Raw genomic sequence first — 40,475 nt, 5'->3', positions numbered from 1 at the left:
ACACCCTTGCCTCTGGCTAACACTTCCCCTTGCCGGGTGTGTAGAGGACTTTCACCTCCAAGTCACCAGCGTGGCCACCACAGCCAAACTGGTTGCGCTTGCGCGCAACGCGCCATGCCTGGCGCACTCAAAAAAAAGCCCGGACAATGTCCGGGCTTCTTGTTGAATCACTGCGGCGCTTTATTCAGCGGCCGGTGCTTCTGGCTTGCGGCGCTTGAGCGGCGCCATGCCGTCCTTGCTGACCAGCGACAGTGCGTCGGTCTTCGGCCGGTTGGCGATCTTGCGTTTGGTCGGTGCCTTGGCGCCGGTTTTCTTCTTCTCGCCCTTGGCGTCGGTCTTTTTCTTCTTCACACCAACGGCTTTGCCCGAAGCCTTGACCTTTTTCGGTCCGCCATAGGTGCCTTTGACTTCCTTGATGGTGCGGCGCTCGAAGGTCTGCTTCAAGTAGCGCTCGATGCTCGACATCAGGTTCCAGTCGCCGTGGCAGATCAGCGAGATGGCCAGACCATCATTGCCGGCGCGACCGGTACGACCGATACGGTGAACGTATTCGTCGCCGCTGCGCGGCATGTCGAAGTTGATCACCATGTCCAGACCGTCGACGTCCAGGCCACGCGCAGCAACGTCAGTAGCCACGAGAATTTTCACGCCGCCCTGCTTCAGACGGTCGATGGCCAGTTTGCGGTCTTTCTGGTCTTTCTCACCGTGCAATACGAAAGCTTTGTATTCCAGTGCCACCAGGCGGCCGTAGATACGGTCGGCCATGGCGCGGGTGTTGGTGAAGATGATCGCCTTTTGATAGGTCTCATTGGCCAGCAGCCAATTGACGATCTGTTCTTTGTGCTGGTTGTGGTCAGCGGTGATGATCTGCTGACGAGTCGTCGCGTTCAGTTGGCTGACGCTGTTGAGCTGCAAGTGCTCAGGGTTGACCAGCACCTTGCCGATCATCTCGCGCAAGCCTGAACCGCCGGTGGTGGCGGAGAACAGCATGGTCTGCTGACGGCTCGCGCATTCATCGACCAGGCGTTGCACGTCTTCGGCAAAGCCCATGTCGAGCATACGGTCGGCTTCGTCGAGTACCAGCACTTCGACTTCTTTCAGATCGAGGTTGCCGGCGTTCAGTTGTTCCAGCAAACGGCCCGGCGTACCGATCAGGATGTCCGGAACCTTGCGCAGCATAGCGGCCTGGACCTTGAAGTCTTCACCGCCGGTGATCAGGCCGGATTTGATGAAGGTGAACTGCGAAAAGCGTTCGACTTCCTTGAGGGTCTGCTGCGCCAGCTCACGGGTCGGCAACAGAATGACCGCTTTGATGCTGACGCGGATCTTCGCCGGGCCGATCAAACGGTTAAGGATTGGCAGAACGAATGCAGCGGTTTTGCCGCTACCGGTTTGAGCCGTCACCCGTAGGTCACGCCCTTCGAGCGCGAGCGGGATGGCCGCGGCTTGCACAGGCGTAGGCTCGACAAATTTAAGCTCGGCCACGGCTTTGAGCAGGCGTTCGTGCAGGGCGAATTGGGAAAACACGGGTGTTACCTCGAAGAAATACAAAAAAACAGCTGCATAGGGTAACGGTTTCGAGCGCTAAGGCCGAGTTTCTTTGTGCAAACGGCAGCAAACAGATGCTTTTTTGTTAGCGAATTTGTCCCTGAACGTAACTTTAGTTGTCTTAAATGCTCTAATCGACCCATCTGATCCTACAGAAGAATCGTTTTAGCGCATGGATATCAAACAGCTCTGGCTCAACGCCCAAGACCTCTGGGGTGCTCTCGATCAGCATCCACTCTTGCATTCCAGCCTGGCGCTGGCGTTGCTATTAGCGATCGCGTTAGGTCTCGGACGAGTGGCACGCTATCTCATTCTGCATGCCGTTAAATTGCTCGGTCGGCAACCGGCGCTGCATTGGCTTAACGATTTGCGCCACAACAAAGTCTTTCACCGCCTGGCGCAGATGACGCCGTCGCTGGTGATCCAGTTCGGCCTGAACCTGGTGCCGGAGCTAAGCAAAACCAGCCTGCTTTTTCTCGGTAACGTGGCGCTGGCTTTCACTATTCTGTTCCAGGTATTGGTCTTGAGCGCCCTGCTCAACGCCTTGCTGGATATCTACGCGCGCACCGATCACGCCAAGACCCGTTCGATCAAGGGCTACGTGCAGCTGGCGAAGATGGTGCTGTTTGTTTGCGGCGCAATCATCATTATTGCGACGCTGATCGACCGTTCGCCGCTGTTGCTATTGTCCGGCCTGGGTGCAATGTCGGCGGTGATTCTGTTGGTTTACAAGGACACCTTGTTGTCGTTCGTCGCCGGGGTCCAATTGACTAGCAACGACATGCTGCGGGTCGGTGACTGGATCGAAATGCCGCAAGTCGGCGCCGACGGCGATGTGGTCGACATCACCCTGCACACGGTCAAAGTGCAGAACTTCGATAAAACCATCGTCTCGATTCCGACCTGGCGTTTGATGTCCGAGTCGTTCAAGAACTGGCGCGGCATGCAGCAGTCTGGAGGTCGGCGGATCAAGCGCAGCCTGTTTATCGACGCCAGTGGCGTGCGCTTTCTGCACGATGAGGAAGAACAGAAACTGACTCAGATCCATTTGCTGACCGACTATATCGGCCGCAAACAGGCTGAGCTCAAAAGCTGGAACGAAGCCCAGGGCAACGTCGCGGCGATGTCGGCCAATCGCCGGCGCATGACCAACCTTGGAACCTTCCGCGCTTATGCGTTGGCGTATTTGAAGAGCCATCCGGAGATTCAACCCGGCATGACCTGCATGGTCCGGCAGATGCAAACCACCGCCCAAGGTGTGCCGCTGGAGATTTACTGCTTTACCCGCACCACCGCCTGGGCCGATTACGAGAGGATTCAGGGCGATATCTTCGATTACCTGCTGGCGGTGTTGCCGGAGTTTGGCTTGAGTTTGTATCAGCAGCCGAGCGGCAGTGATTTGCGCGCAGGGTTATTGCCGGCGGTGTTGGGGGCGGGTTTTATACCTGCGAACGAAAAACGTTCGATGTAACAACACATATCCTGTGGGAGCGGGCTTGCTCGCGATGCGGAGTGTCAGTCAACATCAATGTTGCATGTGACACCGCTATCGCGAGCAAGCCCGCTCCCACAGGATCAGTGTGCACCTGCCGACTGACGCACACCCAACCGGCTAATCCACACCGCGCCCAATATCACCAACCCGCCAAAGAGCAACCGCCCCAGTTCTTCATGTTGATTCCAGATCAGCAGGTTGATCAACAGCCCCACCGGTACATGGAGGTTGTTCATCACCGCCAGCGTCCCGCCATTGACCAGGCACGCGCCCTTGTTCCACCAATACAAGCCCAATGCCGTCGAAACCAGGCCAAGGAACACCAGCACGCCCCATTGCAGCGGCGCTTCGGGCAGGAAGTTCTCCTTGCCGAACAATAAGAACGCCGGCAATGCCACCGCCAGTGCTCCCAGATAGAAATAACCAAAGCGCCGGTAATGCGGCAGATCGCTCGGGTAACGCGCCACCAGATGCTTATAAAGCACCTGCCCCGCGGCGTAGGTAAAGTTGGCCAACTGAAGCAACAAGAAACCCATGAAGAAATCCGGGTTGATCCGGTCGTAGCGAATCACCGCGGCCCCGGCCACCGCCACCAGCGCTGCAATCAAGGCCCATGGATTGAAGCGGCGATTCAGCGCGTCTTCAATCAGCGTTACGTGCAGCGGTGTGAGGATGGTGAACAGCAACACCTCCGGCACAGTCAATACGCGAAAGCTCAGGTACAAACAGACGTAGGTCACGCCAAACTGCAAGGCGCCGATCACCAGCATCCCGCGCATGAAGGCCGGTTCGACCTGCCGCCAGCGGGTCAAGGGAATGAACACCAGCCCGGCCAGCAGCACGCGCACCAGCACCGCGAAGTAACTGTCGACATGGCCGGCCAGGTATTCGCCAATCAAGCTGAAGGAAAACGCCTGAATCAGCGTGACAAAAAGTAGATAGCCCATACGCGCCTCGTTTCGAATGGCGGCGACGATAGCGGTTTTGCGGCTGACAGTGAAATGACAGGCAAAAAAAACCCGATCTCGCAATGGCGTCGATCGGGCGGGAGCACTCAGGAGCAAAAAGTGCAAAGGGAGGTTCGATGCGCGAACCGGCTTGAAGGGGGGGAGCGCAATGGCGCTACTAAACCATCAGGCGATTATCTGGCGATTAACGCCTCAGGCGACCTGTGCCAGCTTAGCGTTAGCCTGGTTCAGACCTTTTTCGTGAAAGTCTGCGCCCAGGTTCATGCCCTCGGCGTGAATGAATTCGACGTCGTGGATCCCGATGAACGCCATGACCTGACGCAAGTAGGGTTCCTGATGATCGGCGGTGCTGCCGGCGTAGATGCCGCCGCGAGCAGTCAGCACATAGGCACGCTTGCCAGTGAGCAGGCCTTGCGGGCCGGTTTCGGTGTACTTGAAGGTCACACCGGCACGTAACACATGGTCCAGCCAGGCTTTCAGGGTGCTCGGGATGGCGAAGTTGTACATCGGCGCAGCCATCACCAACACGTCGGCGGCCAGCAGCTCATCGGTCAACTGGTTGGAGCGCTCAAGGGAGGCATGCTCGATCTCGTTGCGCTGCTCGGCAGGTTTCATCCAGCCACCCAGCAGGTTGGCATCCAGGTGCGGGACCGGGTTGATCGCCAAGTCACGAACGGTGATCTGGTCAGCCGGGTGAGCGGTTTTCCACTGGCTGATGAAGGTTTGGGTCAGTTGGCGTGAAACCGAATCTTGCTGGCGAGCGCTGCTTTCGATGATCAGTACGCGGGACATGGGATGTAGCCTCCATCGGTGAATGCTGTAAGTCGATGGAGTGGAGATTAAACAGAGTCATATCGATGAAAAAGCGCAAATAACTGCTATAACCTATCTATAAATTCGTTTATAAACGGAACATGCCCAGCAAGCCTGCTCCGCTCGGTGTTACTTGGGTTTGCAGGTGACGGCAATGTACAGCTTGATGATCTTGCGGTTGAACTTGGCCGAAAGGTCGGCGCGTTTACCCGCATCCAGACTCACCCGACGGGTCTTGGGGGATTCCGGGCCGTTGCGAAATACCACCGAGCAATCGGCCGCGGTGTCACCGTGGTTGTTGAGGGTAATGGCGCCCAGGTCGTAGTCGGTGGCGTAAGTGGTGTAGTCAATCTTCATCCCGCCGAGTTCTTTCTGCACGTCGATCGGGTAGGCAAACGCAGTCAGCGGCAGCATCGCCAGCAACACACAACAGATTTTTCTCATTCGGCAGTCTCCAATAAAGACCGTCAGCTTAGGACAAGAGGAGCTCATCTTGAAAGCGCCCCGCGTTACCCTGGATCAATGGCGAACATTGCAGGCGGTGGTCGACCACGGCGGCTTCGCCCAGGCAGCCGAAGCGCTGCACCGTTCACAGTCGTCTGTCAGTTATACCGTGGCGCGCATGCAGGACCAGCTCGGTGTGCCGCTATTGCGCATCGACGGCCGTAAAGCCGTGTTGACCGAAGCCGGCAGCGTATTGCTGCGTCGCTCCCGGCAACTGGTCAAACAGGCCAGCCAGCTTGAGGACCTGGCGCACCATATGGAGCAAGGCTGGGAAGCAGAAGTGCGGCTGGTGGTCGATGCCGCTTACCCGAATGCCCGTTTGGTGCGCGCGCTGACCGCGTTCATGCCGCAAAGCCGTGGTTGCCGCGTGCGCTTGCGCGAAGAAGTGCTGTCCGGGGTCGAAGAGGTGCTACTTGAAGGCGTCGCCGACCTGGCCATCAGCGGCTTCAACATTCCCGGTTACCTGGGCACAGAAATGAGCGCGGTGGAATTCGTCGCCGTGGCTCACCCGGAACACCCACTGCATCGTCTGAACCGTGAGTTGAATTTCCAGGACCTGGAAAGCCAGTTGCAAGTGGTGATCCGCGATTCCGGCCGCCAGCAGCCGCGAGACGTTGGCTGGCTTGGAGCCGAACAGCGCTGGACCGTCGGCAGCCTGGCCACCGCCGCGAGCTTCGTCAGCAGTGGTCTGGGTTTCGCCTGGTTGCCACGGCACCTGATCGAACGCGAACTCAAGGAAGGCCTGCTCAAGCTGCTACCGTTGGATCAGGGCGGCAGTCGTCACCCAACGTTTTTTTTGTATTCGAACAAGGAAAAAACACTGGGCCCGGCCACGCAGATTCTCATCGAACTGCTGCGCACCTTTGACACCGCGCCGCTGGATGCGCCCTTCGCTGCCCCACAGCAAGCCTGAAACCCGGTAAGCCCGAACAGGAGTTCTGCCATGGCCTATTTCGAACATGAAGGTTGCACCCTGCACTACGAAGAATATGGCCACGGCGAACCCGTGCTGTTGCTACACGGACTGGGCTCCAGCGCTCTGGATTGGGAAGATCAGACCCCTGAGCTGGCGGCCCGCTACCGGGTGATCATCCCGGACGCGCGTGGCCATGGTCGCTCCGACAAACCCCGCGAGCACTACAGCATTGCCGGCTTCAGCGCTGATGTGATCGCACTGATCGAGCACCTGAACCTGGGCCCGGCACATGTCGTCGGGCTGTCCATGGGCGGCATGATCGGTTTTCAACTGGCGGTGGATCAGCCGCAATTGCTCAAAAGCCTGTGCATCGTCAACAGCGCACCCCAGGTAAAAATGCAGACGCTGGATGAGTATTGGCAGTGGTTCAAGCGCTGGGGTCTGATGCGAGTCGTGAGCATGAGCGCCATCGGCACGGCACTGGGCGCGAAGCTTTTCCCAAAACCGGAACAAGCCGGGCTGCGTAGAAAAATAGCCCAGCGCTGGGCAAAAAACGACAAACGTGCTTATCTCGCCAGCTTCGATGCCATCGTCGGTTGGGGTGTGCAGGAACGACTTTCCCGTGTCACCTGTCCAACGCTGATCGTCAGCGCCGACCATGACTACACGCCGGTCGCGCTGAAAGAGGCCTATGTAAAACTGCTGCCCAACGCGCGGCTGGTGGTGATCGCCGATTCCCGCCACGCCACGCCACTGGATCAACCGGAACGCTTCAACCAAACCCTGCTCGAGTTTCTAACCGCAGTCGACACCACTACCCAGGATCACTGACCCATGCTGAAAAAAATCGCCCTCGTCGCTGGCTCCGTTTTGTTCGCCGCTAACCTGATGGCCGCTACACCCGCCAAGGCGCCACACGTTTTGCTGGATACCACCAATGGCCAGATCGAAATCGAACTGGACCCGGTCAAGGCACCGGTATCTACCGCCAACTTTCTCGCTTACGTCGACAGCGGCTTTTACACCAACACCATTTTTCACCGTGTAATTCCTGGCTTCATGGTTCAGGGCGGTGGTTTCACTCCACAAATGCAGCAAAAAGACACCAAGGCGCCGATCAAGAACGAAGCCAGCAACGGCCTGCATAACGTCCGCGGCAGCCTGTCGATGGCGCGCACCTCGAACCCGGATTCCGCCACCAGCCAGTTCTTCATCAACGTGGCAGACAACGCCTTCCTCGACCCGGGTCGTGACGCCGGTTATGCGGTATTTGCCAAAGTCGTAAAAGGCATGGACGTGGTCGACATCATCGTCAACTCACAAACCACCACCAAAAGTGGGATGCAGAATGTGCCAATCGACCCCGTGCTGATAAAGTCAGCCAAGCGCATCGACTGATACGCAAGGAGTCCTGAGTGGCGGCTCTTTAACGGAGCCCCGCTCACCTACTGAAAAGGAGAGCCCGTACGCGGGCGTGAGACCTCATGCTTTATCGTCGCTTTGAACAACTGATCGATATTTTTCGCGACGCTCCGACGGCTGCTCCGCCGAACACGGTTCTACCCTTCTATATCTACTACCTGCGTCAGGTCTGGCCGAGTTTTGCCGCCCTGCTCGTCGTCGGTCTGTTCGGCGCGTTGATCGAAGTTGCGCTGTTCAGTTATCTGAGCCGGATCATTGATCTGACTCAAGGCACGCCGAATGTCGACTTCTTCAAGATTCACGGCACTGAGCTGATCTGGATGGTGGTGGTCGCCTTGATCCTGCGTCCGGTCTTCGTCGGTCTGCATGATTTGCTGGTGCACCAGACCATCAGCCCGGGCATGACCAGCATGATCCGCTGGCAGAACCACAGCTACGTGCTCAAACAAAGCCTCAACTTCTTTCAGAACGATTTCGCCGGGCGCATCGCCCAACGCATCATGCAGACCGGCAACTCCCTGCGCGACTCTGCCGTGCAAGCCGTGGACGCACTGTGGCATGTGCTGATCTACGCCATCAGTTCGCTGGTACTGTTCGCCGAGGCCGACTGGCGCCTGATGATCCCGTTACTGACCTGGATCGCCTGCTATATCGGTGCGCTGTGCTACTTCGTGCCGCGGGTCAAAGAACGCTCCGTGGTCTCCTCTGACGCCCGCTCGAAACTGATGGGACGGATCGTCGACGGCTACACCAATATCACCACGCTCAAACTGTTCGCCCACACCAACTTCGAACAACAGTACGCCCGCGAAGCCATCGAAGAGCAAACGGAAAAATCCCAGCTCGCCGGCCGCGTTGTCACCAGCATGGACGTGGTCATTACCAGCATGAACGGTCTGTTGATCGTCGGCACTACGGGCCTGGCCTTGTGGCTGTGGACCCAATCGCTGATCTCGGTCGGCGCCATCGCTCTGGCCACCGGCCTGGTGATCCGCATCGTCAACATGTCCGGCTGGATCATGTGGGTGGTCAACGGCATCTTCGAAAACATCGGCATGGTCCAGGACGGCCTGCAAACCATCGCCCAACCGGTCAGCGTGACCGACTGCGAACAAGCCCCGCGCCTCGACGTGGCACGCGGTGAAGTGCGTTTCGATCACGTCGATTTTCACTATGGCAAGAAAAGCGGAATCATCAGCGACCTCAATCTGACGATCAAAGCCGGCGAGAAAATCGGCTTGATCGGCCCCTCCGGCGCGGGCAAATCGACCTTGGTCAACCTGCTGTTACGCCTTTACAACCTGCAAGGCGGCCGGATCCTGATTGATGGCCAGGACATCGCCAGCGTCGCCCAGGAAAGCCTGCGTGAGCGGATCGGCATGATCACCCAGGACACTTCGCTGCTGCACCGCTCGATCCGCGACAACCTGCTGTACGGCAAGCCCGACGCCACCGATGAAGAACTCTGGGAAGCGGCGCGCAAGGCCCGTGCCGACGAATTCATCCCCCATCTATCCGATGCCCAGGGCCGTACCGGCTTCGACGCCCACGTCGGTGAGCGCGGGGTGAAACTCTCCGGCGGCCAACGGCAACGGATCGCCATTGCCCGGGTGCTGCTCAAGGACGCGCCGATCCTGATCATGGACGAAGCCACCTCGGCCCTGGACTCTGAAGTCGAAGCGGCCATTCAGGAAAGCCTGGAAACCCTGATGCGAGGAAAAACCGTGATTGCCATCGCTCACCGGCTCTCGACCATTGCCCGAATGGACCGCTTGGTGGTACTGGAAAAAGGCCGGATCGCCGAAACCGGCAGCCACGCCGAACTGCTCGCCCACGGCGGTTTGTATGCACGGTTGTGGCAACACCAGACGGGTGGGTTTGTCGGTATTGATTGAGCGCCGAAGATCTTTTGATGTAGGCCCCCACAAAAAACGCCAGAGCCCTTTAACCACGGGCTCTGGCGTTTTTTTATGACTGGCGTTCCACCGAAACCCTGCTGTACTCAGCCAAGGTTCTGGAGAGGGCCTGTAGTCAACCTGCAGGATGCATAACGGCTATATCGACTCGATCGTCGACCTATTACAAGGATGCGTCTCATGTCTCTGTTCAAACGTTCAGTTACTGAGTTGTTAGGTACATTCTGGCTAGTGTTGGGTGGTTGCGGCAGTGCGGTACTGGCGGCGGCTTTTCCAAATGTCGGGATCGGGTTGCTCGGCGTAGCGCTGGCCTTTGGTCTCACCGTACTGACCATGGCCTTCGCCATCGGCCATATCTCCGGTTGTCACCTGAACCCTGCGGTATCGGTCGGGCTGTGGGTCGGGGGTCGGTTCCCGGCCAAGGAACTGCCCGCCTACATTGTCGCCCAAGTCATCGGCGGCGTAATTGCAGCCACCTTGCTGTACTTCATTGCCAGCGGAAAACCCGGGTTCGAACTGGCAAGCGGACTGGCCTCCAACGGGTATGGCGAACACTCGCCGGGCGGCTACTCAATGGCAGCGGGGTTTGTTTGTGAACTGGTGATGACCGCAATGTTCGTGCTGATCATCCTCGGCTCTACCGACAAACGTGCTCCGGCTGGCCTTGCACCCATTGCCATTGGCTTGGCGTTGACATTGATTCACCTGATCTCGATCCCGGTTACCAACACGTCGGTCAATCCGGCTCGCAGTACTGGTCCAGCGTTGATTGTCGGCGGTTGGGCGATTCAGCAATTGTGGATGTTCTGGTTGGCGCCGATCCTCGGTGCGGTAATCGGCGGCGTGACCTATCGCTGGCTGGGCAAGGAAGACACCTGATCCAGGGATACGCGAGGATCAGTCTTGCCGATATGGCAGGGCAGTTCTCGCCTCTTCGGCATAGGCCAGGACGCCAATCCGCTCTTGTTGCAGGAAATCCTTCACTGCCGCTTTCAATCCGGGATGACGCAAGTAGTGCCAGGAATGGGTAATGACCGGTTCAAAGCCACGAATCAACTTGTGCTCACCCTGAGCTCCGGCATCGAACCGCTGAAAGCCGTTGGCGATTGCGTACTCCATGCCTTGATAGAAGCAGGTCTCGAAATGCAGGCGGTCGAACTCCGCCAGGCAGCCCCAATAGCGACCGTAAAAACTGTCGCCACCCACCAGGCTGAAGGCCATAGCTACTGGACGTGAACCTTGTTTGGCCAGCACTACGCGAATGGCTTCGGGCATGCGTTCGGCCAGCAGACTGAAAAACTCCCGAGTCAGGTACGGCGCCTGCCGACGTATTGCGTAGGTATTGGCATAACAGGCATAAACGAAGTCCCACTGCGCTTGATCAAGTTGCCGTCCTTCGAGCCATTCAAACTCGATGCCCTGCCCTGCAACCTGCTCGCGCTCCTTGCGCATTTGCTTGCGTTTGCGCGAACTCAAGGCGTCGAGGAAGTCCTGGAAATCCCGGTAACCACGGTTCTGCCAGTGATATTGGCAGCCGACACGTTGCAGCCAACCCGGCTGCTCGGCCAGCGCAGCATCGGTGAACGGGTCGGTGAAATTGATATGGGCACTGGAAAGCCCTTCGATCTCCAGATACCCCGGCAGACTTTTCAGCAGCTCGAAACCGTCCTGCACGTTGGCCGCCAATAGACGCGGCCCACTCACGGGGCTGAACGGCACGGCAGTCAAAAGCTTCGGGTAATACTCGATCCCGGCGCGCTCGCAAGCATCGGCCCAGGCATGGTCGAAGACGTATTCGCCGTAGGAGTGCCATTTGCGATAACTGGGCAATGCGGCAATCAAACGACCGTCTTCAACGTGCAACAGGTGTTCGGGCTGCCAGCCGGAATGCGGACCCAGGCTGGCGCTGTCTTCCAGCGCACTGAGGAAGGCATGCCGCAAGAATGGCTGAGCATCGGACACCAGCGCATCCCATTCTTGAGAGGTGATTGCGGACAGACTTTCCAAACGTTGTAGCGGCATCGCATTCCCCGGCAATCATGAATCACAGACGCACCGAGTATCGCCCATCGCAACACAATCCACACGACCTATCCGCCCGCGAGGCTCTGAACCGGGGGTGTCACGCCGTGCCCCGACCGTCATCGAGTCGCCATCACTTTGCCATTTCCCTGTCATAAACCATCGCGATACTGGCGCCAGTTTTTAGAACGTCGGGATCTACCCGGCCCCTAGTTTTCCGTCCATCACGGCCGGTTGCTTCTTGGATGGCTCAGTCATCCCCTTTCAACTTCGGAGATTGATATGCGTCTTGCTTACACCAAAACTGCGGCAGCCCTGTGTGGCGGGCTGTTACTGGCCATGAGCGTTCCGGCCAGCGCTGCAGTCGACGCCAAACTGCTCGAAATGCTCAAGGCAAATGGCTCCATTTCCCCGGCGCAGTACACCGACCTGCAAGCCGAGCTGGCCAAGGATCAGAAGGACCAGCAGATGGCCCGTCAGGCTCAACAAGAGACTAACGAGCAGATCGCGGCGACTGCGAAGAAAACCAATGAACTGAGCACCTTCGACCAGAAACTGGCCTGGGCTGCCAAGACCCAAATCAAGGGTGACGTGCGCTTCCGCCAGGAAACGGTCAAGAACGATGGCGTTCCAAACAGCAAAGACCAGGATCGTCAGCGCATTCGTGTCCGCCTGGGTGCCTACAGCGAAATCAACCCGCAAGTCGACACCGGTATCCGTATCGCCACCGGCAGCAACGACGACGCTCGCTCCACCAACCAGGACCTGAACAACTACTTCGACAAGAAGCAGATCTGGCTGGACCAGGGTTACGTCGACTACCACCCGGACGCGATCAAGAACCTGCACGTGATCGGCGGCAAGATGTCTCAGCCATGGGTGAGCATGGGTGACATCATCTGGGATAGCGACATCAACCCGGAAGGTCTGGCCCTGACTTACAAATTGCCGGTGGGCGGCAGTACCGAGCTGTTCGGTAGCGCCGGTCACTACACCCTCAAGGACAACGTCGACGGCGAGGGTGTGCAGTTCAAACACGACCTGCGTCTGTACGCTGGCCAGTTGGGTGCGCGCTTCGCCATCACCGACAGCATGAAAATGACGTTGGGCGGCAGTATCTACTCGTACGACAAAGACAAGAGCAGTGCCTGCCCTACCACCGGCACCGTCACCGCGCCATGCGCACTGGCCGTCAACGGCAACAGCCCGAACGAAACGTTCAAACTGTACGAAGGTTTTGGTCAGCTCGACTTCACCAACCTGCCAGTACCGCTTTCGTTGTACGGTCAGTACGTCAACAACAAAGACGCGAGCAACGATCAGGACACTGGCTGGCTGGCTGGCGTGAAGTCCAAGTTCTACGGTTTCAACGTGGACTACAACTACCGCGATGTGCAGCGTAACGCAGTGGTTGGCGCCTTCACCGACTCTGACTTCGCCAACGGCTTTACCGGTTCGCGCGGCAGCAAGTTGAAAGTGAGTTACGACATCGACAAGAACTTCGCCCTCGGTGCGACGTACTTCTTGGCGACCTCTGACCAAACAAACGCCAGCATCAACAAGAAAGATTCGGACATCAACACCCTGCAACTGGATGCTGAAGCGAAGTTCTGATTTACCCCGCTATACGATTCGGGCAAGGAAGCCCGAGTTGCTTTTACAGTCTGGCGTGGATGGATTGATCCCCATCATCCTTCGATACATCCATGCGAGCCTGTTTCTTGGCTCCCTGCAATGAATCCCCTGACCTACGGAATGTCCTTGCGACGCTCGGCCGCGAGACGTTCGGCCAGCGTATCGGCGTCCGGTACGGCTTCTTCGGGCATGGCACGCAACGTCGCCTGCATCAAGCGCATCTGACGAATGAACCGCCGACAATTGGCGCAAAACATCAGGTGATGGCGCACCATCAGCTTCTCCCGAAAACTCAACTGACCATCGAGGTAATCGCTGGATCGCGCGACTTGTTCCTTGCAGGTCAACATTCGCCGGTTTCCTCAAAATGCTCCACCGTAGCGAAGACTTTCAGTCGTGCCCGATGCAACAGCACGCGAACATTGGAGAGCGAGATCTCCAGAAGATTACAAATCTCTTCCAACTCCAGTCCTTGGCGCTCGCGCAACAGCAACACACTGCTTTGCAGTTCAGAGAGACTCAGCAAGGTATGCTCCAGGCACTCGCGCAGCTCATTTTCGGTGAGCAGGGCATCGGGTGTGTCCTGGTGCCAGGCAAACGGGGCCACCAGCCAGTGACCGTCGCCCGGGGAAAACCGCTCATCGCCAATCGTGCCGTGGGGCGACGGCAAATCGTCCAGCAGGACTTCCCGGCGGTTTTGTTTGTAACGGCTTTTAGCAGAGTTGGCGGTGATGGTCAGCAGCCAGGTCTTGAGGCTGGAGCGGCCCTGAAACCCGGACAGGTTGCGCACGACCGACAGCCAGGCATCCTGCACCACTTCGTCGGCATTGCGGTTGCCGACAATGGCATAGGCCACCGCACGCATGGCGCTCTGGTAAGTGCTGACCAACTCCTTGTAAGCCCGCTGCTCCCCCGCCAGCAAGCGTTCGAGCAGTTGCGTGTCGTCAGTAACCGCCATTCATACCTCGTAATCATGGGTGCCGTAAAAAAAGATCGCAGCCTATAGCAGCTCCTACGCCGACCGCATTCAACCGCGATTGGGCGTTGAACATCAATCCCCCGTAGGATCTGCGGGGACGCCTAGTTCGCAGCTGCGATCTTTTCAATCGCCCCTCGAACCGGAGTGAACTCAACGCTTACGCAGAATCACGCTACCAATCGAGTAACCGGCACCAAACGAGCTAAGCACCGCCAGCGAACCGCTCGGCAAATCGTCCTGGTTCTTGTGGAATGCAATCACCGAACCCGCCGAACTGGTATTGGCGTAGGTGTCGAGGATCACCGGAGCTTCTTCGATCGTGGCTTCGCGGCCCAACAGTTTCTTGACGATCAAGTGGTTCATGCTGAGGTTGGCCTGGTGCAGCCAGAAGCGCTTCACGTCGCTGACGCTGAGCGTGTTCTCTTCCAGGTGGGTGGCGATCAGTTCCGCCACCATCGGGCAGACGTCACGGAACACCTTGCGACCTTCCTGCACGAACAGTTTGTCCGGTGCTCCGACACCCTCTTTGGCTGCGCGGTTGAGGAAGCCGAAATTGTTGCGGATGTTGTTGGAGAATTTGGTCAGCAGCTTGGTGCTAACGATGTCGAACTGGTACGGCGAAGTTGCCAGATCGGCACGCTCGACGATCACCGCCGTCGCAGCGTCGCCGAAAATGAAGTGGCTGTCGCGGTCGCGAAAGTTCAAGTGGCCGGTGCAGACTTCCGGGTTGACCATCAGAATCGCCCGCGCCTGACCGAGCTGGACACTGTTGGCAGCAGCTTGAATGCCGAACGTCGCCGAGGAGCAGGCCACGTTCATGTCAAAGCCGAAACCCTGAATGCCTAGTGCTTCCTGGACTTCGATGGCGATGGCCGGGTAGGCCCGCTGCAGGTTGGAGCAGGCAACGATGACGCCGTCGATGTCGGCGGCGGTCTTGCCTGCGCGCTGCAACGCTTGCTCGGCGGCGCCGATAGCCATTTGGCATAGCACCGACCATTCGTCGTTGGAACGCTCAGGCAGACGCGGCGTCATGCGCTGTGGATCAAGGATGCCTTCTTTGTCCATGACAAATCGGCTTTTGATCCCCGAGGCCTTTTCAATGAAGGCCGCACTGGATTCGGTCAGTGCCTGAACTTCACCACGCTCGATGGCCGCAGCGTTATCGGCATTGAATTGCTGCACATAGGCATTGAAAGACTGCACCAGCTCTTCGTTGGAGATGCTGTTGGCCGGGGTGTACAGGCCGGTGCCGCTGATGACGACGTTATGCATGGTCGTTTCTCTAATCTGTTCAGGCAGAAAGCATTGGCACCGACGTACCAATACATAAAGGGTCTAATCCCATCGGATGGGATGAAACCTTGCGTCGCTTTATTCCGATCCACCCAGGCGGCTAAGGCTCAAATCTGCGGGGCCGGCGTTTATAACAGCGAAGTTTGCCATAAACGCTGGCATTTGGCCCTATTTGCAGGATGCAGCGCCTGCAACGGCATACCTGTAGGAGCACGGCTTGCCGGCGATGGCGCCCTTGAGACCGCCATCGTCGGAACGCCGCCCGGACCAAGCTCGGCTCCTACAGATAGGGTTAGGGCTCGACCTGGCTCCATTGTTTGCTCAGGCGTTTGTCGGAGATCGGTACCTTGGTCCCCAATTGTTGGGCAAACAACGAAACCCGGTATTCCTCCAGCCACCAGCGATACAGCTCCAGCTGCGGATCGCGCTTGCCTTCCTGGGCGTGCTTACTGGCCCGCGCCTGGTATTGCGCCCATAACCCAGCCAGTTCGGTGCTCCAGACCCGGTCCTTTTGTACCTGGCTCGGCAGCTTCTCAAGACGCAACTCGATGGCCTTGAGGAAACGCGGCAATTCCTTGAACCAAGCGGCTGGTGTTTCGCGGACAAAGCCCGGATACACCAACTGACTCAGCTGTTGCTTGATGTCATTGAGGGCCACCGCCTGCGCCAGGTCGATCTTGCCCTTGAAGCGTTTTTGCAGACCGTGCCAGAGTTTGAGCGTCTCCAGCGTCAATTTCGCCAGCCGCTCGGCATGTTCAGTCCAGCCACCACGCTTGCGCTCAGCCAACGAGGCCAGCCCGGCGCCATCGCGAGGCAAACTCGGTTCGCCGTCGAGAATGCAGTTGTCGAGGCTGGCCAGCAGAATGTCTTCCACCAGGCTATCAATACGCCCCAGCTCGCGGTACATCAGACCCAGCTCGGTCAACCCCGGTAACTTGCCACGCAGGAACTTCGCCGGCTCGGCCAGTTGCTGCATCAACAAGCGCTGCAAGGCCCGGCGATGCTGAAATTCGGCCTCGGCGGCGGTGGAGAAACGCCCTTCCTTGACCGTTCCACCCTCCTCCACCAGCGCCGGATAGACCGTCATCGACAGCCCGGCGATCTTCTGTTGGGTTTTTTCGGCCACTGCGGCGAAGACTTTGGCCTCCACTGGCTGTTGGCTTTTCGCGGTTTGCGGCACGGCCAACGCGGCCTGGCTGGCCTCGACGAAACGCGCAGTCAACTCGGCCAGATCGCGGCCTTCGCCAAGGAATTTGCCTTGGCCGTCGACGATTTCCAGGTTCATCCGCAAATGGCCATCGACCTGCTGAGCCGATTCGGCCCAGGCCTCATCGCTGACCCGCGCACCGGTCATGCGCAGCAATTCGCGCCCCAGTGCCTGAGGCAGCGAGCCCTCGGCAAAAGTGATGCGCTGCAATGCGGCTTTGACAAAGTCCGGCACTGGCACGAAGTTCTTGCGCAGGGCCTTGGGCAGATTGCGCACCAGCGCGATGCACTTGGCCTCGATCACTCCTGGCACTAGCCATTCCAGACGTTCGGACGGCAGCGCCGGCAACAACGGCGCCGGCACCCGCAAGGTCACGCCGTCACGGGGGTGATTGGGTTCAAAGTGGTAACTCAAGGCGAGCGCCAGATCCCCTAGGTGCAGGGTGTCTGGGTAATGTGCGGCGGTGACTTCACTGGCCTCACGGGCCAACACGTCTTCTTCGCGCATAACCAGCAATTGCGGGTCTTTCTGGCTGTGGATGCGATACCAGCTGTCGAAGGTCGCGGTCTGGTGAATATCGGCCGGCAGCCGCGCATCGTAGAAAGCGAACAGGGTTTCTTCGTCAGCGAGGATATCGCGACGGCGCGCCTTGGCTTCCAGCTCGTCGAGTTGTTCGAGCAGTTGCGTATTGGCAGTCAGGCACTTGGCTCGGGACTGGATTTCCCCGCGCACCAGCCCTTCGCGGATAAACAGTTCACGGGACAACACCGGTTCGATCGGCCCGTAATGCACTGGCCGCCGACCGACCACAATCAGCCCGAACAAGGTGATCTGCTCGAAGGCCACAACCTGCCCGCGCTTCTTCTCCCAATGGGGTTCGAAGTGGTTCTTCTTGATCAAATGCCCTGCCAGCGGCTCGATCCAGTCCGGCTCGATCTTGGCCACCATCCGTGCATAGAGCTTGGTGGTTTCGACCAGTTCGGCGGCCATCAGCCATTGCGGGCGTTTTTTACCAAGCCCCGATGATGGGTGAATCCAGAAGCGACGTTGACGGGCACCGAGGTAATCGCCGTCTTCGGTTTTCTGCCCGATCTGACTAAGTAAACCGGACAGCACGGCTTTGTGCAGTTTCGGGTAATCCGCCGGTTCTTTATTAAGGCTCAGTTGCATGTCGCGGCAGATCAAACTCAATTGCCGATGAGAATCGCGCCATTCGCGCAGACGCAGGTAATTCAGGAAATTTTTGCGGCACCAATTGCGCAGCGGACTGGCCGTCAGGGCTTGGCGTTGCTCTTCAAAACCACGCCACAGATTGACCAACCCGGCGAAGTCCGAGTCCACGTCTTTCCATTGCGCGTGAGCCTGATCGGCGGCTTGTTGACGCTCCGGCGGGCGCTCGCGCGGGTCCTGGATCGACATGGCGCTGGCGACGATCAAGACTTCCTGCAAGCTGCCCAATGTGGCGGCTTCCAGGAGCATGCGGCCCATGCGCGGGTCCACCGGCAGGCGTGCCAGTTGCCGACCGAGCGGTGTCAGCTGGCTCTCGCGATCGACCGCCGACAGCTCTTGCAGCAGGTTGAAACCGTCGCTGATGGCCTTGCCATCCGGCGGTTCGATAAACGGGAAATCAGTGATCTCGCCCAGGCGCAGATGCAGCATCTGCAAAATCACTGCAGCAAGGTTGGTGCGCAGAATTTCCGGATCGGTAAATTCCGGCCGCCCGATAAAGTCCTCTTCTGCGTACAAGCGAATGCAGATACCCGGCTCGACCCGTCCGCAACGGCCTTTACGCTGGTTGGCACTGGCCTGGGAGATGGCTTCGATCGGCAGGCGCTGGACCTTGGCGCGGTAACTGTAGCGGCTGATCCGCGCGGTACCGCTGTCGATCACGTAGCGAATGCCCGGCACCGTCAACGAAGTTTCCGCAACGTTGGTCGCCAGCACTACACGACGCCCCGGGTGAGACTGGAAAATCCGCTGCTGCTCGGCCGGCGACAGCCGTGCGTACAACGGCAGAATTTCGGTGTGTTTGAGTTGGGCCTTGCGCAGCATGTCTGCGGCGTCGCGAATTTCCCGCTCACCGGGCAGAAACACCAGCACATCGCCAGGGCTTCGGCGCTCACTGCGCTCATACGCGGCGATTTCGTCGAGGGTCGCGAGGATCGCCTGATCCACCGTCAAGTCTTCTTCGACGCGGTTGCCCTCTTCGTCCTGCTCAAGGGTCAGCGGGCGATACCAGGTGTCCACCGGAAAGGTCCGGCCGGAGACTTCGACAATCGGTGCATCGTTGAAGTGTTTGGAGAAACGCTCCAGATCGATGGTCGCCGAGGTGATGATGACTTTCAGGTCTGGGCGACGCGGCAGCAGGGTTTTCAGGTAACCGAGCAGGAAGTCGATGTTCAGGCTGCGTTCGTGGGCTTCGTCGACGATAATCGTGTCGTAGCGCTCGAGATAACGGTCGTTCTGGGTTTCCGCCAGCAGAATGCCGTCGGTCATCAGTTTGATCAGGGTGTTGGAATCGCTCTGATCCTCGAAACGCACCTGATAACCGACCAGCGCACCCAGCGGTGTCGCCAGTTCTTCGGCAACCCGGCTCGCTACGCTACGGGCAGCGATACGGCGCGGCTGGGTATGGCCGATCAGGCCATATTGGCCGCGACCGATTTCCAGGCAGATTTTCGGTAGCTGGGTGGTTTTACCCGAACCGGTTTCGCCAGCGATGATCAATACTTGATGCTTGAGCAGCGCCTCTTTGATTTCGTCACGCTTGGCAGCAATCGGCAGGCTGTCGTCATAACGAATCAGCGGCAGGCTGGCACGCCGCGCCACGACCCGATCACAGGACGCTTGCATGCGCGAAACCCACTGCGCCAGTTTGTCCTCGTCAGGCTTTTTACGCAGCTCAAGCAACTGCCGCCGCAGCCGGTGGCGGTCGGCAAGCATGGCGTGATCGAGGTTTTTCAGCAGTTGGTCGATAGCAGGCGATTCGTCAGTCATCAGGTACGCAAAAGTCGTCTAGTGGTGCAGAGGGCGGATTGTCGCAGATTTGGGGGTATTTGGCGTGTCAGGGAGGGCCACCCCTCACCCTCACCCTCTCCCCAGAGGGGCGAGGGGACTGACCGAGTCGTTGAATCGAACTACTGCGACCTGAAATATCGAGCCGAACTCAGGTTTTGAAAAGCCCCGGATCGGCTCCCTTTCCCCCTCTCCCCTCTGGGGAGAGGGCTGAGGTGAGGGGTGCACTCTGCAAACAGAATCTCTATCTCAACCCCACCGAACTTCCCTACTCGTTATCCCGACCCTTGCGCCGATACGGGAACACATCGATCACCTTGCCGGCGCGAATGGCCGCTTGCAGACCTTTCCAGTAGTCGGCGTTGTACAGCTCACCGTGCAGTTGATCGAACAACCGCCGCTGCCCGGCGTCGGCGAACAGGAATGGCGGGAACTCTTCCGGGAACACATCCCACGGCCCAATCGAGTACCACGGCTCCGAAGACATCTCATCTTCCGGGGTGCGCGGGGCCGGGATGTGGCGGAAGTTGGCTTCGGTCAGGTAGCAGATTTCGTCGTAGTCATAGAACACCACCCGGCCGTGACGGGTAACGCCGAAGTTCTTCAGCAGCATGTCGCCGGGGAAGATGTTCGCCGCCGCCAGTTGTTTGATCGCCAGACCGTAATCCTCCAGCGCCTCGCGAACCTGCGCGTCGTTGGCATTTTCCAGGTAGAGGTTCAGTGGAGTCATGCGCCGCTCGGTCCAGCAGTGGCGGATGAGCACCGTGTCACCATTGACCTCCACCGTTTTGGCCGCCACTTCCAGCAATTCGGCCAGGCACGCCGGGTCGAACTTGCTCAGCGGGAAACGGAAGTCGGCAAACTCTTGGGTATCGGCCATGCGCCCTACCCGGTCGACACTTTTCACCAAGCGATACTTCTCGATCACCGTCGCGCGGTCGACGTTCTTCGATGGCGAGAACCGGTCCTTGATGATTTTAAATACGGTGTTGAATCCCGGCAGGGTAAACACGCTCATGACCATACCGCGCACGCCCGGGGCCATGATGAACTGATCGTCGGTGTTGGCCAGGTGATTAATCAATGAGCGATAGAACTCGGACTTGCCGTGCTTGTAGAAACCGATCGAGGTGTACAGCTCGGCGATGTGCTTGCCCGGCAGAATGCGCTTGAGAAAGCCGATGAACTCGGCCGGCACCGGCACGTCGACCATGAAATACGAACGGGTGAAGGAGAAAATGATCGACACATCGGCTTCATCGGTGATCAGCGCATCGATCTGAATCCCGCGGCCTTCGCGGTGCAGAAAGGGGATCACCAACGGCCATTGGTCATCCTGGGTGTAGATGCGCCCCACCAGATACGCGCCCTTGTTGCGGTACAGCACCGAGGAAAACAACTCGACGCTCAGCTGCGGGTCCTTACAGACCCAGTCCGGCAGGTTTTCGCGCAACTGGGCTTCGAGCCGCCGCAGGTCGCCCGATAAATCGGCATAGGCCTCGCTGAAGCTGTAGTCGACGAATATCTGCTCGAGCATGCTCGACAGTTCGCCCTCAGGCTTATAGATGCGGGTTTGTGCAGCACGGGCCCGGCGCAGGCTCGGCCGGGTGGTGTGGATGAACATGCAGCCGTCGCTGATCAGGTCATGACTGAACAGCCCGCAGAAGGTCGAGTTGTACCAGGTCTCGGACAGCTCATCGTCAAAGCGCAGGTCGATCAGGCTGATGTAGGCGCTTTTCACCAATGGCCAGAATGTAACGTCCATCATTGCCTCGGCATCGAAGGCCTCGTGCAGCCGAGCGACTACTTCACTGACTTTATCTTCATAGAGGTTGATCCGCGCCGCGGAGGCAACTTGCGCCTCCTGCCATTGCGCCTGCTCGAAACGCGCGCGGGCGCCGTCGGTGATCTGACGGAAATGCTCGCGGTAATCGTCGAAGCCATCGAGGATCATTCGAGCGATATCGGCGGCTGGCCATTGCTGCGGCATGGTGAGACCTCTGCGGGAATTCGAAGACCCTGAGCTTAGCCAGTGAACCGGGTACAGGAGAAGCGTAATTTTCCGGCGATGAGGTATCAGCAGTGAGGTGGAACACTGGGAAAACGGAGTGTGGCATTTAGGAACAGCCCTACAGCCAGCGCTTGAGCGTCCCGTTAGGTTGAATGTCTTTCATCGAAAGTATGGAAGCTTTGATCATGTGTGGCTGTCCCCGCTGTAGCCCCCGCAAACTGACCCCAGACGACCTACGTCGCCAAGAGGCAGACATTCTCCGGTATAAAAAAGGACTGGCTCGCGATGAAGCCCGACGCAACGAACGCCCCCCACAGCCAGAAGCGAAGCCCGACACCCTGGGCTGTGTGTTCGCCAAAAGCTGCTCGTTGCCAGACGGTTTAATCAATCACAGCAACCCCGGTGGGTTCATCCCCGTAGAGTCGCTGACGCAGTACGTAGCCTTTGCAGTGTTGGGCAGCGGTTCAGCGACGACCGCCGCAGGCACGCCGTTAGCGTGGATTGGGGGTTCCAACAGCGCTACGGCGCTGACCAGCCGATTGGGGGGCACCTTGGCGATGGCACCGCCTGAACTAAATATTCTCGCCGCCGTGCTCATGCCGAACACGAACTTGCCTGATAGCGCGCTTTACACCCTCCATCAATACGCCACTCTGACCACCGCCAAAACACGAGTTCGGGTGAACCTTGAACGCCTCCCGGACGATTCAGTTCGCGCTTACGGGTTTTACACCGGCAAGAACAAAGACTGGGAAAACGTGCCGGTCGTCGCTGCTACAGCAGACGGCGAAAGATTTGTCGCCGAGCTGGGCCAGGGCATCAAGCTGATCTGGACACCCGCCTGCGACCCCAGCGCCACGGCAAAAATACCTGTCCTTAACGACGCGTCACCGCTTCCTCCCGTTTGGGTGTATCCCCCAACGGACACCGCCAATAAGATTCTGGTTAACCCGGTGCATCCACCGGAGTACCAGGACGCGATTGTCTGGTTTCCCCAAACCGATATCCCGCCGTTCTATATAGCCTTCAGTGTCCGCAAAGCTCAGAAGAGCTGCTCTCATCCTGACATGATGGAAGAATTGGCCAGCTACATTGCCGGGGAGATGAATCACAATATCAATCATCCGTCAGTGCTGAAGATGAGGAAACTCAACAGCTATGACACTGCGATAGAAACAAAGAAGTACATGGATTTGCCTTGGTACGCGATGGCTGGGGCGACCATCCCTCAAACCATTGCTAATGCGAACGCAACGGCAGCACTCGCATTGTGGACGGAGCGTGTCGGTCAAAATCGCCCATGGGATCACAAGCCGAAGATACGCGCCCTGTTTGGTGGAGATGTACGGCACAAACAGGGCGCGTATGACTACTTCTACGACATTTGGTCCAACATCCACTACGGCTATGTCGGTATGGCAAGCGGGCTTTCTGAAAGCGTCCTTCTGGATGGAGCTGGGGGCGAGCAGATTGTCTCGGATTTAGTACGAAAGGTTGAAGAGTTAATATTCGTACCCGAAGAGAATAGAAAGCTCCTTGGACCTCATCGTTCAACAGACATTGACGGGCTGCGGGCGTGGGACGACGCCCCGGATCGCATTTCAATTAGTATTGGCACGAAACTCTATGGCCAACATCCCAATGGGGGCATTACAGCAAAAATGATCATGGCCGAAGTGCTTGCAGTCACACCTGAAAAATGGGGAGAAGGCGCCCGTGCCCATAAATGCAAAAGGAATTAAAGCCAGACACATACTCGGGGCTCTCTTTTTTTTCCCTCTGCTGTTCTGGTATATAGCGACCCCCGTCGTAACTGTCCATTACTCCAAAGAGGGGAAAGAAGAACTCCGATACATTTGGAATACACAACACAGTATTTATAGAGAAAGAATGCTCCCGGGACAAACAACGTTTGACCTCGGGCACATATTCCCCAATGAAGAGTTCTTTATGATGTTTGACTGGTGGACTGAAGGTGACCTTAGGCATTGCGTATATGTCACGCCAAAATGGTCGAGAACAGAAATCTATTTGGATGCGAACGGTGATATTGACACCAGCAAAACAGCGCCTACCGACGCTGCCCGTTTGAAGCAATGTCCATGGGACAGCTCCAAACTTTTCAGTCATTAGGGAAGGTCTGAACTAGCCAGCGATTTTTGATATCCTCTTTGTTTGAGGTTCAAAAAACGCTGGCCTGGTCGAAAATCAGACTATCCCTATGGCGTTGAATTTTCGGTTGCCAGACACAAGGCGCTCAGCAACACTCTCGCCCCCATAAAGGAAGGAGTGTCCCGTGAGCCCCGTCGATATTTTTCGTTTACTGTCGCTGGCGGCCATCTGGGGCGCTAGCTTCCTGTTCATGCGCATCATCGCCCCGGTAATTGGCACTATCCCCACCGCTTTCTTCCGTGTATCGATTGCCGCCACCGGGTTGCTGGTGATCCTGGCGCTGATGCGTATCAGCTGGGATTTTCGCGGAAAGTTCAAGACGGTGCTGCTGCTCGGGGTAATCAACTCGGGGATTCCAGCCACCATGTATTCGGTGGCAGCCCAAGTGCTGCCGGCCGGTTACTCGGCGATTTTCAACGCAACTACGCCGTTGATGGGTGTGTTGATTGGTGGTGTGTTCTTCAGTGAAAAACTCAGCCCGTCGAAGATTGCCGGCGTTTGCCTTGGGTTGTTCGGGGTCGGCATTCTAACCCGCGCAGGTCCCGTGGCCTTCGACATGGAACTGCTGATGGGCGCCCTCGCCTGCCTCCTCGCGACCACCTGCTACGGCTTCGCCGGTTTCCTTGCCCGCCGCTGGCTCGATCAGCAAGGCGGGCTGGACAGTCGCCTCTCGGCGTTGGGCAGCATGCTTGGCGCGACGCTGTTTCTGTTGCCGCTGTTCAGTTACAGCGCCATCAACCAGCCGCCTGCAAGCTGGGGTGGCTGGAGCGTCTGGTTGTCACTGCTGGGGTTGGGCCTGGTTTGCACAGCCTTTGCGTACATCCTGTATTTCCGATTGCTCAGCTCGATTGGTCCGGTCAAATCAATGACCGTGACCTTTATGATCCCGCCGTTTGGCGTGTTGTGGGGCGCGCTGTTCCTCGATGAACCGTTGTCCATGGCGCATGTGTATGGCGGGGTTTTGATTGCAGGGGCGTTGTGGTTGGTGCTTAAGCCGACGGTGGTGAAGGTATCGAGTTTGGCTGCCCGGTAGGGCCCAAAAAATCGTACGAACGCGACAATCTCATCTGCACAGCAAACCTGTTGGTAATCTCACCCCGCCGCCATCCGCATCCGCCGAGCCTTTAACCCGGCCATCAACGATGGCCCGAGGGCCACCAGTGCCGAGCCGAGCACCACCAGCACCGCGCCGCCGTAACCCAGGCCATTGATTTGCTCGGCGTGCACGTACTCAGGCCACAGTCTGGCCGCCAGCGCCACCGAAGCGAAGGTCACCAGCGGCGTGATGGCCAGCGTCGCACTGACCCGCGAGGCCTCCCAATGTGCCAGCGCTTCGGCAAAAGCACCGTAGGCGATCAGAGTATTCAAACAGCAACCGAGCAGCAGCCAGCCTTGCAGCGGACTCAATTCCAGTGCCTCCAGCGGATGCACCCAAGGCGTCAGCAATAACGCGCAAAACAGGTAGATCACCATCATTATCTGGAATGAATTCCACACCGTGAGCAGTTGCTTCTGACCCAGGGCATAAAAGGTCCAGACCGTCGACGCCGCCAGAACCAGCAAGACGCCAGCGGTGTAATCACTCAACGACGTCAGCAGCTCACTCAACCGCTGATTGAAAAACAGCCCGAAGCCGATCAAAAGCACCAGCAACCCAACCCCTTGCCCCAGGCTGAAACGTTCCTTGAAAACAAACAAACTGGCGATCAGCAGCAGGATCGGTCCCATCTGCACCACCAACTGCGCCGTGCCCGGGCTGAGCAGGTTCAGGCCCATCAGGTACAGCACGTAGTTGCCGACCAGCCCGAGGACCGCCATCAACACCAGCCAGCCACCCCGTGGGCCAAGCGCTCGCCAGCTCGGCAAACGCCTTACCGCAGCCAGATAAATGAACAGCAACCCACCGGACACTATTAGTCGAAACCAGGTCACTGTGACCGGGTCCATAACCAACAGCACTTGCTTGAGTTTGATCGGCAAGATCCCCCACAGCAGTGCGGTCAGCAAGGCCAGTAATAATCCATAAACCCAGCGACCGGACGAAATGTGCATGAAAACCCCAAAACCAGACGGCGAGAAAACCATTCTAGGCCTGGATCGTCCCGCTACACAGTTACAGTTTGGAACCGGCCGCTAATGAGACTGTGCTGGTCGCAACGTTAAATTGGCGATATGCGATTGCTCGCGATGGCTATTGGAAGAGCGACATCCTCCCTTCTGAGTTAACGCACCGCTTCAAACAACCCCGTCGCCCCCATCCCGCCACCTACGCACATGGTCACAACGCCGTAGCGCAGATTGCGCCGTTGCAGTTCGCGCACCAGGTGCCCGACCTGACGTGAGCCGGTCATGCCGAATGGGTGACCGATAGAGATCGAGCCGCCGTTGACGTTGTATTTTTCGTTATCGATTTCCAGCCGATTACGGCTGTACAGACACTGCGAGGCGAAGGCTTCGTTAAGTTCCCAGAGGTCAATATCGGCCACCTGCAAACCCTTGGCCTTCAGCAGCTTGGGCACCGAGAACACCGGACCGATGCCCATCTCGTCCGGCTCGCAGCCGGCGACTACGAAACCACGGAAAAACGCTCGGGGTTTGAGGCCTAGCTCCAGAGCTTTTTCCAGGCTCATCACCAAGGTCATCGACGCGCCATCGGACAGCTGCGAGGAGTTGCCCGCGGTCACCGAACCGTCTTCAGCGAACACCGGCTTCAACCCGGCCAGGCTTTGCAGGGTGGTGTCCGGACGGTTGCACTCATCACGGTCGACGATACCTTCCAGGATCTGTACCTGCCCGGTGGTTTTGTCTTCGACGTTGTATTTAACCGCCATTGGCACGATTTCATCGTCGAACAACCCCGCGGCCTGGGCCTGAGCGGTACGCTGCTGGCTTTGCAAGGCGTACAGGTCCTGTTCTTCGCGGCTGACGCCATAGCGCCGGGCAACGATTTCGGCAGTCTGGCCCATGGGGAAATAAATGCCCGGCACCTGCTCCTTGAGCAGCGGGTTGATCAGGTTGTCAGTGTTGACGCTTTTCATGGTCAGGCTGATGGACTCGACGCCACCAGCAATGATGATGTCGCTGCAACCGGAAGCGATCTGGTTGGCGGCAATGGCAATCGCCTGCAAACCCGAAGAGCAAAAGCGGTTGAGGGTCATGCCGGCGGTACCGGTACCCAGTTTCGATAACACCGCGACATTGCGGCCGATGTTGTAACCCTGGGCCCCTTCGTTGGAACCTGCACCAACGATGCAATCCTCAACACTGGCCGGGTCGATGCCGTTGCGGGTCAGCAGCGCATTGACGCAATGGGCAGCCATGTCATCCGGACGGGTCTGGTTGAACTTGCCACGAAAGGATTTGGCCAGGCCAGTCCGCACGCTATCGACGATCACCACTTCACGCATGGCATACCTCATTGTTGTTGTCGGCTGAAAGTAGGGGGTGTGTCATCACTTATTTCCCGCGCCGCGCCGGAGTCTGCTGTTGCGCAGGGCAAGGCGCGAGGAACGCGGTTTGGTCGTTTCAAATAAGCTCCGAGTAACGCAGCCCTGCACAACAGCAGACCCGGCCCTTCGGGTTGTGTCTGAAAGCGGGCCATGCTGTGTTGCAGTCCTTGGCAAGGAAACGACCCTTACCTGCGGACTGCGCCTTGCCTGGCCCGCTTTCAGACGACAACGCGGCGTGGGAAATAAGTGATGACACACCCCAGCATAAATCCACCCTATTACCGACCGCGACAATCATTCACCCCGCGTATGCGTAACCATCGGCTTACTGCTTGTTCTTTTTGGCCTTCTTATCGGACTTCTCGAAGGCCTCCTCCAATGCCCGATTGATGGTGCGCAATACTTTGACCCGGGCCCAGCGTTTGTCGTTGGCCTCCACCAGCGTCCAGGGCGAAACCTCGGTGCTGGTGCGGTCGACCATGTCGCAGACGGCGGCGCGGTAGTCATCCCATTTGTCGCGGTTGCGCCAGTCGTCTTCGGTGATCTTGAAACGTTTGAAGGGGATTTCTTCGCGGGCCTGGAAGCGCTCCAGCTGGGTTTGCTTGTCGATGGCCAGCCAGAACTTCACCACGATCACACGGGAATCGCTGATCTGCTCTTCAAAGTCATTAATCTCGGCGTAAGCGCGCATCCAGTCCGCCGTACTGCAAAAGCCTTCGATCCGTTCCACCAGCACCCGACCGTACCAGGAGCGGTCAAACACAGTGAATTTGCCTCGCGCCGGAAGGTGTCGCCAAAACCGCCAAAGGTAAGGCTGAGCGCGTTCTTCTTCAGTCGGCGCGGCGATCGGCACGATGCTGTATTGACGTGGATCGAGTGCCGCTGCCACTCGCCGGATCGCCCCGCCCTTGCCCGCCGCATCATTACCTTCGAACACCGCCACCAGCGCGTGCCTGCGCATGCGTTTGTCGCGCATCAAGCCAGAGAACCGCGCCTGCTCGGTAATCAGTTGCTCTTCGTAGTCTTCTTTATCCAGACACTGGGTCATGTCCAGGCTGCCGATCAGGCTGAGCTGATCGACGCTTGCCGACAAGGGCGCGGCGTTGACCACGTCGGGTTTGATCTTGGGTCGACTCAAGGCATTTTGCAGACCTTCGAGCAAAATCTTCCCAACCGTCAGGCTACGATAATGCGCATCGACACCTTCGATCACATGCCAGGGCGCGTAGTCACGACTGGTGCGACGCATCACCCTCTCGCCGAAGCGTACAAACTTGTCGTAGGTTTGCGATTGCTGCCAGTCCAGCGGGCTAATACGCCAGCTGTGCAGCGGATCATCTTGCAAAACTTTGAGACGGGTTTTCATCTGTTTCTTAGATAGGTGAAACCAGAACTTGAAGATCAGCGCGCCTTCGTCGCAGAGCATTTTTTCAAAACGCTCTGCCTGGTTGATCGCCTGGTCCAGCACCGCGTCCTTGAACAGCCCATGAACCCGGCCCTGCAACATCTGGCTGTACCAATTGCCGAAAAAAATCCCCATCCGCCCCTTGGCCGGCAGCATTCGCCAATAACGCCAGGCAGGCGGGCGGGCCAGTTCTTCATCGGTCTGCTGATCGAACGTGCGGACCTCGATCAATCGCGGGTCCATCCATTCGTTGAGCAACTTGACGGTCTCGCCCTTGCCAGCCCCCTCGATGCCGTTGATCAATACGATGACCGGAAAGCGCCCTTGCTGCTTTAGATCGAACTGGGCTTCGAGCAAGGCTTCACGCAGGGCCGGCACTTCGGCATCAAAGGTTTCTTTGTCGATGGCGTGACCGATTTCAGCGGATTCGAACATGGGCGGCTCCCTTCCAAGATTGAGCAAGACTAGCGGATTGGGCAAAGGTTTGTCTGAGCGATGCAGCAGGCGTTGCCATGGATCAATGCCTGTTGCAGCGATCAGCTAGAATGGCCGCCTTGCCGTTGCCGAGCCGAACATGATCACTGAATTGCCCCACGCCCAGATTGACTGGGATGACCAAGGCCGTCCGCGCTCGCGAGTGTTTGACGATGTGTATTTCTCCGACCGGTCCGGCCTTGAAGAGACCCGCTACGTGTTCATAGAACAGAACCGTTTGAGCGAGCGCTTTGCCGCGTTACCGGCGGGTGGGCGACTGGTCATCGGGGAAACCGGTTTCGGCACCGGATTGAATTTTCTCTGTGCCTGGCAGTTGTTCGAACAAGAAGCCGTGGCCGGTGCGCGGTTGCATTTTGTCAGCGTGGAAAAATACCCGCTGAGCCACTCCGACCTGCAACGCGCCCTCGCCCTCTGGCCTGAGCTCAAGCCTTTTGCCGACCAGCTTCTGGCGCAATACGTCGCCATCCATCAAGGCTTCCAGCGCTTGATGCTCGACGGCGGGCGGGTGACGTTGACCTTGCTGATCGGCGACGCGCTGGAGCAACTGCCGCAACTGGACGCGCAGATCGATGCCTGGTTTCTCGACGGCTTCGCCCCGGCGAAAAACCCGGACATGTGGACGCCCGAACTGTTTGCCGAGCTCGCCCGCCTGGCAGCCCCCGGTTCGACCATCAGCACCTTTACCAGCACCGGCTGGATGCGGCGCCTGCTCAATGCGGCCGGTTTCAAGATGCGCCGTACGCCGGGGATCGGCCATAAATGGGAAATCCTGCGTGGCGAATTCCTCGGCTGGCCTGAAGACGTGCCGACGCCGGTTGCGACCAAGCCGTGGTTCGCCCGTCCTGACCAGCACATTGCCGAGCGTCGAGCCTTGGTGATCGGCGGCGGGCTGGCCGGTTGTGCCAGCGCCGCAAGCCTTGCTGCGCGCGGTTGGCAGGTCAGTCTTCTGGAACGCCATGGCGACCTGGCCCAAGAGGCTTCGGGCAATCCGCAAGGGGTGCTCTATCTCAAACTGTCGGCCCATGGCACCGCGTTATCGCAGTTGATCGTCAGTGGTTTCGGGTACACCCGACGCATGCTCGAACACCTGCAGCGCGGTATCGATTGGGACGCCTGCGGTGTGCTGCAACTGGCCTTCAACGCCAAGGAAGCCGAGCGCCAGGCTCAGCTTGCGGCAGCTTTTCCGCCCGACCTGTTGCACCTGCTGGATCAGCCGCAAGCGCAGGCTCAGGCGGGTATCGCCCTTGCCCATGGCGGCCTGTTCTTTCCCGACGGTGGCTGGGTGCATCCGCCCGCTGTGTGTCAGTGGCAAGCGGCGCATCCGACGATTGAAGTGCTGCCCCATCACGATGCGCTGGAACTGCGCAAGGTCGATGACCAATGGCAAGTCTGGGGCGGCTCAACGTTGCTGGCTTCAGCACCCGTGGTCATTCTGGCCGGTGCGGCAGAGATCAAGCGCTTTGCGGCAAGCGCCGAGCTGCCACTCAAACGCATTCGCGGGCAAATCACACGCCTTACACAAACACCTGAAAGCGCGAGCCTGACCACCGTGGTCTGCGCCGAAGGGTATGTGGCCCCCGCCCGGCTGGGCGAACACACCTTAGGCGCCAGCTTTGATTTCAAGAGCGATGACCTGACCCCGACCACGGCCGAGCACGCAGGCAATCTGGAGCTACTGAAAGAAATCTCGACTGATTTGGTTAGCCGCTTGCACGCCGAACAGCTGGACCCGGAGCAGCTTCAAGGTCGCGCGGCGTTTCGTTGCACCAGCCCCGACTACTTGCCCATCGTCGGCCCGTTGGCGGATCACCAAGCCTTTACCCAAACCTACACCGCGCTGAGCAAGGACGCCCGGCAAGTGCCAGACATCCGTTGCCCGTGGCTGGACGGTTTATACGTCAACAGCGGCCATGGCTCTCGCGGCCTGATCACCGCCCCGCTGTCCGGCGAACTGCTCGCCGCCTGGCTGGACAACGAACCGTTGCCACTGCCCAGAAGCGTGGCCGAGGCCTGTCACCCGAATCGCTTTGCCTTGCGTCAATTGATTCGCGGTAAGGCCTGATGCCGGTGAGTAAACGCGACGACTTTCGAGTGCTGCTAACACGGCCGGCCCGGAAATCGAGTCTGAAAGAGTCGATGATCGCGCAGAGCCAGGCACAGCAAGGGGGAGCAAGCTCCCCCTTCAGTTTTCCTCAGACACTAGTGACGCTCCCGCAGGGGGACGATCAACGATCAAAAGATCGCAGCCTGCGGCAGCTCTACTGGCTGCGCAGGCCCAAGACCAGTAGCATCGCCGGGATTGTTTACCTGAGGTCTCTATGCTGATTCCCTATGACCAACTTGAAGTCGACACCCTGACCCGTCTGATCGAAGACTTCGTCACCCGTGACGGCACCGACAATGGCGACGAAACTCCGTTGGAAACCCGCGTGCTGCGGGTTCGCCAGGCGTTGACCAAAGGTCAGGCGCTGATTGTCTTCGATCCGGACAGCCAGCAATGCCAGTTGATGCTCAAACACGACGTGCCCAAAGAGCTGTTTGATTGATGCTATCAGCTGCGTTTGGTTTGCCCCGTTCGCGCCAGGATGCGCTCGTAGAGATCGGCCCGGTGCACCCCGACCGCTTTGGGCGCCTCGATACCGAAGCGGACATTATTTCCGCTCACGGAGAGTATGCGTATGGAGATATTGTCACCGATGGAAATCAACTCGCCCACAACGCGGCTTAATACGAACATGGCTCTAGTCCTTTAGGGTTACCGGACGTTGAAGATGCCCGCAGTGTCGACTGCCCGCAATGCGCCAACATCAAATCAGTCTTGCCCTACGGCACAATCAGATATGCCCTACAAAAGACTCTTTCAAGCCTTAATTTTCACCGCTGTTTAAACCGCCCTTCGCTTGAGCAAACCTTTTCCTACACCCGCGCAGACCCTTCATCGGCGCTCGCGGGAAGATTTCAGACGCTGGAAAAGCGTGGGCCAAACAGAATGATGCTCGCACCGATCACGCACAGGACCACGCCCAGCCAGTCTGAACTCAAGGGACGAATCCGCTCGACTACGCCCAACCAGCCGATAGACGCAATAATGTAGATGCCGCCGTAAGCCGCATAGGCGCGGCCAGCGTAGGTTGCTTCAACCTTGGTCAACAGCACTGCGAAGAGGGTCAGACTCAGTAACGCCGGGGCGATCCACCAGACACTTTTACCCTGGCGTAGCCACATCCAGAACGCGTAGCAACCGGCGATTTCAAACAGCGCCGCGAGAAAAAACCACAGGTAGTTGAGCATGCAACGGTCTCGTCAAGGTTGCCAGAATTGGCAACCCTAACGATGCAGCTTCCCATGAGCAAGTTCAGCTGGTGGCTTGCTTGGCCTTGGCGCGCATCTTGTCGGCCATCAAGGTCATCTCGTTGTAGAGCAACTGCGGGTTCTTCTGCTTCAGCGCCCAAGCCATGCGGCCCTGTTCGTGGGGCAGAATCATGAATTCACCTTCGGCGACCTGTTGGTAGATGTAGTCGGCGATGTCGCTGGCGCTGATCGGAGAGCTTTCCAGTAGCTTGCCGACCTGGGCTTTCATAGCGGGTGTCGGGCCACGAAAGGAATCCAGAAGGTTAGTCTGGAAAAACGACGGACAGACCACGTGCACAGCGATTTCCTGATGCGCCAATTCAATCAACAGGCTCTCGGATAACGCCACCACCCCGGCCTTGGCCACGTTGTAGTTGCTCATCGCTGGGCCTTGCATCAAGGCCGCCATCGAGGCGATGTTGATGATCTTGCCTTTGCTTTTTTCCAGCAGCGGCAAGAAGGCCTTGCAGCCTTTGACTACACCCATCAGGTTGATCGCGATCTGCCAGTCCCAGTCTTCGAGGGACAGTTCACTAAAGAAACCGCCCGAGGCCACACCCGCGTTATTGACGATGACATCGATGCCACCCAGCTTCACTTCGCAGGCTTGGGCAAACGCGGTCAGTTGGCTGTAGTCGCGCACATCACAACGCTGAACAAAGCCATCGCCTCCGGCTTCACGCACCCGTTTCAGGGTCTCTTGCAAACCCGCTTCGCTGACATCTGACAAGGCCAGCTGCCAACCTTCGCGGGCCCAGCGCAGAGCGATTTCACGACCCAGGCCGGATCCGGCGCCGGTGATCATCATGCGATTTTGCATAGGGAGTTGCCTTGTTGTTCTGAGGAAGATAAGCCGCAGTGTAGCGAAGGACTTTCCTCTACCCACGCACCATCAGAATGCTGAATGCCCCAGGCAAACTTAAGCCCAGTACACGTTCAGTTGGGTAGTAGGAACAGGGAGACACCTAGTCCTTGTCCGCGAAGACGCCGGGGTCGCGCTCGACTAACGCGGTCTGACTTACGAACTTCCTGGTGAACTAAAAGAAATAAGCCAAGCACCGAAGCACATTAAAAAAACTGGAATTATCTGCCGTCCCCCAGAGTCGGAGACTTTAAGCGGCTCGTTTTTTCGTACTCGATCTTGTCGTTAAAACCGCTACGGCCTTTCCAGAACATACCCAAAAGGAAATCGACATGGGCACCATTCTTCTCGTTATTCTGATCCTTCTGCTGGTGGGTGGCCTGCCGGTATTCCCGCACTCCAGAAGTTGGGGTTATGGTCCGTCCGGTATCATCGGTGTAGTCCTGGTGGTGCTGTTGATCCTTCTGTTGCTCGGCAAAATTTAACGCTCTGCACATATTCAAGGCTGCAAAAAAAAAGAGGCCCTCATGGGCTAATGCCGATCAGTTAAGCGAACGCTGTGCCCTTGTAGGAGCAGCCGGTCGACGCTCGATTGCTCGCGATGGACGTTAACGATAACGCGTGTTTTCTGAATAAACGCGTCGCCCTTGAGTCCATCGCGAGCAAGCTCGCTCCTACAAGAGACCTCATTTCCTTAACTGACTGGCATTACCCCTAGGGGCCTCTTTTTTATTGAACCAAAACCTTAGTCCGGCTTGCCATCGACAACGCCTGCGGTGTTATCGATCAGGCTCTTGGTAGCGGTCTGTATGAACGCTCCCAATTTCTGCTGGAGGTCAGCTTCATCCGGCGAGTCCGGGATCACCTGACCTCCAGGGTTGGCCCCTAACTGGTACTGCCAGACCTTGGCCGGCATATCTTTGGGCTGTACCAGAATATGGTCGCCATTGATGATCGCGACAGTCGGTTCGCCGCCCGACGGTTTGATGACACCAATGCCCTTGTCGCCTTCCGGCAGGTTGAGCAAGTCACGCCCCCAGCATTGCTGGCGGAACTCACCACCGACACGGCCCATGATGGTTGGCACGATATCAATCTGAGTACCCACGATATCGCTACGCTTGCCGAACTTTTCCTGGATGCCCGGAGCGATCATCAGCATCGGTACGTTGAAACGCCCCAAGTCCATCTCGGTGATCTGCTGATCGTTACCAAATCCGTGGTCACCCACAATGACAAACAAGGTTTCTTTGAAATATGGTTCTTTACGCGCTTTTTCGAAGAACTGGCCCAAAGCCCAGTCGGCGTAGCGCATGGCAGTCAAGTGCTCGTTCAATGTGCCGCTGTCCGTGACCTTGTCGACTGGCAATGGAGTCGGCAATGCATACGGGGTGTGGTTGGACAGGGTTTGCAGCAACGCGTAGAACGGCTTTTTGCCTTCGCGTTTCTTCAGTTCTTCGAGGCCACGATTGAACATGTCCTGATCGGAAACACCCCACGTCGGATCGGAGAACACCGGGTCGATGAAGTCGTTACGACCAATGAAGTTGGTCATGCCCTGATTGCCGAAGAAGCCTGACTGGTTGTCCCAGGCAAAGTCACCGTTATAGACGTACACATCGTCGTATTTACGAGCACTGAGCAGTTGTGGCAGGCCAGACAGCTTGTGGCTGCCTTCCGGGGTTTGCATCAGGTACTCGAAGCCCGGCAGGTTAGGGAAGCAAGCCATGGTTGCGAACATACCCTGGTGGGTATGGGTACCGTTTGAGAAGAAACGGTCAAACAAAAGGCCTTCTTTCGACAGATTATCGAAGTACGGCGTGATATTGCCGGGACGACCCAGCGCGCCCACCGAATGACCGGCGAAGCTTTCCATCAGAATGACCACGACGTTTTTGATCGGCAGGGTATTTGCCTCTGGCGGCGTGGTATCGCGACGCATGGCGGCAATATCAGCCTCGACCAGCTTGTCGTTGACTGTCAGCAACATGTCGCGCACGGTCTGCTGAGCCAATGGCTGAGCCAGAGTGGGCTTCCAGATATTGGAACGATCATCGGAAAAACGGCTCTGCGCCGCGTTGATCAGCGACAACGAGCCGTTAAGGCCCAACTGGTTGGCAAAGTTGGAGTTGGTGGTGTAAGCGTCACCCCAACGCAGTGGCGGGCCTTGACGCAAGGTGCCACGGGCAGCCACGACACAGATCAGCAGACACACCACGAATACAACGATGCGGGCGTACCACGGGGCGACTTGACGAGCGCCGATGCTGCCACCACTGAACGGGCCACGTGGCCGGGTCGCACGGTCAGCGCCCTTGAACGCCAGGCTCAACAACCAGGTGCCAACGGCCCAGGCCAACAGATAGCGAACCACCGGAAAGCCGTACCAGAGCATGCTCATCACGGTTTTCGGGTCTTCCTTCACATACTGGAAGACCAGCCCGTTAAGGCGCTGGTGAAATTCGCGATAGAAGTCCATCTCCATCAGGCCGAGGAACAGAGCGATGCTCGAGACGATGGTCAGCCAGAAACGGAATAAACCGCGGGCGGCCATAACCCGGGCGCTGAACAGTGCCAGCAGCAGCGGGATAATGAGGTAGACCACCAGACGCACGTCAAAACGCAGACCGTTGGCAAAGGATTCGAGGAAGGTCGAGGCCGGGGTGTCGAGGATCATCTCCCGGTTATAAACCAGCAGCGCCAAGCGCAGCAGGGAGAGCATCACCATCATGACGAAAGCGCAGAGCAGTGTATAAGCCAGATGCGATTTGACGGTCGGTTGCAGCAAGCGACTTGAAGCTCGCTGCTGACTCAGGGCGTCCGGGTTTGCCATGTCGTTTTAGGACCCATTGAAAGTTGAAGTTTCATAAATGCAGCTGCGCCCCGCCTCTTATAACCGTTACGTGTCTGTATCGGCTGCGGGGGATTACGCGATGCGTAAATGTTGCACGATCACTCGCGGCATTGCCATTTATTACTGGCATGCACCCCCAACCCAGTCTTCCAAGGCTCTGGAATAAGGGGCTGTATAAGAAGGTTGAGCGCGGAAAATAAAGTGTGCGAATTGTCTTGGAGCGGTTGTGAAAATTTCGTTCAACGCATATTTAGATACACAAAAAAGGGCCTTGCGGCTAATGCCTGTCAGTTAAGCGAACGCTGCGCTTTTGTAGGAGCAGCCGGTCGACGCTCGATTGCTCGCGATGGACGTTAACGATAACGCGTATTTTCTGAATAAACGCGTCGCCCTTGAGTCCATCGCGAGCAAGCTCGCTCCTGCAGAGACCTCATTTCCTTAACTGACTGGCATTAGCCTTGCGGCCCTTTTATCAACACTAATGCTTAGTCATTGCTCGGTTTGTTAACCGCCTGCAATACATATTGCGGCAACGCGAACGCGCCGATATGAATCTCAGGGTTGTAGTAGCGAGTGATAATGCCGCTGCCAGCAAAGCGCTGACGCAAGGTCTCGCGGGACAATTTGCGGTAAGCAGTGTTAGTCGCGCCCCAAGCGAAGGTCATCGCACCACCGATGTAGGTCGGCACCGCCGCCTGATAAAAGTGCCAGTCCGGGAACAGGCTACGCATGCGGCCTGCTGTGGTTTGCACTTCGCTCAGTTGCATGAACGGCGTGCCATTCTGGGTTACCAGAATGCCACCCTCGTTCAAGCAACGGCGGCACGCCTGATAGAAGTTTTCCGAGAACAGTACTTCGCCCGGGCCGATCGGGTCGGTGGAGTCGGAAATGATCACGTCGAACTTCTCTTCGGTGGTCGCGACGAAACGCATACCGTCGTCGATCACCAGGTTCAGCCGCGGATCATCGAACGCACCCTTGGAGTGGTTCGGCAGGAATTCTTTGCACATCTCGACCACGGTGCCGTCGATCTCGACCATGGTGATGTGTTCGATGCTGCGGTGTTTGGCCACTTCACGCAGCATGCCACCGTCACCACCACCGATGATCAGCACGCGCTTGGCGGTGCCGTGGGCCAGGATCGGTACGTGGGTGAGCATCTCGTGGTAGATGAACTCGTCGGCTTCGGTGGTCTGAATCACCCCGTCCAGCGCCATCACTCGACCCATGCGCGGGTTCTCGAAGATCACCAGATGCTGGTGTTCGGTGCGCACTTCATGCAGCAGTTTTTCCATGCGAAAACGCTGGCCGTAGCCTTCGTAGAGGGTTTCCAGGTACTCGCTGTTCTTGGTAGTGCTCATGGGTAAGTCCCCCGGTGAATGCTGGTGGCAACGGACGGTTACCCGCCCATGATGGTCAATCGTCGGCACGGGTGTCGGCGATTGACCAAGGAAAGGCGCGCATTCTACGTCGCCGAACATGACAGGTCGAACCTTCTGGCTCTATCTTTGTGCGTGACCCTCTCCTGGAGCCCACCAGATGTTTTACCGCTATCACCCCAGCCCCATCGGGCCGTTGCTGCTGGCTGGCGATGAACAGGGGCTGCGCCAGCTGTACATGGACATCCAACAACACTGGACGCCACCGGAGCAATGGTTCTGCGCCGGCAATGAGCTCGATACCGTCTGTCGGCAACTGGATGAGTATTTCGAGGGTAAGCGTGAGTGTTTCGATGTACGTCTGGCGCCCCTGGGCACGCAATTCCAGAAAACAGTGTGGCGAGCTCTGCTGCAAATCCCTTTTGGACATACCTGGAGCTACGGCGAACTGGCCATGCATATCGGCAATCCGAAAGCCGTACGTGCAGTCGGTACCGCCAATGGCGCCAACCCGATATCGATCATCATTCCCTGTCATCGAGTGATCGGCAGCAACGGTACCCTCGTCGGCTATGGTGGCGGACTGGAACGCAAGCAGATGCTGCTGCAGCTCGAGGGATCGTGGTTGATTTGATGCGCAACCGTTATAGCCGCATATTTCCCCGCGGCCCGGCGATGGCCCAGATGATCAGGCCCAGTACTGGCAGCAAGATAATCAGCAACACCCAGATGATCTTCATCCCGGTTTCGGCGCCGCTTTTAAGGACGTTGATGATCGCCCAGATATCCAGCGCAAGGACAATCAGCCCGACCAGCCCATTAAAGGTGGAACCCATGATGTAGCTCCTAAGTGATAGTTCGCACCCTTAGGATAGTCGGACTTGATATGGGTTCCGTTTTATTACGCTTAGACGTGAATCGCCACCCGCAGTGCTTCCAGGGATGGCGCGGCGTTGATACCGACTTCGGCACACAGCTCCAGCACCCGTGGCACGTCGTTGCCATACACCAGCACCGTCTGAATCTCGTCATCGAGCAATTGGCTGAAGTTCATCAGCACATAACCGCCGTTTTCAGGGTTCATGCTGCTCAGCTGGATCTGGATGCGGTTGAGCGCAGTCAATGCCTCGACTTTGGCGAGCTGTTTGGGTTTGATATTGAACGTCACGCCCGGCCCGAAGGAATCGACGATCTGGGCGAACAGGTCCATGTAGGTATCGGCCTGGAACAACACGGTTTCCGGCAGGCTGCCGACTACGATCCACTCACCCAGCGGGATCGGAAAGGTGTCGTCGTAGTTGATGTCCGGATTGGCCGCCAGGAAAGCGTCCGCGTCGGCGTAGGCCTGCGCGGCTTCGTCGGCGATACGCGCCACTTCATCGTCGTCCATGCACCCGGAGCTGATTTTGCTGATGAGTTCGACGAGAGTGGTTTTCATGGGTGGATCCTGTAGCGAGGGAAATTTAAGGGGGCGAAGGATAGCGCATTCAGGGGCAAACCTGTGTAGCAGCTGCCGCCAGGCTGCGTCCGGCCGCGCAGCGGTCGTAAAATCAGGCACTGCGGTTTTGCAGGTTAACCGAGGACGCCGGATTTACGACCGCTGCGCCCGAACGCGGACCGAGCCGGACGCAGGCTTCGCCAGCTGCTACGGACAGCGTGGAAACTCTCAGCCCAACAACTTCTGCAATTGCGCCGTGGTGTCTGCTGCACCCATGGTTTTTGCGGCGTCCAGCGCAGACACGCCATTGGCGTCCTTGGCCTTTGGATCGGCGCCTTTGCTGATCAGGTAGTCGACGATTTCAGTGCGGTTGAACATCGCCGCCATCATCAACGCGGTACGACCGTCAAAGGACGAGCCTTCAACCTCGGCGCCGCCTTCGACCAACACTTTGACCACCGGCAGATCACCTTTGAACGCGGCGCCCGCAATCGGGCTTTGGCCGTTGTCGTTGCGAATCTCCGGGTCAGCTTTGTGCTCAAGCAATACCTTCACGGCATCGGCATGCCCGTGATAGCTGGCGAGCATCAACAAGGTATCGCCCTTGTGATTACGCAGATTGACCGGCAGGCCTTTGCTCAGCAATGCAGCGAGCATGGCCGCGTCGCCTTCACGCGCCTTGTTGAACACTTGCTCGGCAAACTCCGCAGCTTCTTCTTCGGTCATTTGGCGGCTTTTGTCTGACATTCGGGACTCCACATTCTGATCGCAAGGCCGCTAGTTTCCCGAGAGGCTCCGAGCCTGTCACCCCTTTTTTCTCAAGACCTGTCATAGCCAGAATCAATAACGGAACTTGCCACCGTGGATATCCGCCAGCACCTGCTCGGTCACCTGTACGTAAGTGTCCGATCCCGGCAACCAGGCGTAGATCGGATCGTCACCGGTTTTGCCAGGGTCGAAGGCCTCCTCCTTGAGTCGGACCTTCTGATACTTGAAGGTGCCAGTGGTCTCCATTTTCACTTTCACCCGCAGAAACAACGGCACCGCGTAGGCCGGCATTTGCTGTTTGGCGAATTGCAGCAATTCGCTGAAATCCAGAGTGGCCAGGGATTCAGCAGGGGTAATAGCGACCATCCCGGCACGTCCGTTGGTGTTGCTAATCTCGACACCGTAGGCGACCGCCTCGGCGATATGCGGATGCTGCAGGAGAATGTTCTCAACTTCAGTAGTCGATACATTCTCGCCTTTCCAGCGGTAGGTATCGCCCAGACGGTCAACGAACTGCGCATGACCGAAGCCGATATTTCTTAGCAGATCACCGGTATT

The 40,475-nt window shown here is 57.8% G+C and carries 34 protein-coding genes and 2 pseudogenes (1 of these 36 cut by a window edge); 14 read left to right on the top strand and 22 right to left on the bottom strand.

The genetic code is table 11. The features are described 5' to 3' along the window. Positions 1 to 180 precede the first annotated feature (180 nt). Positions 181 to 1,527 (bottom strand): DEAD/DEAH box helicase, encoded by a 1,347-nt coding sequence (locus ACZYSM_RS18545; protein WP_489073291.1) that lies wholly within the window; start codon positions 1,525 to 1,527, stop codon positions 181 to 183. A 193-nt stretch (positions 1,528 to 1,720) separates the two neighbouring features. Between ACZYSM_RS18545 and ACZYSM_RS18540 the strand changes: the two genes are divergently transcribed. Continuing rightward, entirely contained in the window at positions 1,721 to 3,019 is a 1,299-nt protein-coding gene (locus tag ACZYSM_RS18540) for a mechanosensitive ion channel family protein (protein ID WP_489073289.1), read from the top strand. Positions 3,020 to 3,123: 104 nt separating this feature from the next. Here ACZYSM_RS18540 and ACZYSM_RS18535 read toward each other — a convergent pair whose 3' ends face one another. From ACZYSM_RS18535 to ACZYSM_RS18525, 3 genes are all read right to left on the bottom strand, one after another. Continuing rightward, a complete protein-coding gene (locus ACZYSM_RS18535; RefSeq protein ID WP_489073287.1) occupies positions 3,124 to 3,990 on the bottom strand; it encodes a carboxylate/amino acid/amine transporter in 867 nt (288 codons plus the stop codon). A gap of 213 nt (positions 3,991 to 4,203) precedes the next feature. Continuing rightward, positions 4,204 to 4,803: an FMN-dependent NADH-azoreductase gene (locus tag ACZYSM_RS18530; RefSeq protein ID WP_489073285.1), complete on the bottom strand. Its 600-nt coding sequence runs from the start codon at positions 4,801 to 4,803 to the stop codon at positions 4,204 to 4,206. Between the two features lie 150 nt (positions 4,804 to 4,953). Next, positions 4,954 to 5,268: a 3-phosphoglycerate kinase gene (locus ACZYSM_RS18525; RefSeq protein WP_489073283.1), complete on the bottom strand. Its 315-nt coding sequence runs from the start codon at positions 5,266 to 5,268 to the stop codon at positions 4,954 to 4,956. A 49-nt stretch (positions 5,269 to 5,317) separates the two neighbouring features. Here ACZYSM_RS18525 and ACZYSM_RS18520 point away from each other — a divergent pair, with 49 nt between their 5' ends. The 5 genes from ACZYSM_RS18520 (at position 5,318) to aqpZ (ending at position 10,461) form a co-directional block, all read left to right on the top strand. After that, complete coding sequence (locus ACZYSM_RS18520; protein ID WP_489073281.1) at positions 5,318 to 6,241, top strand: PA3225 family LysR-type transcriptional regulator; 924 nt, start codon at positions 5,318 to 5,320, stop codon at positions 6,239 to 6,241. 30 nt (positions 6,242 to 6,271) lie between these two features. Beyond that, on the top strand, positions 6,272 to 7,075 hold the full coding sequence (locus tag ACZYSM_RS18515) for an alpha/beta fold hydrolase (protein WP_489073279.1): 804 nt from the start codon (positions 6,272 to 6,274) through the stop codon (positions 7,073 to 7,075). A gap of 3 nt (positions 7,076 to 7,078) precedes the next feature. Further along, a complete protein-coding gene (locus ACZYSM_RS18510) occupies positions 7,079 to 7,642 on the top strand; it encodes a peptidylprolyl isomerase (RefSeq protein WP_489073277.1) in 564 nt (187 codons plus the stop codon). Between the two features lie 86 nt (positions 7,643 to 7,728). Then, the gene (locus tag ACZYSM_RS18505) at positions 7,729 to 9,561 is read left to right on the top strand and encodes an ABC transporter ATP-binding protein (protein ID WP_489073275.1); all 1,833 of its coding nucleotides are present in this window, start codon (positions 7,729 to 7,731) and stop codon (positions 9,559 to 9,561) included. A gap of 201 nt (positions 9,562 to 9,762) precedes the next feature. Further along, positions 9,763 to 10,461, top strand: a complete 699-nt coding sequence (gene aqpZ, locus ACZYSM_RS18500; protein ID WP_489073273.1) for an aquaporin Z — start codon at positions 9,763 to 9,765, stop codon at positions 10,459 to 10,461. Positions 10,462 to 10,479: 18 nt separating this feature from the next. Here aqpZ and ACZYSM_RS18495 read toward each other — a convergent pair whose 3' ends face one another. Beyond that, positions 10,480 to 11,604: a GNAT family N-acetyltransferase gene (locus tag ACZYSM_RS18495; RefSeq protein ID WP_489073271.1), complete on the bottom strand. Its 1,125-nt coding sequence runs from the start codon at positions 11,602 to 11,604 to the stop codon at positions 10,480 to 10,482. Between the two features lie 282 nt (positions 11,605 to 11,886). Between ACZYSM_RS18495 and ACZYSM_RS18490 the strand changes: the two genes are divergently transcribed. Further along, entirely contained in the window at positions 11,887 to 13,218 is a 1,332-nt protein-coding gene (locus ACZYSM_RS18490) for a putative porin (RefSeq protein WP_489073269.1), read from the top strand. Between the two features lie 134 nt (positions 13,219 to 13,352). Here ACZYSM_RS18490 and ACZYSM_RS18485 read toward each other — a convergent pair whose 3' ends face one another. The 5 genes from ACZYSM_RS18485 to aceK form a co-directional block, all read right to left on the bottom strand. Then, positions 13,353 to 13,589, bottom strand: coding sequence for an anti-sigma factor family protein (locus tag ACZYSM_RS18485; RefSeq protein ID WP_489073267.1), 237 nt, complete (start codon positions 13,587 to 13,589; stop codon positions 13,353 to 13,355). Beyond that, entirely contained in the window at positions 13,583 to 14,197 is a 615-nt protein-coding gene (locus ACZYSM_RS18480; RefSeq protein WP_489073265.1) for an RNA polymerase sigma factor, read from the bottom strand. Before ACZYSM_RS18480 ends, ACZYSM_RS18485 begins: the two co-directional genes overlap by 7 nt. 171 nt (positions 14,198 to 14,368) lie before the next feature. Next, a complete protein-coding gene (locus tag ACZYSM_RS18475) occupies positions 14,369 to 15,490 on the bottom strand; it encodes a beta-ketoacyl-ACP synthase III (protein ID WP_489073263.1) in 1,122 nt (373 codons plus the stop codon). 313 nt (positions 15,491 to 15,803) lie between these two features. Next, a complete protein-coding gene (gene hrpA, locus ACZYSM_RS18470; RefSeq protein WP_489073261.1) occupies positions 15,804 to 19,715 on the bottom strand; it encodes an ATP-dependent RNA helicase HrpA in 3,912 nt (1,303 codons plus the stop codon). Between the two features lie 286 nt (positions 19,716 to 20,001). Next, positions 20,002 to 21,723, bottom strand: coding sequence for a bifunctional isocitrate dehydrogenase kinase/phosphatase (aceK, locus tag ACZYSM_RS18465; protein WP_489073259.1), 1,722 nt, complete (start codon positions 21,721 to 21,723; stop codon positions 20,002 to 20,004). A 173-nt stretch (positions 21,724 to 21,896) separates the two neighbouring features. On the opposite strand from aceK, the pseudogene ACZYSM_RS18460 reads away from it, so the two are divergent. The 3 genes and pseudogenes from ACZYSM_RS18460 to ACZYSM_RS18450 form a co-directional block, all read left to right on the top strand. Continuing rightward, a pseudogene (locus tag ACZYSM_RS18460) lies at positions 21,897 to 22,754 on the top strand (S-type pyocin domain-containing protein); the annotation flags it as partial. A 36-nt stretch (positions 22,755 to 22,790) separates the two neighbouring features. Next, a pseudogene (locus tag ACZYSM_RS18455) lies at positions 22,791 to 23,486 on the top strand (polymorphic toxin type 44 domain-containing protein); the annotation flags it as partial. A gap of 554 nt (positions 23,487 to 24,040) precedes the next feature. Next, positions 24,041 to 24,949 carry a DMT family transporter gene (locus tag ACZYSM_RS18450; RefSeq protein ID WP_489073257.1) on the top strand — a complete coding sequence of 303 codons (909 nt, stop codon included), beginning with the start codon at positions 24,041 to 24,043 and terminating at the stop codon, positions 24,947 to 24,949. A gap of 59 nt (positions 24,950 to 25,008) precedes the next feature. On the opposite strand, the gene ACZYSM_RS18445 is transcribed toward ACZYSM_RS18450, so the two are convergent. The 3 genes from ACZYSM_RS18445 to pap form a co-directional block, all read right to left on the bottom strand. After that, positions 25,009 to 25,968 (bottom strand): DMT family transporter, encoded by a 960-nt coding sequence (locus ACZYSM_RS18445; RefSeq protein WP_489073255.1) that lies wholly within the window; start codon positions 25,966 to 25,968, stop codon positions 25,009 to 25,011. 170 nt (positions 25,969 to 26,138) lie between these two features. Next, on the bottom strand, positions 26,139 to 27,323 hold the full coding sequence (locus ACZYSM_RS18440) for a thiolase family protein (protein ID WP_489073253.1): 1,185 nt from the start codon (positions 27,321 to 27,323) through the stop codon (positions 26,139 to 26,141). Positions 27,324 to 27,690: 367 nt separating this feature from the next. After that, positions 27,691 to 29,205: a polyphosphate:AMP phosphotransferase gene (gene pap, locus ACZYSM_RS18435; RefSeq protein WP_489073251.1), complete on the bottom strand. Its 1,515-nt coding sequence runs from the start codon at positions 29,203 to 29,205 to the stop codon at positions 27,691 to 27,693. Between the two features lie 139 nt (positions 29,206 to 29,344). Here pap and mnmC point away from each other — a divergent pair, with 139 nt between their 5' ends. Beyond that, positions 29,345 to 31,327, top strand: coding sequence for a bifunctional tRNA (5-methylaminomethyl-2-thiouridine)(34)-methyltransferase MnmC2/FAD-dependent 5-carboxymethylaminomethyl-2-thiouridine(34) oxidoreductase MnmC1 (mnmC, locus tag ACZYSM_RS18430; protein ID WP_489073249.1), 1,983 nt, complete (start codon positions 29,345 to 29,347; stop codon positions 31,325 to 31,327). Between the two features lie 256 nt (positions 31,328 to 31,583). Next, entirely contained in the window at positions 31,584 to 31,811 is a 228-nt protein-coding gene (locus tag ACZYSM_RS18425) for a YheU family protein (RefSeq protein ID WP_419114996.1), read from the top strand. Positions 31,812 to 31,816: 5 nt separating this feature from the next. Here ACZYSM_RS18425 and csrA read toward each other — a convergent pair whose 3' ends face one another. The 3 genes from csrA to ACZYSM_RS18410 all read right to left on the bottom strand — a co-directional run bounded on the left by csrA (position 31,817) and on the right by ACZYSM_RS18410 (position 33,436). Beyond that, a complete protein-coding gene (csrA, locus tag ACZYSM_RS18420) occupies positions 31,817 to 32,002 on the bottom strand; it encodes a carbon storage regulator CsrA (RefSeq protein ID WP_489073247.1) in 186 nt (61 codons plus the stop codon). Positions 32,003 to 32,223: 221 nt separating this feature from the next. Continuing rightward, a complete protein-coding gene (locus ACZYSM_RS18415; protein ID WP_489073245.1) occupies positions 32,224 to 32,556 on the bottom strand; it encodes a YnfA family protein in 333 nt (110 codons plus the stop codon). Between the two features lie 64 nt (positions 32,557 to 32,620). Beyond that, positions 32,621 to 33,436, bottom strand: a complete 816-nt coding sequence (locus ACZYSM_RS18410; RefSeq protein WP_489073243.1) for an SDR family oxidoreductase — start codon at positions 33,434 to 33,436, stop codon at positions 32,621 to 32,623. A gap of 368 nt (positions 33,437 to 33,804) precedes the next feature. Here ACZYSM_RS18410 and ACZYSM_RS18405 point away from each other — a divergent pair, with 368 nt between their 5' ends. Continuing rightward, positions 33,805 to 33,963 (top strand): DUF3309 family protein, encoded by a 159-nt coding sequence (locus ACZYSM_RS18405; RefSeq protein WP_489073297.1) that lies wholly within the window; start codon positions 33,805 to 33,807, stop codon positions 33,961 to 33,963. A 260-nt stretch (positions 33,964 to 34,223) separates the two neighbouring features. On the opposite strand, the gene ACZYSM_RS18400 is transcribed toward ACZYSM_RS18405, so the two are convergent. Both ACZYSM_RS18400 and speE read right to left on the bottom strand, forming a co-directional pair. After that, complete coding sequence (locus ACZYSM_RS18400) at positions 34,224 to 36,311, bottom strand: LTA synthase family protein (RefSeq protein ID WP_489073241.1); 2,088 nt, start codon at positions 36,309 to 36,311, stop codon at positions 34,224 to 34,226. Positions 36,312 to 36,817: 506 nt separating this feature from the next. Beyond that, the gene (gene speE / locus ACZYSM_RS18395) at positions 36,818 to 37,693 is read right to left on the bottom strand and encodes a polyamine aminopropyltransferase (protein WP_489073239.1); all 876 of its coding nucleotides are present in this window, start codon (positions 37,691 to 37,693) and stop codon (positions 36,818 to 36,820) included. 178 nt (positions 37,694 to 37,871) lie between these two features. Here speE and ACZYSM_RS18390 point away from each other — a divergent pair, with 178 nt between their 5' ends. Next, positions 37,872 to 38,345: a methylated-DNA--[protein]-cysteine S-methyltransferase gene (locus tag ACZYSM_RS18390; RefSeq protein WP_489073237.1), complete on the top strand. Its 474-nt coding sequence runs from the start codon at positions 37,872 to 37,874 to the stop codon at positions 38,343 to 38,345. A gap of 10 nt (positions 38,346 to 38,355) precedes the next feature. Here the strand turns inward: ACZYSM_RS18390 and ACZYSM_RS18385 are convergent, their stop codons facing one another. The 4 genes from ACZYSM_RS18385 to ACZYSM_RS18370 all read right to left on the bottom strand — a co-directional run. Further along, the gene (locus ACZYSM_RS18385) at positions 38,356 to 38,547 is read right to left on the bottom strand and encodes a PLDc N-terminal domain-containing protein (protein ID WP_489073235.1); all 192 of its coding nucleotides are present in this window, start codon (positions 38,545 to 38,547) and stop codon (positions 38,356 to 38,358) included. A 71-nt stretch (positions 38,548 to 38,618) separates the two neighbouring features. Next, the gene (locus ACZYSM_RS18380) at positions 38,619 to 39,149 is read right to left on the bottom strand and encodes a hypothetical protein (RefSeq protein WP_489073233.1); all 531 of its coding nucleotides are present in this window, start codon (positions 39,147 to 39,149) and stop codon (positions 38,619 to 38,621) included. A 228-nt stretch (positions 39,150 to 39,377) separates the two neighbouring features. Further along, positions 39,378 to 39,896, bottom strand: a complete 519-nt coding sequence (locus tag ACZYSM_RS18375) for an ankyrin repeat domain-containing protein (protein WP_489073231.1) — start codon at positions 39,894 to 39,896, stop codon at positions 39,378 to 39,380. 93 nt (positions 39,897 to 39,989) lie between these two features. Next, positions 39,990 to 40,475: the 3' portion of a long-chain-acyl-CoA synthetase gene (locus ACZYSM_RS18370; protein WP_489073229.1), read on the bottom strand. Its footprint extends 1,353 nt past the window's final position; the window shows 486 of its 1,839 coding nt (coding positions 1,354-1,839); its start codon lies off the right edge, out of view — the gene reads right to left on this strand; its stop codon occupies positions 39,990 to 39,992.

It is taken from the genome of Pseudomonas sp. F220 (assembly GCF_057813935.1).
The sequence above is the reverse complement of the archived record's forward strand: the minus strand, read 5'-3'. Positions and strand labels throughout refer to the sequence as shown.

Coding starts and splice junctions, on each gene's coding strand:
- csrA (WP_489073247.1), bottom strand. CDS start 32,002: ATGTTCGTATTAAGCCGCGTTGTGGGCGAGTTGATTTCCATCGGTGAC.
- ACZYSM_RS18425 (WP_419114996.1), top strand. CDS start 31,584: ATGCTGATTCCCTATGACCAACTTGAAGTCGACACCCTGACCCGTCTG.
- ACZYSM_RS18480 (WP_489073265.1), bottom strand. CDS start 14,197: ATGGCGGTTACTGACGACACGCAACTGCTCGAACGCTTGCTGGCGGGG.
- pap (WP_489073251.1), bottom strand. CDS start 29,205: ATGTTCGAATCCGCTGAAATCGGTCACGCCATCGACAAAGAAACCTTT.
- ACZYSM_RS18475 (WP_489073263.1), bottom strand. CDS start 15,490: ATGCATAACGTCGTCATCAGCGGCACCGGCCTGTACACCCCGGCCAAC.
- mnmC (WP_489073249.1), top strand. CDS start 29,345: ATGATCACTGAATTGCCCCACGCCCAGATTGACTGGGATGACCAAGGC.
- hrpA (WP_489073261.1), bottom strand. CDS start 19,715: ATGACTGACGAATCGCCTGCTATCGACCAACTGCTGAAAAACCTCGAT.
- ACZYSM_RS18525 (WP_489073283.1), bottom strand. CDS start 5,268: ATGAGAAAAATCTGTTGTGTGTTGCTGGCGATGCTGCCGCTGACTGCG.
- ACZYSM_RS18540 (WP_489073289.1), top strand. CDS start 1,721: ATGGATATCAAACAGCTCTGGCTCAACGCCCAAGACCTCTGGGGTGCT.
- aqpZ (WP_489073273.1), top strand. CDS start 9,763: ATGTCTCTGTTCAAACGTTCAGTTACTGAGTTGTTAGGTACATTCTGG.
- ACZYSM_RS18415 (WP_489073245.1), bottom strand. CDS start 32,556: ATGCTCAACTACCTGTGGTTTTTTCTCGCGGCGCTGTTTGAAATCGCC.
- ACZYSM_RS18505 (WP_489073275.1), top strand. CDS start 7,729: ATGCTTTATCGTCGCTTTGAACAACTGATCGATATTTTTCGCGACGCT.
- ACZYSM_RS18375 (WP_489073231.1), bottom strand. CDS start 39,896: ATGTCAGACAAAAGCCGCCAAATGACCGAAGAAGAAGCTGCGGAGTTT.
- ACZYSM_RS18515 (WP_489073279.1), top strand. CDS start 6,272: ATGGCCTATTTCGAACATGAAGGTTGCACCCTGCACTACGAAGAATAT.
- ACZYSM_RS18390 (WP_489073237.1), top strand. CDS start 37,872: ATGTTTTACCGCTATCACCCCAGCCCCATCGGGCCGTTGCTGCTGGCT.
- ACZYSM_RS18535 (WP_489073287.1), bottom strand. CDS start 3,990: ATGGGCTATCTACTTTTTGTCACGCTGATTCAGGCGTTTTCCTTCAGC.
- speE (WP_489073239.1), bottom strand. CDS start 37,693: ATGAGCACTACCAAGAACAGCGAGTACCTGGAAACCCTCTACGAAGGC.
- aceK (WP_489073259.1), bottom strand. CDS start 21,723: ATGCCGCAGCAATGGCCAGCCGCCGATATCGCTCGAATGATCCTCGAT.
- ACZYSM_RS18510 (WP_489073277.1), top strand. CDS start 7,079: ATGCTGAAAAAAATCGCCCTCGTCGCTGGCTCCGTTTTGTTCGCCGCT.
- ACZYSM_RS18410 (WP_489073243.1), bottom strand. CDS start 33,436: ATGCAAAATCGCATGATGATCACCGGCGCCGGATCCGGCCTGGGTCGT.
- ACZYSM_RS18400 (WP_489073241.1), bottom strand. CDS start 36,311: ATGGCAAACCCGGACGCCCTGAGTCAGCAGCGAGCTTCAAGTCGCTTG.
- ACZYSM_RS18445 (WP_489073255.1), bottom strand. CDS start 25,968: ATGCACATTTCGTCCGGTCGCTGGGTTTATGGATTATTACTGGCCTTG.
- ACZYSM_RS18530 (WP_489073285.1), bottom strand. CDS start 4,803: ATGTCCCGCGTACTGATCATCGAAAGCAGCGCTCGCCAGCAAGATTCG.
- ACZYSM_RS18490 (WP_489073269.1), top strand. CDS start 11,887: ATGCGTCTTGCTTACACCAAAACTGCGGCAGCCCTGTGTGGCGGGCTG.
- ACZYSM_RS18380 (WP_489073233.1), bottom strand. CDS start 39,149: ATGAAAACCACTCTCGTCGAACTCATCAGCAAAATCAGCTCCGGGTGC.
- ACZYSM_RS18385 (WP_489073235.1), bottom strand. CDS start 38,547: ATGGGTTCCACCTTTAATGGGCTGGTCGGGCTGATTGTCCTTGCGCTG.
- ACZYSM_RS18485 (WP_489073267.1), bottom strand. CDS start 13,589: ATGTTGACCTGCAAGGAACAAGTCGCGCGATCCAGCGATTACCTCGAT.
- ACZYSM_RS18440 (WP_489073253.1), bottom strand. CDS start 27,323: ATGCGTGAAGTGGTGATCGTCGATAGCGTGCGGACTGGCCTGGCCAAA.
- ACZYSM_RS18495 (WP_489073271.1), bottom strand. CDS start 11,604: ATGCCGCTACAACGTTTGGAAAGTCTGTCCGCAATCACCTCTCAAGAA.